At 60.6% G+C, this 57,671-nt stretch carries 39 protein-coding genes (2 of these 39 only partly in view); 20 read left to right on the top strand and 19 right to left on the bottom strand.

Going from position 1 to position 57,671, the window contains the following annotated elements; all coding sequences use genetic code 11:
- Together guaB and guaA are read left to right on the top strand one after the other, a co-directional pair.
- A protein-coding gene (gene guaB, locus JFU48_RS13060; RefSeq protein ID WP_003227866.1) for an IMP dehydrogenase crosses the window boundary here: on the top strand, window positions 1-1,381 show its 3' portion. Its footprint begins 89 nt before the window's first position; 1,381 of the gene's 1,470 nt are visible here — the last part of the coding sequence; its start codon lies beyond the left edge, outside the window; the stop codon is at window positions 1,379-1,381.
- 99 nt (window positions 1,382-1,480) lie between these two features.
- A complete protein-coding gene (gene guaA, locus JFU48_RS13065; protein WP_003227864.1) occupies window positions 1,481-3,058 on the top strand; it encodes a glutamine-hydrolyzing GMP synthase in 1,578 nt (525 codons plus the stop codon).
- A 188-nt stretch (window positions 3,059-3,246) separates the two neighbouring features.
- On the opposite strand, the gene JFU48_RS13070 is transcribed toward guaA, so the two are convergent.
- Window positions 3,247-5,319 (bottom strand): TerD family protein, encoded by a 2,073-nt coding sequence (locus JFU48_RS13070; protein WP_201136665.1) that lies wholly within the window; start codon window positions 5,317-5,319, stop codon window positions 3,247-3,249.
- A gap of 561 nt (window positions 5,320-5,880) precedes the next feature.
- On the opposite strand from JFU48_RS13070, the gene JFU48_RS13075 reads away from it, so the two are divergent.
- On the top strand, window positions 5,881-6,408 hold the full coding sequence (locus JFU48_RS13075; protein WP_242486637.1) for a hypothetical protein: 528 nt from the start codon (window positions 5,881-5,883) through the stop codon (window positions 6,406-6,408).
- Between the two features lie 140 nt (window positions 6,409-6,548).
- Here JFU48_RS13075 and JFU48_RS13080 read toward each other — a convergent pair whose 3' ends face one another.
- Complete coding sequence (locus tag JFU48_RS13080) at window positions 6,549-11,189, bottom strand: membrane-targeted effector domain-containing toxin (RefSeq protein WP_201136666.1); 4,641 nt, start codon at window positions 11,187-11,189, stop codon at window positions 6,549-6,551.
- Window positions 11,190-11,415: 226 nt separating this feature from the next.
- On the opposite strand from JFU48_RS13080, the gene JFU48_RS13085 reads away from it, so the two are divergent.
- A complete protein-coding gene (locus JFU48_RS13085) occupies window positions 11,416-12,792 on the top strand; it encodes a multicopper oxidase family protein (protein ID WP_201136667.1) in 1,377 nt (458 codons plus the stop codon).
- A complete protein-coding gene (tadA, locus tag JFU48_RS13090; RefSeq protein WP_201136668.1) occupies window positions 12,792-13,289 on the top strand; it encodes a tRNA adenosine(34) deaminase TadA in 498 nt (165 codons plus the stop codon). The genes JFU48_RS13085 and tadA overlap by 1 nt, the downstream gene beginning before the upstream one ends.
- Before the next feature lie 131 nt (window positions 13,290-13,420).
- Here the strand turns inward: tadA and cmoB are convergent, their stop codons facing one another.
- The 8 genes from cmoB to JFU48_RS13130 form a co-directional block, all read right to left on the bottom strand.
- A complete protein-coding gene (gene cmoB, locus JFU48_RS13095; protein WP_201136669.1) occupies window positions 13,421-14,377 on the bottom strand; it encodes a tRNA 5-methoxyuridine(34)/uridine 5-oxyacetic acid(34) synthase CmoB in 957 nt (318 codons plus the stop codon).
- The gene (gene cmoA / locus JFU48_RS13100) at window positions 14,374-15,153 is read right to left on the bottom strand and encodes a carboxy-S-adenosyl-L-methionine synthase CmoA (protein ID WP_003227846.1); all 780 of its coding nucleotides are present in this window, start codon (window positions 15,151-15,153) and stop codon (window positions 14,374-14,376) included. Before cmoA ends, cmoB begins: the two co-directional genes overlap by 4 nt.
- A 174-nt stretch (window positions 15,154-15,327) precedes the next feature.
- Window positions 15,328-15,963 carry a lysoplasmalogenase family protein gene (locus JFU48_RS13105; RefSeq protein WP_201136670.1) on the bottom strand — a complete coding sequence of 212 codons (636 nt, stop codon included), beginning with the start codon at window positions 15,961-15,963 and terminating at the stop codon, window positions 15,328-15,330.
- Between the two features lie 2 nt (window positions 15,964-15,965).
- Complete coding sequence (locus tag JFU48_RS13110; RefSeq protein ID WP_201136671.1) at window positions 15,966-16,358, bottom strand: protease inhibitor I42 family protein; 393 nt, start codon at window positions 16,356-16,358, stop codon at window positions 15,966-15,968.
- Between the two features lie 217 nt (window positions 16,359-16,575).
- Complete coding sequence (gene lon / locus JFU48_RS13115; RefSeq protein WP_207199005.1) at window positions 16,576-18,993, bottom strand: endopeptidase La; 2,418 nt, start codon at window positions 18,991-18,993, stop codon at window positions 16,576-16,578.
- Between the two features lie 901 nt (window positions 18,994-19,894).
- Window positions 19,895-20,260: a DUF6124 family protein gene (locus JFU48_RS13120; protein WP_201136672.1), complete on the bottom strand. Its 366-nt coding sequence runs from the start codon at window positions 20,258-20,260 to the stop codon at window positions 19,895-19,897.
- 510 nt (window positions 20,261-20,770) lie between these two features.
- Complete coding sequence (locus JFU48_RS13125) at window positions 20,771-23,182, bottom strand: glucose/quinate/shikimate family membrane-bound PQQ-dependent dehydrogenase (protein WP_003227834.1); 2,412 nt, start codon at window positions 23,180-23,182, stop codon at window positions 20,771-20,773.
- Between the two features lie 225 nt (window positions 23,183-23,407).
- Window positions 23,408-24,769 carry a carbohydrate porin gene (locus JFU48_RS13130; RefSeq protein WP_201136673.1) on the bottom strand — a complete coding sequence of 454 codons (1,362 nt, stop codon included), beginning with the start codon at window positions 24,767-24,769 and terminating at the stop codon, window positions 23,408-23,410.
- A gap of 300 nt (window positions 24,770-25,069) precedes the next feature.
- Here JFU48_RS13130 and JFU48_RS13135 point away from each other — a divergent pair, with 300 nt between their 5' ends.
- Both JFU48_RS13135 and JFU48_RS13140 read left to right on the top strand, forming a co-directional pair.
- Complete coding sequence (locus tag JFU48_RS13135) at window positions 25,070-25,300, top strand: VF530 family protein (RefSeq protein WP_003227831.1); 231 nt, start codon at window positions 25,070-25,072, stop codon at window positions 25,298-25,300.
- Between the two features lies 1 nt (window position 25,301).
- Window positions 25,302-25,940, top strand: a complete 639-nt coding sequence (locus tag JFU48_RS13140) for a Pr6Pr family membrane protein (RefSeq protein ID WP_201136674.1) — start codon at window positions 25,302-25,304, stop codon at window positions 25,938-25,940.
- Between the two features lie 106 nt (window positions 25,941-26,046).
- On the opposite strand, the gene JFU48_RS13145 is transcribed toward JFU48_RS13140, so the two are convergent.
- Both JFU48_RS13145 and JFU48_RS13150 read right to left on the bottom strand, forming a co-directional pair.
- Window positions 26,047-26,832: a siderophore-interacting protein gene (locus JFU48_RS13145; protein WP_201136675.1), complete on the bottom strand. Its 786-nt coding sequence runs from the start codon at window positions 26,830-26,832 to the stop codon at window positions 26,047-26,049.
- On the bottom strand, window positions 26,829-27,410 hold the full coding sequence (locus JFU48_RS13150) for a PadR family transcriptional regulator (protein WP_003227826.1): 582 nt from the start codon (window positions 27,408-27,410) through the stop codon (window positions 26,829-26,831). Before JFU48_RS13150 ends, JFU48_RS13145 begins: the two co-directional genes overlap by 4 nt.
- A 518-nt stretch (window positions 27,411-27,928) precedes the next feature.
- Here JFU48_RS13150 and JFU48_RS13155 point away from each other — a divergent pair.
- The 5 genes from JFU48_RS13155 (at window position 27,929) to JFU48_RS13175 (ending at window position 33,642) form a co-directional block, all read left to right on the top strand.
- Window positions 27,929-28,405, top strand: coding sequence for a CS1 type fimbrial major subunit (locus JFU48_RS13155; protein WP_177434765.1), 477 nt, complete (start codon window positions 27,929-27,931; stop codon window positions 28,403-28,405).
- A 114-nt stretch (window positions 28,406-28,519) separates the two neighbouring features.
- A complete protein-coding gene (locus JFU48_RS13160; RefSeq protein ID WP_201136676.1) occupies window positions 28,520-31,042 on the top strand; it encodes a CS1-pili formation C-terminal domain-containing protein in 2,523 nt (840 codons plus the stop codon).
- 31 nt (window positions 31,043-31,073) lie between these two features.
- Window positions 31,074-32,330, top strand: a complete 1,257-nt coding sequence (locus JFU48_RS13165) for a hypothetical protein (protein WP_201136677.1) — start codon at window positions 31,074-31,076, stop codon at window positions 32,328-32,330.
- 59 nt (window positions 32,331-32,389) lie between these two features.
- Entirely contained in the window at window positions 32,390-33,133 is a 744-nt protein-coding gene (locus tag JFU48_RS13170; RefSeq protein WP_201136678.1) for a molecular chaperone, read from the top strand.
- Between the two features lie 17 nt (window positions 33,134-33,150).
- On the top strand, window positions 33,151-33,642 hold the full coding sequence (locus JFU48_RS13175) for a CS1 type fimbrial major subunit (RefSeq protein WP_201136679.1): 492 nt from the start codon (window positions 33,151-33,153) through the stop codon (window positions 33,640-33,642).
- 54 nt (window positions 33,643-33,696) lie between these two features.
- Here JFU48_RS13175 and JFU48_RS13180 read toward each other — a convergent pair whose 3' ends face one another.
- From JFU48_RS13180 to JFU48_RS13190, 3 genes are all read right to left on the bottom strand, one after another.
- Entirely contained in the window at window positions 33,697-38,379 is a 4,683-nt protein-coding gene (locus JFU48_RS13180; RefSeq protein ID WP_201136680.1) for a dermonecrotic toxin domain-containing protein, read from the bottom strand.
- A 165-nt stretch (window positions 38,380-38,544) separates the two neighbouring features.
- Window positions 38,545-41,658, bottom strand: a complete 3,114-nt coding sequence (locus tag JFU48_RS13185) for a transglycosylase domain-containing protein (RefSeq protein WP_201136681.1) — start codon at window positions 41,656-41,658, stop codon at window positions 38,545-38,547.
- Window positions 41,659-41,999: 341 nt separating this feature from the next.
- A complete protein-coding gene (locus JFU48_RS13190) occupies window positions 42,000-42,458 on the bottom strand; it encodes an REP-associated tyrosine transposase (protein ID WP_201136682.1) in 459 nt (152 codons plus the stop codon).
- A 651-nt stretch (window positions 42,459-43,109) separates the two neighbouring features.
- Here JFU48_RS13190 and JFU48_RS13195 point away from each other — a divergent pair.
- The 4 genes from JFU48_RS13195 (at window position 43,110) to JFU48_RS13210 (ending at window position 48,334) form a co-directional block, all read left to right on the top strand.
- Window positions 43,110-44,528, top strand: coding sequence for an amino acid permease (locus JFU48_RS13195; RefSeq protein WP_003227810.1), 1,419 nt, complete (start codon window positions 43,110-43,112; stop codon window positions 44,526-44,528).
- Between the two features lie 199 nt (window positions 44,529-44,727).
- Complete coding sequence (locus JFU48_RS13200) at window positions 44,728-46,215, top strand: glucosyltransferase domain-containing protein (RefSeq protein WP_201136683.1); 1,488 nt, start codon at window positions 44,728-44,730, stop codon at window positions 46,213-46,215.
- A gap of 116 nt (window positions 46,216-46,331) precedes the next feature.
- On the top strand, window positions 46,332-46,694 hold the full coding sequence (locus JFU48_RS13205; protein WP_103484896.1) for a GtrA family protein: 363 nt from the start codon (window positions 46,332-46,334) through the stop codon (window positions 46,692-46,694).
- Entirely contained in the window at window positions 46,691-48,334 is a 1,644-nt protein-coding gene (locus tag JFU48_RS13210; RefSeq protein ID WP_201136684.1) for a glycosyltransferase family 39 protein, read from the top strand. Before JFU48_RS13205 ends, JFU48_RS13210 begins: the two co-directional genes overlap by 4 nt.
- Here the strand turns inward: JFU48_RS13210 and JFU48_RS13215 are convergent.
- Entirely contained in the window at window positions 48,268-49,887 is a 1,620-nt protein-coding gene (locus JFU48_RS13215; protein WP_201136685.1) for an FMN-binding glutamate synthase family protein, read from the bottom strand. The two genes, JFU48_RS13210 and JFU48_RS13215, sit on opposite strands and share 67 nt — an antisense overlap.
- Before the next feature lie 241 nt (window positions 49,888-50,128).
- Window positions 50,129-50,929: a helix-turn-helix transcriptional regulator gene (locus tag JFU48_RS13220; protein WP_003227802.1), complete on the bottom strand. Its 801-nt coding sequence runs from the start codon at window positions 50,927-50,929 to the stop codon at window positions 50,129-50,131.
- A gap of 124 nt (window positions 50,930-51,053) precedes the next feature.
- Between JFU48_RS13220 and JFU48_RS13225 the strand changes: the two genes are divergently transcribed.
- The 4 genes from JFU48_RS13225 to JFU48_RS13240 all read left to right on the top strand — a co-directional run bounded on the left by JFU48_RS13225 (window position 51,054) and on the right by JFU48_RS13240 (window position 53,728).
- A complete protein-coding gene (locus JFU48_RS13225) occupies window positions 51,054-51,875 on the top strand; it encodes a carbon-nitrogen hydrolase family protein (protein ID WP_103484893.1) in 822 nt (273 codons plus the stop codon).
- Between the two features lie 261 nt (window positions 51,876-52,136).
- Window positions 52,137-52,565 carry an NUDIX hydrolase gene (locus JFU48_RS13230; RefSeq protein WP_201136686.1) on the top strand — a complete coding sequence of 143 codons (429 nt, stop codon included), beginning with the start codon at window positions 52,137-52,139 and terminating at the stop codon, window positions 52,563-52,565.
- Window positions 52,566-52,589: 24 nt separating this feature from the next.
- Window positions 52,590-53,228 (top strand): LysE family translocator, encoded by a 639-nt coding sequence (locus JFU48_RS13235; RefSeq protein ID WP_201136687.1) that lies wholly within the window; start codon window positions 52,590-52,592, stop codon window positions 53,226-53,228.
- A gap of 2 nt (window positions 53,229-53,230) precedes the next feature.
- On the top strand, window positions 53,231-53,728 hold the full coding sequence (locus tag JFU48_RS13240; RefSeq protein WP_201136688.1) for a GNAT family N-acetyltransferase: 498 nt from the start codon (window positions 53,231-53,233) through the stop codon (window positions 53,726-53,728).
- A gap of 1,180 nt (window positions 53,729-54,908) precedes the next feature.
- Here JFU48_RS13240 and metR read toward each other — a convergent pair.
- Window positions 54,909-55,826: a transcriptional regulator MetR gene (metR, locus tag JFU48_RS13245; protein WP_045122615.1), complete on the bottom strand. Its 918-nt coding sequence runs from the start codon at window positions 55,824-55,826 to the stop codon at window positions 54,909-54,911.
- A gap of 120 nt (window positions 55,827-55,946) precedes the next feature.
- Window positions 55,947-57,671, bottom strand: the final stretch of a protein-coding gene (locus JFU48_RS13250; protein ID WP_201136689.1) for a dermonecrotic toxin domain-containing protein. 3,441 nt of this gene lie beyond the right edge of the window; only the last 1,725 of its 5,166 coding nucleotides appear in the window; its start codon lies off the right edge, out of view; it ends in the stop codon at window positions 55,947-55,949.

Consider the following 57,671-nt stretch of genomic DNA (forward strand, 5'->3'; position numbering starts at 1 on the left):
CAAGACCCGCCTTACCCGTGGCATCGAGCTGAATATTCCTCTGGTTTCTGCCGCCATGGACACCGTCACTGAAGCCCGTCTGGCAATCGCCATGGCTCAGGAAGGTGGTATCGGTATCATCCACAAGAACATGACCATCGAGCAGCAAGCTGCCGAAGTGCGTAAGGTCAAGAAGTTCGAAGCCGGCGTCGTCAAAGATCCGATCACCATCGAGGCTGATGCCACGGTACGTGACCTGTTCGAACTGACCCGCATGCACAACATCTCCGGCGTTCCGGTGCTGCACGATGGCGACCTGGTCGGCATCGTCACTTCCCGTGACGTACGCTTCGAAACTCGTCTGGAAGCCACCGTACGTGAAGTGATGACGCCTAAAGAGCGTCTGGTCACCGTCCGTGAAGGCGCCAACAAGAACGAAGTCCGCGAGCTGCTGCACAAGCACCGTCTGGAAAAAGTTCTGATCGTCGATGACAAGTTTGCCCTCAAAGGCATGATGACCGTCAAAGATATCGAAAAAGCCAAAGCCTACCCGCTGGCCAGCAAGGACGATCAAGGTCGTCTGCGCGTTGGCGCAGCTGTCGGCACCGGTAAAGACACCGGTGACCGCGTTGCCGCGCTGGTCAACGCCGGTGTGGACGTGGTGGTGGTCGACACCGCACACGGTCACTCCAAAGGCGTGATCGACCGCGTTCGCTGGGTCAAAGAGAATTTCCCTGAAGTACAGGTGATCGGCGGCAACATCGCCACCGGCGCTGCCGCCAAGGCTCTGGCCGAAGCTGGCGCCGACGCAGTCAAGGTCGGTATCGGCCCTGGCTCGATCTGCACCACCCGTATCGTCGCTGGTGTCGGCGTCCCGCAAATCAGTGCCATCGCCAACGTCGCCGCTGCCCTTGAAGGCACTGGCGTGCCGTTGATCGCCGACGGCGGCATCCGGTTCTCCGGTGACCTGTCCAAGGCCATCGTGGCCGGTGCGTCCTGCGTGATGATGGGCTCGATGTTCGCCGGTACTGAAGAAGCGCCGGGCGAGATCGAACTGTTCCAGGGTCGTTCGTACAAGGCGTATCGCGGCATGGGTTCGCTGGGCGCCATGTCCCAGGCTCAAGGTTCCTCCGACCGTTACTTCCAGGACTCCTCGGCAGGCGCCGAGAAACTGGTTCCGGAAGGGATCGAAGGCCGTGTGCCGTACAAAGGCACCCTGACCGCGATCATCCACCAGTTGATGGGCGGTCTGCGTTCTTCGATGGGTTACACCGGCAGCGCCGACATTGAAGAAATGCGTACCAAGCCTGAGTTCGTGCGGATCACCGGTGCCGGTATGGCCGAATCCCACGTTCACGACGTGCAGATCACCAAGGAAGCGCCAAACTACCGCGTAGGTTGATGCTTCAAGCAAATCGTTAAGCAACCGGGGCTGTTTTATTCAGCCCCGAGTTGTTTCTGAATCACGACTGTTTCTGAATTACTTAGACGAGACTGAATCATGGCCCTCGACATTCACGCTCACCGCATCCTGATCCTCGACTTCGGTTCGCAATACACCCAACTGATTGCCCGCCGCGTGCGCGAGATCGGTGTGTACTGCGAGCTGCACCCGTTCGACATGGACGAAGAGGCGATCCGCGAATTCGCGCCTAAAGGCGTCATTCTCGCCGGCGGCCCCGAGTCCGTACACGAAGCCAACAGCCCGCGCTGCCCGCAAGCGGTGTTTGACCTGGGCGTGCCGGTTTTCGGTATCTGCTACGGCATGCAGACCATGGCCGAGCAACTGGGCGGCAAGGTTGAAGGTTCCGAGCTGCGTGAGTTCGGTTATGCCCGCGTTGACGTGGTCGGCAAGAGCCGCCTGCTCGACGGCATCGAAGACCACATCGACGCCGACGGCCTGTTCGGTCTCGACGTGTGGATGAGCCACGGTGACAAGGTCACCAAGATGCCGGAAGACTTCCACATCCTCGCCAGCACCCCAAGCTGCCCGATCGCCGGCATGTTCAACGACGAACGCGCTTACTACGGCGTGCAGTTCCACCCGGAAGTGACCCACACCAAGCAGGGCGGTCGCATCCTGTCGCGCTTCGTGCTGGACATCTGCGGCTGTGAAGCCCTGTGGACCCCGTCGAAGATCGCTGAAGACGCCATCGCCAACATCCGCGCACAAGTCGGCACCGACAACGTGCTGCTGGGTCTGTCCGGCGGCGTTGACTCCTCGGTGGTTGCGGCGCTGCTGCACAAGGCCATCGGCGATCAGCTGACCTGCGTCTTCGTCGACAACGGTCTGCTGCGTCTGCACGAAGGCGAGCAAGTGATGGCCATGTTCGCCGAGAACATGGGCGTCAAGGTGATCCGCGCCAATGCTGAAGAGCAGTTCCTCAACAACCTGGCCGGCGAAGCCGACCCGGAGAAGAAGCGCAAGATCATCGGCCGTACCTTCATTGACGTGTTCGATGCCGAATCCTGCAAGCTGGACAACATCAAGTACCTGGCGCAGGGCACCATCTACCCGGACGTGATCGAGTCGGCTGGCGCGAAAAGCGGCAAGGCGCACGTGATCAAGTCGCACCACAACGTGGGTGGCCTGCCGGAAGAGATGAACCTGAAACTGGTCGAGCCACTGCGCGAACTGTTCAAGGACGAAGTCCGTCGTCTGGGTCTGGAACTGGGCCTGCCGTACGACATGGTCTACCGTCACCCGTTCCCGGGCCCGGGTCTGGGCGTACGCATCCTCGGCGAAGTGAAGAAGGAATACGCCGACCTGCTGCGTCGTGCCGACCACATCTTCATCGAAGAACTGCGCAAAGCCGACTGGTACCACAAGGTCAGCCAGGCCTTCGTGGTGTTCCAGCCAGTGAAATCGGTTGGCGTGGTCGGCGATGGCCGTCGTTACGCCTGGGTCGTGGCCCTGCGTGCGGTAGAAACCATCGACTTCATGACCGCACGTTGGGCTCACCTGCCTTACGAACTGCTGGAAACCGTTTCCGGCCGCATCATCAATGAAATCGAAGGCATCTCCCGTGTCACCTACGACGTGTCGAGCAAGCCGCCAGCGACGATTGAGTGGGAATAATGCCCTCGGCCTCAGGGCGGATCGGTTGAAACAAAAAACGCCTGGTGCTTATGCATCAGGCGTTTTTTTTGGGGTTCTATTAGTGCTTCGGAGCGAACGGCCACTCAGTGAGACTTGCTGGCATTTTTGGTGGGAGCACTGGAGCAAGGGGCGTAGTTCTCAATCGATCGCTAAGACTGGCGTACGTATTAGAGAAACTGTGATCGAATCAAATCTGTATCGAACGGTGTTATTCCTTGCTCAGGCGCAAACACTGCATTTGCTTGCTCCGGCGAAGCAACTCGTTCCCCGCGTGCTCGTACATGCAAGTCGAACAGCGTTGCCAAATCCGGCCGTGGCGTATGAACCAAGGCCCGCAGCATCAACGATACCCCACTGAGATTGTTCCCGACGTTGTTCCACCGCGGCGATGAAGTGAGTCCCAGATCGGCCCAAATCGTGCGTCGTTCCTGTAAATCCATCACGAAGGGCAGACAGATAATTGTGTCGGATGCGATATCGACACGGTCGAACACGGTTCGCGGCTCGAATACTTCACCCAATGCTGTATCGGTGCGGGCCATCCAGCCAGCGAAACATTCTGGAAGATCGCAGTACGGTTGTGTGGTGTATGAGTTGATGGACGTGACGACGTAGCGAATACCTCTGTCGACGAGGGCATCTACATCGAGGTCGATGAACTCCGAAGCGCCGTCGGGCGCGTCGGTGATGTCGCCGCTGTGGCAACCGCCGAAATCCTTCAGGTTGTAGTACGCGACCGTTTGCTTGAATACGAAGTCGGCGTCGAAAAAAGCGGCGGACAAGTCAATATCCGTGCGCCCGGTGCCATTCTTCCACCACAAGAACAGGCGAATGAAGCGTGCATCAGGCATAGGCAACCGACTGCCTCGCACCAGCGTACGTAGCGATTTCGACGATGCACGCTGCGCCAGCGGCACCTTGTATTCGCGTAATGCGGGATCGATGAAACAACGACCGAGTGGCGGCAGCGATGCAAAACGCGTTACAAGCGCGTTTTCGCAGATTCGGGCTGCGCGAGCCAACACTTCGGCGGTGAGAGGTTCGCGGTGATCCTTGATGCCATAGACCTTGGCGAATGCGCCTTTTGGGGTGAAGGCGCGCAGGGACAGGGGGCGTGGAGCGCGTACCTGGGCGAGCAATTGCAGCAGGACAGGTGAGGACACTTGTGTTGCAACAGCCTCGAATGCGTCGAGAACCGCCTCGGGGTTCGTCGCGCGCCGCAGGCTCACGTCCAGCCGTCGTGCGAATTCACCGGGACGGCTCTGTAGTAAGGGCGTGAGCGTGGCGATGTCGCGCTGGGCCAGCAGTGTTTCGACACGTGAACCAAAGGTGGCTGGCGCTTCGTCGCGGCGCGCTGCCGTGATCGCGTCGAGTGCTCGTGGGTACTTATCGGCGTAGTCGCCCGGATGCAGCACTTCAGCCAGACGCTTCCAGCGCTCGGCGTGGCGCATCACATCTTCTGTAGCATTGGGTATTGAGTCGAGCAGGCGTAATAACAGACGGCGCATCGAGCGCTTCATCGCTTTGAAACGTGTCGTAGCTGTCGCAAGTGACACGTCACCTCCACTCAGGGCGACCGCGAGTCGCAGCACATCCGTCGCCGTTTCGACGTTGCGCTCCAGGAATGCGTCCACCCGTGCGTCACCGGCTACATGCAGGATAAGTGCGCCGCCAACCTGTGCACGTATCTCCCGGAAAGGGATGGCCTCGGGCAGCAGACGGAAAACATCACTTTTGTACTCCCTGACGAACCAGACAACATCAGCCGTTTCCTCTTCGGAAAGTGAAGTGCGTGATGAAACCAGCGGCTCGAGCAGTGACTCGAACTCATGGACGCTTCCCGGTTCAATAACCCAGTGTATGAAGTTGCCTTCAAGCAGTGGAGGTCGAGATTCTTCAGTCGGTGGTAGGCGCCTAAGCGTGAGGTAATGTATGACCGCGTTAAGATACAACTCCGCCTCTGTGGCCCTCAGAACCTGTTCTGGAAAGTCAGGATAGAACGGCCGGTGATGCACATGCGCGCCACTCCTCCGCCGAAGGATTTCAACAATGCCATGCAACCAGTGCTTGAGCTCTGTCGGTGACAACATGCCGATCTGCTCTATCAGCGTTTCTGATAGTACACACCGGAACGCCGCGACCTCCCGGATAGCCGACGCGACCTGAGCGCGGGTTGCACCGCCAGTACCCATCGGTACGTGAACTTTGCTACGGCGACGCAGGAATAGCTCCTGATTCATGCTTGATTTTCTCCTTGGGTCGTCGTCGTGAGCGAGCCGCAGCATCATGCCTGCAACTGATATGAAAACGCCTGCTAGAAGCAGGCGCGGTGTGGAGAGCGGAACCCCTAGTTCATAGGGGGTTAGAAGGAAGGTGTTCCATAGCCACGGAGGCATTCTACGTAAGGTTTTCGCTTTTTGTCAGGTCGTTGCTTCTCTCAACGGTAACAAGCTGATTCACGATATGAACGGGGGATGAACGACAAGTCGCTTGTCTATCATCCAGGCGGATATTGGCGTTATTGGCCAACTGTGGCTTCAAGGGCGGTGACTTTCCAAGCCGGCATTGACCGGCACCCACTAGCAACAAACACCTTGAAGCCCGCGTAATTGCAGGCTTTCTGGTTTTTGGCTTTGGCGTTTTTGGCAATCATGGCCATCCGGCAATAGCACACTTGCCCTATAGCTAAGTCGATCTTCGCTCCCTAAGCTGGAAGCGTCTTCTATTGACGGAAGTACAGCCACTGTCTTGACGGATAACAAAGTCATGCGTGTTGATCAACAACATCGCGTCGAGCTCCGTTGCTCGTCATCTCCATAATTCCTGAAATACATGCAGGTAAGCGTATGTCGCCAACACATGGAAAAGCGTTTAGAAACGGAATTGCGCTGTGTCTGATGACGGGACTTTTAATCGGCTGCGCAAACTCAAACGATTTAATGGGATCGTTGAATCCCAATGGTGTAGGTGCAAAGAAATATGACGAAGCTTATCTAAAGACCACCATCATTCGTGGCAAGACCACCAAGAGCCAGATATCCCAGTTATTTGGCCCTCCCATGCAGGAGGCGGCAGACTCGGACACTATAACTAACTGGACTTATGTGAAGAGCGAGGAAGGGGTCGAGAAGTATATGAATCTCGCCCACAGATTCGTATCGCCCGAGACAAGCGGCCAAATTGCACAGGTTTCGTCCCATGTCTCCAATGCGCAGGGAACATTGAATGAGGTGGGCAGCGTGACCAGTGGCAAAACCACGCGCCAAGGCATTGTTTTGACCATCTATTTTGAAAACGATGTTGTCCAGAACTACAGCGTTGCACGTTGATTGATTCTGCACGGTTCAACGACTGGTAACTGCGACGAGTCGAGCCAACCGAATTGATCCAGTGCGAGCTGTAAAGGCTTGATCGCTGCAACCGAAAAGCCGTGTGAAATCCGTTTCACACGGCTTTTTGCGTTTTTGCGTTACAGCGGTTTTGACCAGCCGCCCAGTTGCATGCCCATGTCATCCAGTGCCTGCAGCAGCGCTTTCATGCTCGGGTAGCGTTTACCGCTCACCGAAGGCCAGCCGGGGCGTTCGATGTAGAAGCGCGTGCCGTCGGTCTCGATGCTGGTCCGTACCAGCTCTCGCGTGCGACTGCGATGCACGATGAAGGTCCGGTTGGGTTGCTGCTTCAGGGAGTACATGCCGTAGCGCGGCAACAGGGATTCGAATTCCGTCATGGTGTGCGCGGTCCAGGGCGTTTCCATCTGCAGGCGCAGGTCGCCCCTGACCAGTGCCGAGCGATCATGCTCGGTACCGCCCAACGGCAGGATTTTCCCCGGGTCGACTTCGATGCCCCGCGCAGCCCCTTCGGGGACATCCTCGACGCGAATGCCGACGGCCTCCTCCAGTTCGCTGACGCCGGCCACGCCTTCGAAACTGTTGGAGTGGGAATTGCCCATCAGCGCCACCCATTTGTGTGCGCCCCGTGCAGCCTGGTCGGCGCGGATCACCAGGCGGGCAAAGTAATTCATCATTTTCTGCCGCGCCGCCTCATCGCCGGACGGAATGTCCATGCCGTTGAGGCGATAACTTGCCATGCAGTCGATGGCTTGCACGTGGATCCCCTGTTTTCTGGCTTCCCTGACCAGTTCCAGAAACGTGTAGCGCTGCAGCGGATCGGTCATGTTGCCGACGTCGAGCGCCTTGAGATACGCCTCGAGTTTTTTCGGCAGGTTGCCGGTCTGGAAGAACTCGTCCAGTGCGGCTTGATGGAAGTCCGTCAGCAAATGCTCCATGTACAGGCTCTTCACCTGTTTGCTGGCCAGCAACGACATGTTCTCGATCAGCCATTGCTTGCTGCCAACGGCGGTGTGGCTTTCACCGATCACCAGGCCCCGGGCATGTTCGAGGATTTTCTCGATGATCTCCTCGGCGGTCGCGTCGGCTGCCAGGGTGGGGACGGGAGGGCGTTCGGGCAGGCGCAAGGTGCTGAAAAAATCCCGGGCGTCGCGGTACAGGCGTTTACGGATGCCCTTGAAGTCGCGGTAGGCATCGAACTCGTTCAGGCTGTCATAGAAATCACGCAATGCTTCGTCATTCAGGCCGTCCGCGCCTTCCTCCAACTCCGTTTTAAGCGGCGCCGGCATGTCGTATTGCGAGGCGGGCAGGGCGAGCACCGGTCTGCGGCTGCTCGGTCCGGCCGTCACCGCAGGCTTGCCACCGCCACTGAGGCCGGCGCGGGGTATGGTTTCCCATTCGCCCTGAGGGTTCAGGCGTACCGGGATCGAGCGAGTAAAGCCGTGGGGATGCTCGGGATCAATCACAGCCCAGTGTCCGCTGCCGTTGATGTCGGTTTCGTAGCGTACGTAATAGGCGGTGTCGTCGATCGAGATCGCGGTCGAAGGATTCGAATCGAGCAGATAAATACCCTGGAATTTTCCTGGCTCGTTCACTGGAGTAATCCCGTCCAGCAACTCATTGGCCTGCCAGTTCGGCGGGATGACTGGCCGCGGAGTGTCTTCAAGCAGCGTTGTGGCACTCGCCTGAGGCCAACCCATCGGCTTCAGGCCTTTTTCGATCAGCGCCTGTTTCAACTCGTCCAGTGTGTCCACGGTCAGCGATTCAGGGGGCGGGGCCAGCGGTGTATCGAGGTTGAGCCTGCCGGCGGGGGTGATTCTGATCGCGCTGTCAGCCATGTGGCGTTCGGCATTGCGGTAGACCACCAGCAGGCTGCTGCGGTAGCGCTGAAACGTGAACATTCCCGGCTCCGGCAACAGTGCGCGCAGATTTTGCGGCGTGCGGTATGCCCACGGCGTTTCCATTTGCACCCGCCAGTCGCCCTTGATCAGGTTTTGAATACTGTCGGGATCGCTCAGGCCTCCGGCAATTTCCTCGACCGGCGAGTCGGGGTAATCGGCATATTCCACCGCCAGACCAGGGTCGCTACCGATGGCTTCGGCTTGTCCCGGCGTTACATCGTCGATGCGTACACTCAAGGCCTCGGTCTGCTCGCTGATGCCTTGATAGCCGCGAAAGGCGCTCATGTTTTCCTGATTGACCAATGCCACCCATTTGCCCGGGCCATTGAGTTCCTGATGAAAGCGAATGACTTCGCCGGCAAAGAAGCTGCGCGCCATCTGGTTGTTGGGGAAGGGCTGCAGCGAATCTTTGTTGATGTTGTAAGTGGTCGACAGGTCGATCGCCTGAAGTCGGATGCGCTGGGCGTTGGCGGCCTTGACCAGCGCCATCAGGTTGAATTTGCCGTCCGGGTCGTTGCCGGCCCGGAAGTCGATTCTGTTCAGGTAGTCTCGCAGTTCCTCGGACATTTCCCCGGTGCGGGCGAACGCATCCAGATCCAGTTGATTGACGTTGGCCAGCAACTCTTGCAGGTACAGGGTCTTCACACCGCTGCGGGCGAGATGCGGCATGTGTTCGATCAGCAGTTTCTTGCTGCCGATGCTGCCGCGGCTTTCACCGATCACCAGCCCGGGTTTCTCCGCCAGCGCGACGTCGAACAATTCGCTCGGGGAGGCGACGGGCTCCGGCGGCAGTACATGCAGGCGTGGAGCCGGCGGGTGCAGTTCATACCAGGCGTTGGCATCGCTGATCAGCGTCGCACGTGCTTGTTCCTGCGCCAGGTCGAACTCGCTTAACGAGATCACCTCATGCGCATGCGGCATGAGTGCATTGCCTGCTTCGGTTTCGGGCCTGATCACGCTGTGCATGTCGATGCCGCCCAGGGTCCAGGCGCGGCGGAACTGGGCTTGCAGATCCGGACCGCCGAGCGCCCAGGCGCGCATGTCGGGATCATCGAGTCCGGGAACATGGATGCCCGGTGTTTGCGCCCATGGTTCGACGGCGGGACCGCTCGCTTCACTGCCACCGGCGATCATGGGGATATCGAGACCGCCGCGAAGCCCCAACCTCGGCGCCACCTCCCAGGCACCGTCAGCGTTCAGCCGGACGGGGATCGAGCCGGAAAAGGCGTCGGGCCGGGCGGGATCAATGATTGCCCAGTTGCCACGTCCATTCAGATTTTCTTCAAAACGCACGTAGTAGGCGCTGTCACCAAGGCTGATTGCGGATGAGGGATTGGATGCCAGTCGATGGATGCCACGAAATTTGCCCGGCTCGCTGATCAGCGTGTCCTCGCCCAAGACCCGGTTGATCTTGAACGATTGCGGGATGTCCGTGGCAGGTGTCTGCGCTACGGGAAGATCAGTCAGGATCGGGGGCGCCTGCACCGCCGATGGTGCAGGTTCAGGTTGATTGCTCTCGATCAGGTCGGCCATTTCCGCCGCTTCGGCGGCATCCACCTCGGGGCCGACTTCGACCAGCGATCCCGGGCCCTTGAGGACCAGCAGGTTGAACAGCATGTCGATGCCGCTGAGGACTGCACCGAGGATTCCGGCCTTGCGCTCGGTGGCGGTTTTGCCATTGACCGCCTGATCAATATTCAATCCCATGCTGGCAATGCTGGCGCCAATCACCGGCAATGCGATTGGCCAGCCGACCACGGCCATCGGCCCGAACACCTTGACCCCGGCGCTGAGGTAGCCGATCCACAGTTTCTTGCGCTGGTCGCCATTGGAGGTCAGGGACAGGCTGGCCTCGGCAAACATCGCCGCGCGGGTCGAGTCGCTCAGCCAGGTGAAGGCGTCGCCGCTGACCGCGAGGTTGTCCTGATTGATCAGCGAGTGGTCGTAGCGGCTCCACGTTGCTACCAGGCGATTCATCAGCTCGCCAAGGTTGGCGTTGATCTGCTGCCGGTCGGCCAGCGAGAAATGCGCAAGGAATGTTTCGCGGGCAGAGCGTTTGTTCATCCGCTGCAGGATCCAGAAGTGCAGGTCGGTGGCGGTTTCCAGTACCTGAAAGGCGTCGCTGTCACCGGGCAGATAGAGGATCTGCCGACCCTGGGGCGCGACGAAACGCAGAACGTTGATCGCGGCGTAACCGGCCAGATCCAGCCTGCGCACGCTGTTCGGACAACGCTGTTGTGCCTGCAGCATGGCCAGGTTCACCGGCCAGGTCAGCGGGCCGATCACCGCTCGCGTGACGAACAGAAAATCCGCGTCGCTCAGCTGACGTTGGTCCCGCGCCTGCAGCGCTTTGATCAGGAAATTGCACTTGGCCAGGGTACGAAAGTCGCTGCCGCTGGTGTTCCAGAAAGCGTTCAGTTGTTCGTCGTACAGCGCGCTGAAGTCGATGCTCCAGAAGTCCTTGAGCACGTCGTTGCCGTGCAGGCGCACTTCATTGCGCTCATCGAAGGTGCGGGTATCGGGGCCGGCAGTGTAGAAGCCGCCATAGACGTCGAGCAGGTCGGCGTTGTCCTGATCAGCGACGCGGAAGCGGTGAATCACCAATTGGGTCAGGGTCATGCTTGAAGTGGGCGTGGCGTGCACATGCTCCCAGCCGGTGAAGGCTTTCGAACTGCTTTGCGAGGCGTCGAAGCGGTGGAAATACACTTGATCCGGGTCGAGGCCGTGAACCTGGTATTTGCTCAGCAAGTCGTTGGCGACCTGTCGAGCGGCATCCTGCAGGCTCGGGCAGGTCTGGATGACGGTGGCGGCAATCGCCTTGAGCGCGGCCTTGTCGGCGGCGTTGGGCATCGGGCTTGGCATGTGGTTGAACTCTCTATCCATGAGAAACGGGTGGCACAGGATGGCCCGGCTGTTTGAGGCATGTGCACTACATAGTTATGTCACTTGAGCGCTCGAAATCGTGTACGCGCGAGGCGCAACTGCGTCCATCCGCCGCGCTGCCCTTACTGTTTCGCAATTGCAGGTGTATCGTATTTGCCTTTTGCGGGCCCGGCGCCCGAAGCAGATACGTGAGGTAGTTGAGTTCATGTCCTTTACCCGTCGCCAAATCCTCGGTGGCCTGGCCGGTCTTGTTGTCGTTGGTGTCGGAGCAGGAGGCGCGTCGCGCTACTGGCTGGGCAAGATGGCCGATGCTGATGCGGGCCACGACTACGAGCTGATCGCGGCGCCACTGGACGTTGAATTGGTGCCAGGGCACAAGACCGAGGCGTGGGCGTTCCGCCCGTCGGCGCCGGGCACTGAACTGCGCGTGCGTCAGGGCGAGTGGCTGCGGGTGCGTTTCATCAACCACCTGCCGGTGGCGACCACCATTCACTGGCACGGCATTCGTCTGCCGCTGGAGATGGACGGTGTGCCGTACGTCTCGCAACTGCCGGTGCTGCCCGGTGAATATTTCGATTACAAATTCCGCGTGCCGGACGCCGGCAGCTACTGGTATCACCCGCACGTCAGCAGCAGCGAAGAGCTGGGGCGCGGGCTGGTCGGGCCGTTGATTGTCGAAGAGCGCGAGCCGACCGGTTTCAAGTACGAAAAGACCCTGAGTCTGAAGAACTGGCACATCGACGATGAGGGGCATTTCGTCGAGTTCAGTGTTCCGCGCGAAGCGGCGCGTGGCGGTACGGCGGGGCGGCTGTCGACCATCAACGGCGTGCCCTCGCCGGTGATCGAATTGCCGGCCGGGCAGATCACCCGGGTGCGTTTGCTCAACCTCGATAACACGCTGACCTATCGCATCAACATCCCCGGCGTCGAAGCGCAGATTTATGCGCTGGACGGCAACCCGATCGAGCCGCGGCCGCTGGGCAAGGAATACTGGCTCGGCCCGGGCATGCGTATTTGCCTGGCGATCAAGGCGCCGCCGGCCGGTGAAGAGTTGTCGCTGCGCAATGGCCCGGTGCGTCTGGGGACTTTGCGCTCGGTGGCCAATAACGATGCGCCGACCGAGTGGCCGAAAGCCTTGCCCGCCAACCCGGTGGCCGAGCCGGATCTGGCGAATGCCGAGAAACTCAACTTCAATTTCGAATGGGTCGGTTCGGTGTCGGTGAATGTCGACAACGGCAAGCCGCCGAGCCTGTGGCAGATCAACGGCAAGGCCTGGGACATCACTGACAAGACCTGCGCTGATCGGCCGATTGCCAGCCTGAAACTGGGCCAGAGCTACATCTTCGAACTGAAGAACATGACCCAGTATCAGCACCCGATCCACTTGCACGGCATGAGCTTCAAGGTGATTGCGTCGAACCGGCACAAGATCACCCCGTACTTCACCGACACCTACCTGCTGGGCAAGAACGAGCGTGCGCAAGTGGCGCTGGTGGCGGATAACCCGGGGGTGTGGATGTTCCATTGCCATGTGATCGACCACATGGAAACCGGCCTGATGGCCGCCATCGAGGTGAAGTGATGCGCCAGATTCGCCCCGCCGCGATCATCGACCGCAGCCGTGACCGCGATTTCATGCGTGAAGCACTGGCCCTCGCCGAGCAAGGCGCAGCCCTGGGCGAAGTGCCGGTGGGCGCGGTGCTGGTGCAGGACGGCGAAATCATCGGGCGTGGCTACAACTGCCCGATCACCACCAGCGACCCGAGTGCCCATGCGGAAATGGTCGCGATCCGCGCCGCTGCGCAAGCCGTCAGCAACTATCGCCTGCCCGGCAGCACGCTGTACGTGACGCTGGAGCCTTGCAGCATGTGCGCCGGGCTGATCGTGCATTCGCGCATTGCGCGGGTGGTGTATGGCGCATTGGAGCCGAAGGCCGGGATTGTGCAGAGTCAGGGGCAGTTTTTTACCCAGGGATTTTTGAATCACCGGGTCTTGTATGAGGGTGGGGTACTGGCCGAAGAATGTGGAGCAGTGCTGACCGAATTCTTCCGCGCACGGCGCGCAAAGCCTGCTGAATAAACACAACACCGAATGTGGGAGCGGGCTTGCTCGCGAAAGCGGTGTGTCAGGCGATTAAATGTTGCCTGACACACCGCTTTCGCGAGCAAGCCCGCTCCCACAGGGGGATCTCCTGTGCAGGGGAGATTGGGTTATTTCTTCGCGACAATCACCGCCCGCATTGGCGCCGGCAGGCCTTCGATGGTCTTGCTGTGATCTTCCGGATCAAGGAAGTCACTCAGCGACTGATACTTCATCCATTCGGTGCCTCGTTGTTCATCGACCGTCGTCATGCTGACGTCGACACAACGAATATCGGTGAAGCCTGCTCGGCGCAGCCACAATTCCAGCGCCGGCACCGATGGCAGGAACCACACGTTGCGCATCTGCGCGTAACGATCTTCCGGCACCAGCACCTGATGCTTGTCGCCTTCGACCACCAGGGTTTCCAGCACCAGTTCGCCGCCCTTGACCAGGCAATCCTTGAGCGCCAGCAAATGCTCGATCGGCGAACGACGGTGGTAGAACACGCCCATCGAGAACACCGTGTCGAAGCCTTCCAGGTTCGGCGGCAGGTCTTCGAACGGGAACGGCAAGTGCCAGGCATTCGGCTCGGACAGATAACGCTGCACGGCCTGGAACTGGCAGAAGAACAGCCAGTTCGGATCGACGCCGATCACGCTGTCGGCACCGGCGCCGAGCATGCGCCACATGTAGTAACCGTTGCCGCAACCGACATCGAGGATGCGTTTGCCCTTCAGATCCAGATGCGGAGCGACCCGCGACCACTTCCAGTCCGAGCGCCACTCGGTGTCGACGTGTACGCCAAACAGGTCGAACGGCCCCTTGCGCCATGGCGACAGGCCCATCAGCGCGGTGCGCATTTGTGCACGGGTGTCGTCGTCGCAATCGGTGTCGAGTTTCAGGCCGTTGAGCAGATCGACTTCGCTCGGCTGGATCTTCGGCAACGCGTCCAGCGCACTCTGCCAGCGCTCCAGATCGCCGTGGCCTTTCTCCATTTTCTTGTCGAGTTGCCCTTGCAGGGTGTTGGCCCAGTCGGCCAGCGGCGTGCCGGCCAGACGGCGGGCGAGGGGGGACAGATCAATCATGGCAAGGCAATCAACGAGGCAAAGTTAAGACACTGGAACCACGGCACGACTTTCGAGAACCCGGCGGCCAGCAGGCGTTCGCGGTGTTCTTCGAGGCTGTCGGGCTTCATGACGTTTTCGATGGCGCTGCGCTTCTGGGCAATTTCCAGTTCGCTGTAGCCGTTGGCGCGTTTGAACGCGACGTGCAGATCGGTGAGCAGCGCGTGCTCTTGCGCATCGTTGAAGCGCAGCTTCTCCGACAGAATCAGCGCGCCGCCGGGCAGCAGCGATTGGCGGATACGCGAGAGCAACGCGGTACGCTGTTCCGGGGCGATGAATTGCAGGGTGAAGTTCAGCGCCACCACCGAGGCCGGTTTGAACTCAAGCGCGAGAATGTCGCCTTCGATCACTTCGACCGGCAGCAGCTCCTGGAACATCGAATCCTGACCGTTGAGGTATTCGCGGCAGCGTTCGACCATCGCCGCCGAGTTATCCACCGCGATCACCCGGCAACCGTCGGTGCGCACGTGACGGCGCAGGGCCTGAGTCACCGCGCCGAGTGAGGCGCCGAGGTCGTACAGCACGCTGTTCGGTTGAGCGAATTGCGCAGCCAGCACGCCGAGGTTTTCGACGATGGTCGGGTAACCCGGCACCGAGCGCTTGATCATGTCCGGGAACACCCGCACCACGTCCTCGTTGAAGGCGAAGTCAGGCACCTGGGCCATCGGCTGGGCGAAAATGCGATCGGGTTCTTTGCTCACGGCGGTTCCGGCGGTGTCGGTGGAAAAGGCCGGCATTTTAGCCAAAGTGGCGTCGGGATGCTTGGGTTGTCCGACGTGGCGAGGGGATTTATCCCCGATGGGCTGCGAAGCAGCCCCAAGATCTGTGCCTGCGGTCTGTCTGACATACCTGATTGACCGGTTTCAGGGCCGCTGCGCAGCCCATCGGGGATAAATCCCCTCACTACAAAATTAGCGGTGTTTCACGGAAAACGCCGAAGCGGCAATCCCCCACTGGCCCAGCCAGTAGCTGAGGATGATCACGTACGGCGCAGCATGAAACGGCGCCACAAAGCGATCAATGCCGATCACGCTGTCGGAGAACACGAACGCCACCGCACCCGCCGCCGCCAGCAGCGCCGAACGCTTGGGCACGTCGGTGCCGAGGCGGGCGAGGGCGCGCCAGAGCATGGCGCTGATCGCGGTGCCGTAGACGACCACCGGCACCAGCAATGGCCCAAGACCGCTGGAGATCAGCAGCCCCAGCAGCACCGCGCCCACGCCGAGCGCGAGCACCAGCGGCAAGAGCGCCAGACGCTTGCAATCGCTGAGGTAAGCCTTGAGATAGGCCAGGTGCGCGACCAGAAACGCACCCAGGCCAAACACGAACAAATCCCCCGGCCACGCCAGCAACACGTCACCGAGTAACGAGAAAATCAGCCCCAGACTGATCCAGCGCCGATAGTCGCTGGGTGGCGCATCGTGCAGCCAGCCGAGCAGCGCCAGCACCGGCAGCGGTTTGACCAACAGGCAGAGCAGCGCCGCATGGGTGCTTACGCCGTAGAGAAACGTCACCGCGCCCATCAGCGCCAGAATCAGCCAGCCCACGGTCAGTTCACCGAGATGGCGCAGTCGAAGGTTTCCACTGGTGTTACTTCGGGCTCCCAAGGTTGCTGCGAGGTCAGGCGCAGGCGGCCGGTGCCGGTGGCAAAGGCCTGGAAGCGCCAGGTGGAAAAGCCGCCCGCACCGACCATGCCGGAATCTTTCGGGCTGCTGTAAACCTCGGGGCTGAGGGCATGGAGCACACCGCCCGCCGAATCCTGAATCGCCCAGCGATAACCCGTGGTCGGATTGCTTGGCAGCATCACAATCAGGTTTTGTCCGTTGGTCAGCCGCACGGGGCATTCGCTCTGTTTTTCCACGGTCACGTTCTGTTTCGGTTGCGTGGCGCAGGCGGCCAGCAGAGAAAGGGCGAGGGGGACAAACAGGCGAGTGGGGGACATAGGCTCAGTGGCTCCGGTGTTGGCGACGAACGGCGAGCATAACTGAAGATGAGACAAAGTGTGACAGTCGGGCGGTCAGTGGTGTCGCTACAGACGCCTTCGCGAGCAAGCCCGCTCCCACAGGGTTTTGTGATGAACACAGGATTTGTGATCACCACACAACCAATGTGGGAGCGGGCTTGCTCGCGAAGGCGGTGTGTCAGGCTCTGGATAACTGTCAGAACAACACTTTCGCCACATCCGCAAAGCGCTTGGCAAAGTGCACGGTAATCCCCTCTTTCAGATAGTCCGGCAGTTCTTCGAAGTTACCGCGGTTCGGTTCGGGCAGGATCAGCTCGAAAATCTTCTGCCGCCGCGCCGCGATGACTTTCTCGCGCACCCCGCCAATCGGCAGCACATGCCCGGTCAGGGTCAGTTCGCCGGTCATCGCCACGCCTTTTTTCGGCGCCTGGTTGCGTGCGAGCGAAAGCAGGGCACTGGCCATGGTCACGCCGGCGCTTGGACCGTCCTTCGGTGTCGCGCCTTCCGGCACATGCAGGTGGACAAAGGCTTCATCGAAGAACTTCGGATCGCCGCCGAACGATTTCAGGTGCGAGCTGACGTAGCTGTAGGCGATCTCCGCCGACTCTTTCATCACATCACCCAGTTGCCCGGTGAGTTTGAAGCCACGATTGAGCGTGTGAATTCGCGTCGCTTCGATCGGCAGGGTCGCGCCGCCCATGCTGGTCCAGGCCAGACCAGTGATCACGCCGGTGCCGGACAGCACTTGTTCGTTGCGGAACACCGGATGGCCCAGCGAGGCTTCGAGGTCCTTCGGGCCGAGCTTGATCACCGCTTTCGGGTCGTCGATCAGCTTCATCACCGCTTTGCGCACCAGTTTGCCCATCTGTTTTTCCAGTTGGCGCACCCCGGCCTCACGGGCGTAACCGTCGATCAAGGCTTTGAGCGCGCTGTCGCTGATGCTCAGGCTGCCTTTGGACACGCCGGCCTTTTCCAGCAGCTTCGGCCACAGGTGGCGCTTGGCGATGGCGACTTTTTCTTCAGTGATGTAGCCCGACAGGCGAATCACTTCCATCCGGTCCAGCAACGGGCCGGGAATCGAATCCAGGGTGTTGGCGGTGCACACGAACAGCACTTTCGACAGGTCCATGCGCAAGTCGAGGTAGTGATCGAGGAATTCGACGTTCTGTTCCGGATCGAGAGTTTCCAGCAGCGCCGAGGCCGGGTCGCCCTGGTAGCTCTGGCCCATCTTGTCGATCTCGTCGAGCATGATCACCGGGTTCATCACTTCGACGTCTTTCAACGCCTGCACCAGTTTGCCCGGCTGCGCGCCGATGTAGGTGCGGCGGTGGCCCTTGATCTCGGCTTCGTCACGCATGCCGCCAAGGCTGAAGCGGTAGAACGGTCGGCCGAGGGATTCGGCGATGGATTTGCCGACGCTGGTTTTACCCACGCCCGGCGGGCCGACCAGCAGCACGATCGAGCCGCTGATCTCGCCTTTGTAGGCACCGACGGCGAGGAATTCGAGGATGCGATCCTTGATGTCGTCGAGGCCGGCGTGGTGTTTGTCGAGCACCTTGCGCGCGTGCTTGAGGTCGAGTTTGTCCTCGCCGTACACGCCCCACGGCACCGAGGTCGCCCAGTCGAGGTAGTTGCGGGTGACCGCGTACTCCGGCGATCCGGTTTCGAGGATCGACAGCTTGTTCATTTCCTCTTCGAGGCGTTTCTGTACCTGCGCCGGCAGGACTTTGCCTTCCAGGCGTTGCTCGAATTGTTCAAGGTCGGCGCTGCGGTCGTCCTTGGTCAGGCCGAGTTCCTGCTGGATGACCTTGAGTTGTTCCTTGAGGAAGAACTCGCGCTGATGCTCGCCAATCTTGCGATTGACCTCGGCGGAGATCTCTTTCTGCAGGCGCGCGACTTCAACTTCCTTGCGCAGCATCGGCAGGACTTTTTCCATGCGCTTGAGCATCGGCACGCAGTCGAGCACTTCTTGCAGCTCGGAACCGGTGGCGGAGGTCAGGGCGGCGGCGAAGTCGGTCAGCGGCGACGGATCGTTGGGGCTGAAGCGGTTGAGGTAGTTCTTCAGCTCTTCGCTGTACAACGGGTTCAGCGGCAGCAGTTCCTTGATCGCGTTGATCAGCGCCATGCCGTAGGCCTTGACCTCATCGGTCGGCTCGGTCGGCTGGTGCGGGTATTCGACTTCCACCAGGTACGGTGGACGATGGTGCTTGAGCCAGGTCTTGATGCGTACGCGGCTCAGGCCCTGGGCGACGAACTGCAGTTTGCCGTTTTCACGGCTGGCGTGGTGCACCTTCACCAACGTGCCGTATTGCGGCAGCGCTTTGGTGTTGAAGTGGCGCGGGTCTTCCTGGGGCGTGTCCATGAAGAACAGGGCCAGGGAGTGGTGTTCGGATTTGCTCACCAGATCGAGCGTTTCGGCCCAGGGTTCTTCGTTGACGATGACCGGCAGCACTTGGGCCGGGAAGAACGGGCGATTGTGGATCGGGATGACGTAGACCTTGTCCGGCAGGTTCTGGCCGGGCAGGGCGAGACCTTTGCCGGTGGAGTGGTGTTCGATGTGGTCAGCTTCGGTGTAATCGTCGGGGTTGTCCGGGAATTCTTGCTGGTCGCTCATTGGGGCACCTGCGCAATGGGGTATGGGTCTTAGATGGGGCAGGCTTTGGGTGGTTTCAATGGGTGGGGGTGTTTCTGCTTGTGTGTTCAGGGTTTTGACAGGGGGCTCGCTTTGGACTTGGCGGCCTTTGGGCCGACCAGGTTCTTGGTTTTTTGTGTACATATCCGTTTTTTTGGTAACGGCTACTTAGGGTTTCGCCCTTACGGCGACTCACTTTTTTACAAGCGCCTAAAAAAGTAAGCAAAAAACGCTTGCTCCTGCGTTCGGCCCGCTCGCTGGGGCTCGGGGTTCCTTCGCTGCGGGATTGATCCGGGGGCAGCGCCTCCGGTTTGCTTCGCTGCACCTCCTCTCGCTGTGTTTGGCTGCGCCAAACGGTCGCTGCGCTCCCACCCCCGGATCAATCCCTCCACTCAGCCTTCCGACGTCGCCCGTGGATCAAGATCAAAAGCGGTACTCGAGCTTGCGCTCATTGTGTTGAGTGGGGCGGCTGCGCCGCATGGGGCGTACACAAATCAAAACTGTGGGAGCTGGCTTGCCAGCGATGGCGGCCTGACAGCCGACCACTCTCCAACTGACCACACCGATTCCAACTGTAGGAGTGAGCCTGCTCGCGATGGCGGCCTACGAGCCGACCACTCTCCAACTGACCACACCCATTCCCACTGTAGGAGTGAGCCTGCTCGCGATGGCGGCCTGCGAGCCGACCGATCTCCAACTGACCACACCCATTCCAACTGTAGGAGTGAGCCTGCTCGCGATGGCGGCCTGCGAGCCGACCAGTCTCCACCTGACTCACCCAATTCCACTGTGGGAGCGGGCTTGCTCGCGAAAGCGGTGTGTCAGTCACCGCAAGTGTTGGATGTGCTGACGCTTTCGCGAGCAAGCCCGCTCCCGCTATGGCTCAGCTGTGCGCCGCAGATTGGGTGATTTCCACATTATCCAGCACCCGATTCACCGCCAGTTCAGCCAGCATGATGATCTGCTGGATCGCCAGAATCGTCTGCCGCTGCGGGCTGTCCACATAGGCTGCGATGTCGCTGGTCATGATGCTCGCCGAGGCCAGTGATTCGCAGGCGTGGGCCAGCAGGCTTTCGTTGTCCATGTCCGGGGCGACCTGGAACATGCTGCTGGGTTTGTGGAATCTCACAGCGGCGGCGGAGGGTTTCAGGTAGTGATCCAGCGCACGTTCGGCGGCGTCGTGGAGTTTTCTGGAATCGAGGGATTCGTAGGGGGAGGTTTCGGGGGGATTCGGTGTGGGTTTGATCATGATGAGTTCTCAGTTGGTGAAGTGGAGCTACCTGCGATTGCCGCGACGCAATCTGAGGTGGCAGCTGTACGCGGGTTCGCGGACCGATAACTGAGAAATCGGCATACCCCCCTAGAAAGGTATCCCGCGCACAGCCGCCATGAAACAACCAACAGGCACCGGCAGGTGCTGTCAGGTTGGCGATTATGCATCAGTTATCAGGCCGCGACGCCCGTTCGCTGAATTTCCAGCGATCTTCAAAGCCTATCCAGCCGACTTCCGAAGCACAACCGACGCGACTTGTCAGAAAACTCCCGCATGTAACGCGCTTCTGTAGGACGGACACCATCCATTGTGGGAGCGGGCTTGCTCGCGAAGGCGGTGTGTCAGCCGGCAAATTAATTGGCTGACACACCGCCTTCGCGAGCAAGCCCGCTCCCACAGGTTTTTCAGTGAGTTCAGAAAAGCTGTGTGCAACAAAAAGGCGATGTCCCTCACGGAACATCGCCTTTCTATTACCGCCGCTAAAACTTATTCCGGCAGTTTGTACGCAATCACGTAGTCACCCATCTTGGTGCCCAGCGAACCGTGACCACCCACCACCAGGAGGACGTATTGCTTGCCGTCCTTGCCGGTGTAGGTCATCGGGGTCGCTTGGCCGCCGGCAGGCAGACGCGATTTCCACAGCTCTTTACCAGTGTTCACGTCGTAGGCGCGCAGGTACTGGTCGAGGGTGCCGCTGAGGAAGCCGACGCCGCCCGCAGTCACCATCGAGCCGCCCATGCTTGGCACGCCAAGGGTGAAGCCGATCGGGATTGGCGAGCTGTCGCGGCTGGTGCCGTTCTTGCGTTTCCACACGACTTTGCCGGTGGTCAGGTCGATACCGGCGACGTAGCCCCAGGCCGGGGCCTGGCACGGTACGCCGAAGGGCGACATGAACGGGTGCATGGTCACCGCGTATGGCGCGCCAGTGTTTGGCTGGATACCGGCGGTTTCGCTTTCGCGTTTGCTGTCGGCGGCCACTTCGGCGCGCGGGATCATCTTCGAGACGAAGGCCATGTAGTTCGGGCTGGTGAACAGCATCTGGCGAACCGGGTCGACCGAGACGCCGCCCCAGTTGAACACGCCGACGTTACCCGGGTAGATCAGGCTGCCTTGCTCCGACGGAGGCGTGTATTGGCCTTCGTAACGCAGCTCCTTGAACTGGATGCGGCACAGCATCTGGTCGAACGGGCTCGCGCCCCACATGGCTTTTTCGGTCAGTTCCGGGGCCAGCAGGTTGAGGTCCGAACGGGCCTGGGTCGGTGCGGTGTGGTCGCCTTTCACGGCGCCCTGCGGAACCGGGATTTCGCGGATCGGGATGATTGGCGTGCCGTCACGACGGTCGAGGACGTACAGGCTGCCCTGTTTGGTCGGGGCGATCAGCGCCGGTTTCACGCCGTCGGCGGTTTTCATGTCGAGCAGGGTTGGCTGGCTGCCAACGTCCATGTCCCACAGGTCGTGGTGGGTGAACTGGTAGTTCCAGCGCACTTTACCGGTGGCCAGGTCCAGCGCGACGATGCCGGCGCTGAATTTCTCGGCGCCTGGGGTGCGGTCGGCGCCCCACTGGTCCGGAGTCTGGTTGCCCAGTGGCAGATAAACCATGCCGAGTTTTTCATCGACGCTGGCCAGCGACCACATGTTCGCCGAGTTACGGCTGTAGATTTCGCCCGGCGCCAAAGGCTCGGTGGCGTCTGGCTTGTCGCTGTCCCAGTTCCACACGAGGTGGCCGTCGTGCACGTCGAAGGCGCGGATCACGCCCGATGGCTCGTTGGTCGATTCGTTGTCGGTGACGTGACCGCCCATGATCACCAGATCACGGGTAATCGCCGCTGGCGAGGTGGAGTAGTAGCCACCGGCGGTGAACGGGCCGATGCCCTGGGTCAGGTCGACCACGCCGTTTTTGCCGAAGCCTTCGCAGATCTTGCCGGTGTCGGCGTTCAGTGCGATCAGGCGTGCATCGGCGGTTGGCAGGTAAAGACGACGCGGGCAGGCCTGGGCAACGGCTTTGCCGGCTTCGGAGATAACGGCCGAGGCGGCGTTATCAGCTTTCGCGTAAGCGGCTTCGTCGTAGTACGACACGCCACGGCAGGTCATGTGGGCGAAGCCCTTGAAGCCCACCGGGCTCTTGATCTGCGGGTCGAAGCGCCAGATTTCCTTGCCGGTGTCCGGGTCCAGTGCCAGCACTTTGCTGTGCGCGGTGCAGGCATAGATCATGCCGTTGACTTTGAGCGGAGTGTTTTCGTTGGTCAGCTCGACCGGGTCATCAGACGTCGGCAGGTCGCCGGTCTGGATGCGCCAGGCCTCTTTCAGCTTGCCGACGTTGGCCGGGGTGATCTGCTTCAGCGGCGAGTAGCGGTCACCGAACTCGGTGCGGCCATAAGCCTGCCATTCGCCATCCGGCATGGCTGGCGCGGTGCTGGTCATGTCTGCGGTGTCGCGGCCCAGTTCGCCAAAGGTTTCCCCGGGGTGGGTGAACAGGCTGGCCAGGGCAGTGACGCCGGCCAACACCACAGCCACGCTCAGACCACCCGTGCCCATCGGCGCCGGGCCGGCAAGCAGCAGCGGACGACGGAACCACGGCAGCAACATCACGATGCCGAGGACAAACCACAGTGCCAGACGCGGCACCAGTTGCCACCAGTCCAGACCGACTTCCCACAAGGCCCAGACCGTGCTGGCGAACAACACGATGGCGTACAGGCCCAGCGCTGCGCGACGACGCAGCAGCAACAGAATGCCGCTCAGCGCAATGCCGATACCGGCCAGCAGGTAGTACAGCGAGCCGCCGAGCATGCTCAGCTTGACTCCCCCGGCCAGCATGGCCAGGCCCATCAGTAGAAGCAGAATGCCGAGCAGGCTCGGTAACAGACGGCCCCGACTCGAAGCACTTTCAGTGCTCATAGTGTGATTCTCCGTGACGTTTATTTAGTCCCGCGCTTTAGTCACTCTAGATGACGATTGGGCGCAGGTATGGTTCAGATAAAACTTGTGTAGCTAACAAATTTCATAAATCCCCCTGTGGGAGCGGGCTTGCTCGCAAAAGCGGTATGTCAGAAGGCTGATGCATCGACTGACACGCCGCCTTCGCGAGCAAGCCCGCTCCCACCTTGGGATTTGCGTAAATCTTTAGAACGAAGACTGGATCTTGATCCCCGCGATCAGTGCGTCATCGACCTCGTTCACGCCGCCCGGATGGCGGATGTATTGCAGGTTCGGGCGCACGGTCAGCCAGTTGGCGACGTGTACGCCGTAATACAGTTCGGCGCTGTATTCGGTGTCCTGCGGCGGCAGGAAGGACGGGTCGTCATAGTCGTAGACGGCGTGCGCCTGATTGCTCGCTTCGGCGTTCTTGCGGAAGGCCGGGTTGACGTGGACGCGGGCCAGGGCGAAACCGATGTCGTCCTTGGCGCGGGCATCGAACGGGCCTTTGTAGACCACGCCGGCCTGCACGTAGTTGTCGATCGCGTTGGTTTTCTTGTCGTGCATCGTCGCGTTGGCGAACACGCTCAAGCCGCGTGAGTGATCGCTGGCGATGCTGGTGATTTGCTGCTGGGCGCCGAACCACACGCCGTGCTTGCTCGACGCGCTCCGATAGGCTTCGCCGCTCAGTGCGGCGGGCTGGCCGTTCTGGTCTTTATAGACGTCAGAGGCCTTGGCGCTGCTGTAGTAGTAACCGGCACGGTATTCGCCCGGCAGGTCGTTGAGCTTCGGCGTCCACACCAGTTCCACCGGCAGCACGGCGCCCTGGGTGCCGCTGCCGCTGAGCTTGAAGCCGTTGCCGCGATCGAGGTTCGACGGGTTCTGCTCGTAGGCGCCGACTTGCGCGTACAGCTCCGGGGTCAGGTGATATTTGACCCGCAGTGCCCACTGGCTGACCGGCCAGTTGTACCAGATGCCGCCGACCCAGTTGCCGACCTGCGAGCCGCAGAACGCCAGGTTCTGGAAGTCGCACGGGAAGCTGTTGAAATCCTCGCCTTCGCCGAAGCGGCCGACCTTGATGTCGAGCTTCTGGTCGAAGAATTTCTGCTGATACCACATCTGCGTCAGGCGTGTGGTCTGGCCACGGCCCCAGACTTCCTGGGCCGAGGTGAAGCCGCCAACGCGTGGATCATTGATCCGGTCATTACTGATGTTGTTGCCGCTGCGCTTGGTGATGGTCAGCTGAAATTCGGCATCGTCCCAGCCAAGGATTTTTTGCAGGTCCAGGTGCGTGCCCAGGCCGAACTGATCGCTGTAGCGCGCGGTGCGATCGTGGTCGTAGCCGCCGTGCAGGTTGCTGCCCATTTCGCCGGTGTAATCGAGTTTGAAGTCGTAGCCTTTTTCCGCCAGCTCGGTACGCGTGCCGTTCCAGTCACCGAGCATCCACGGTGAGTCGCTGTCGAAGGCGGGTGCCGCCTGGGCGTAGGTGGCGAAGCCGAGCGCGGTGCAGCCGCCGAGCAGGCGCAGGGTTGAGATAGCGCTGTCTCGGGAGAAGGAAAAATCAGGCATGGGTCAGTCTTTTTTTGGTGTTTTACGGGGGTAAACCGAGCGCTTCAATTTGACGCAGGCAGTGAAGCGATTCAGCTGAAGGGCGGCAGGATAATGATCTGTAACAAAAAGACAAAGGGCTTTTGCAGACATGCAGCGTTTCGGATTCGGTAACAGTGCGGCAAACGGGCGCATTGTGGCGATGGTCGCAGGCTGCGATCTTCTCGGGTTGGCCTACATTTGATGCAAGGCCTTCCACCTGACCGGCCCCTCGGCTAAGGTGCGCGGCTTGTGCATTTTCACTCCGTCCAAAGGCCTGGCATGAACGACCACACTCCCGATCCGCTGCATGGCGTAACCCTTGAACAGATCCTCAATGCGCTGGTGGCGCATTACGAGTGGTCGGGGTTGGCCGAGCGCATCGATATCCGCTGCTTCAAGAGCGACCCGAGCATCAAGTCGAGCCTGACGTTCCTGCGCAAAACCCCGTGGGCGCGGGAGAAGGTCGAGCGCTTGTACGTGAAACTGATGCGCACCAAGCGTCCGCTCTGAGATGGATGCCGTTTCGCGGCGACGCCTGATCACGCTCCTCGCCAGCCTCGGCTGGGCCGGGTTGAGCATTCAGCTGTACCTGATTTTCCTTGCGCGACTGAGTGTCGATGCCAGTCTGCTGGGCGGGCTGGTGAGTTTCTTCAGTTACTTCACGGTGTTGACCAACACGCTGGTGGCGACGGTGCTGACCTGCGCGATCACCCGGCGTGAATCCGCTGCGCAACGCTGGTTTCTGCAGCCATGGGTCAGCAGTGGGGTGGCGGTGAGCATTGCCGTGGTGGGGTTGGCCTACAGCATTTTGCTGCGGCATTTATGGCACCCTGAAGGCTGGCAGTTTATTGCCGATGAATTGTTGCACGACGTGATGCCGTTGCTGTTTCTTGGCTATTGGTGGTTTTGCGTACCGAAGGGCACGTTGCGCCTGAAGCACCTGGCGCTGTGGCTGATCTATCCGCTGCTGTACTTCGTTTACGCGCTGCTGCGCGGGCATCTGCTCGGCGCGTATGCGTATCCGTTCATCGATGTGGCGCTGCTCGGTTATGCACAGGTGTTCATCAATGCTGGAGGGATATTGGTGGGATTTGTGCTGATTGGCTTGCTGGTGATCGGGGTCGACCGCTGGCAGTCAGGACGAAGTTAAAAGGTCAAAGTGGGAGCGGGCTTGCTCGCGAAGGCGTCAGGTCAGTCAACATCATGGTTGAATGATCGACCGCATTCGCGAGCAAGCCCGCTCCCACAAGGGCAAATCACTCTTCTGCCGAACCCTCAGCCCGCCAGTAACCGACGGCTTTGACGAACTGTTCATTGAGCCCATGCTCATCCAGCAGCACCCGACGGATCTGCCGCGAGACCTTGGTCTCGGTCGCCACCCACGCATACAGATTGCCCTTGGGCACCTGCAGCTCTTTGACCGTGGTCAGCAGGTTGTCCTTGCCCCCGTCGCGCAGGACCCAGATCACATTGACCTGCGCCGCACTCTCCAGCACTTGTTGCTCGGCACCGTTCTCCACTTCGATCACCACCAGCGCCTTGCGATTCGCCGCCAGACCTTCGAGGCGGCGGGCGATGGCGGGCAGGGCGGTTTCGTCGCCGATCAGCAGGTAGCTGTCGAAGATGTCCGGCACGATCATCGAACCGCGTGGCCCGCCGATGTGCAGGAATTGCCCGGGTCTGGCCTGTTCAGCCCAGGTCGAGGCAGGGCCGTCGCCGTGCAGGACGAAGTCGATGTCCAGCTCGAGTTTTTCCAGGTCGTAGCGGCGCGGGGTGTAGTCGCGCATCTCGGGCAGCGGGCCGTTGTCCTTGCCGGCGCCGAGCACCATGGTTTCCAGCGCAGCGGTTTGTTCGGCGTTCTGCGGGAACAGCAGTTTGACGTGATCGTCGGTGCCCAGGCTGATGAACCCGGCCAGCTCCGGCCCGCCGAGGGTGATGCGGCGCATGCGCGGGGTCAGGTCGACCACGCGCAGCACTTCGAGTTTGCGGCGTTTGATTTCGTGCATCACGCGGTGAATGGTTTGCGTATCGACTGCAGTCATTCGGCTTTCTCCGGGGCAAATTGAACGGCAGGGCCGTCGACGATGGCTTTGGCGGTGTCGTTGAGCAGCGCGGCAACCCGTTGGATTTCTTCCGCGCTCCAGCGTCCGTGGTGCAGCTGCAAGGCGTGGCGCAGGTTGTGCACCGCCTCGTGGATTTCCGGCGGCCGGTCATGGCCGCGCAGTGAACGCTTGCTGACGTCGATGCGCATGCGCACGCCGTCCAGCGCTACCGCTTGCTCGCTTAAAGACAAACGACCGGCGTCGGTCACGCTGTAACGTTTTTTGCCGGCCTCGGCGTCGCCGCTGATCAGGTCGCTTTCTTCGAGGAACGTCAGGGTCGGGTAGATCACGCCGGGGCTGGGGCTGTAGGCGCCATCGAACATGCCTTCGATCTGGCGGATCAGGTCATAGCCGTGGCAGGGCTGCTCGGCGATCAGCGCCAGCAGCAGCAATTTCAGATCACCGGGGGCGAAGACCCGTGGGCCACGCCCGCCGCGTTCACGGCCGGGGCGCTTTTCGAAGCCGTCACGGCCGTCGCCGTGTTCGCGGTGATGGTGGGGGGAATGATGGTCTCTCATTTTTGCCTTCTCTCTCGTCGTGTTTAGATACAACTTAAGATATATCTTTACGCCGGCGCAAGAGGTCCTGACCAACGGTGCAGATCTGATTCATCGAATCCGCAGGCGCAAAAACCGGAAAACGATCAAAAAAAACCGGTATTAAATCCCGCGGCAAAGGCGCAGTTTAGTGCTAACTCTCTAATGTCCGGTTTCGCCCTTTAATCTCGGGAAAGTGTGGTATCGGTCTTACGGAAGTTGCCGCAAAGTTCTGGCGCGTAGAGTCACCCGGGTGGCGCGTTGTAGCCTGTCTCTTACAGTTGAACAGGAACTTTCCTGGTTTTCGCGGTTTTTTCTCTCTCATCTAATGGCGCTCAGGCTACAAGGTCGCAGGACATTGCCTGCTTACTTTAAATATAAATTGGTTGACCATGCCTCGGCGTTGAAAGTTAACGGTGAGTCACTAACTGCTCGTGACTGTTGTGCTCATCTTGATCTTTCGATGAATCAACTAATTTATATAAGACAGGTATTCAATGATGCTCAAGAAACTCGCCTTTGCCGCCCCTCTGACCGTATTGGCCATGAGCGCCTCGATGGCGTTTGCCGCCACCGAAGCCAAGCACTCGATCAGCATCGTGGCGCACGTGCCGCCTGATGACTTCTACGCGGTGCCGGTGGATGCCGACCTGGTCAACAAGGATCAGGACATGAGCTACAACCCGTCCACCGATTCGATGCGCGAGGTCAACGGCCACTTCGACGTGCTGCACACCGCCGGCAAGGTTCACGCCCGTCTGGAAGGCGTGCCGAAGCTGATTGCCGGCAACAAAACCGTCGATCTGAAGGTCGAACTCAACGGCAAGACGCTGACCACCCTCTCTCAGGAAGTGGTCGGTGACACCGAGTCCAATACGCGCTATCGCGCACCCTTCAAGATCAGCGCTACCGGTGCCAAACCCGCCCCTGGCGACTATACCGGCGTGGTCATGCTGGTCGTGGAACCTTCGGTCTGAGGCATAACGGCAATACCTGACGTTACTTGTTCAAGTGGCGTAACCGGTCGGCAACTTGCAACTTTAAAGTTGTCCGGCCGGACTTTTACTTTCCGGTAATCAGAGTATTCGTTCATGTTTCCGATGACGCCCATCGCGGCTGCGCTTGCGTTGCTGACTTGCAGCGGCGTACTCGCGGCGCCCGCATCCGTTGATAATACGCCGCGAAGTTTGTTGGCCCAGGCCAAAGGGTTGCCGGCAGACTTTGAAGAGCACTTCTTTGATGTTCCATTGGCTGTTCGCGTAGAACTTGATCAGCAACCTCTTGGCGAGGCAATGATCGTCTTGTCGCGTGACGACCGCATTACCCTGCTCGACTTCACCGACACCAGTGACAGTCGCATCAGCGCCGCCGAGCGTGAAACCTGGGCGAGCATCCTCAAACCCGGGATCGCCCTGGGAAGTTGCAGCGGCCAATGCCCGGAGCAATTGCTGGCGGTGCACTACAACCTCGAAAGTTCGCTGCTGTCGATCGTCACGGAAAACGCCGAGCGTGATTTGCAGGCGCAACGTTTCCATGAGCAGCCGGAGGGCGGCAGCAGCGGTCTGATGCTGCGCAATCAGCTCAACCTCAACGGTGGCCAGGATCAGGATCTGGGTGGCCGTTTCGGTCTGGAAGCCAGTGCCAGCCTCGGCAACTGGAGCCAGTCCTTCAATATGCAGCTGGCGCGCCTCGGCGGGCCGGACACCCAGACCTATCACGCGGTACACGAGCTCTACACCCAGCGTGAACTGCAGGGCAGTTTTTTCCGTCTGGGCTATTTCACCCCCAATTCCGAAGGCCTGACCCGCCAGCCACGGTCGTTCGGCACCAGCCCCGACACGGCGGTGGGCGTGATGTACGGCAGCTCCGACAGCCTCGCTGTCGACAGCCCGCGCCCCAGCGTGTACCCGATTTTCGTCACGGCCAATCGCCAGGCGTCGGTGGAGATCTATCGCGATGGCCTGCTGATCAACACCCAGTCAGTCACTGCCGGCCTGCAGACCCTCGACACCCGGCCATTGCCCGGCGGCATCTACGAGGTCGAAGTGCGTCTGATCGAAGACGGCCAGACCACCTCGACCACCCAGGAACTGGTGTACAAACCGGTGAACTGGCGCAACCTCGACGAGCGCTGGCGCTACAACCTGTTCGCCGGGCAGGAAAGCAAATTGCTCAGCAACTGGGACGAACAGGACAGCGGTGAATTCACCGCCGGCGCCGCGCTCAACTACCTGCTGCACCCGCGAGTGATCCTCGGGTTGTCGGCACGTCAGGTGCGCGACACCTTGCAGTACGGCACCTCGATCGACTGGAGCCTGGCCGACAGCGTCAGCTTTTTCGCCAACCTCTATCAGACCGAGGATCACGGCACCGGCGCCGATGTGCAGGGCCTGTACAACTACGGCGCCGGCAGCCTGGTGGTCAGCCACAACCGCAGCTGGCTCGACACCCGCAACAGTTACGACACGCTGCCCGACGGCACCCGCGTGCGCCAGCGCAATGTGTTCATCGGCGAAACCAGCAATTCGTCGCTGGCGATCAACCATCGCCTCAGCCGCAAGAATTCCTTGAGCGCACGGGTTTCGCACAGCGAAGGCAACGTCGAAGGCGTGGGCATGGACCTTGGCTGGAGCCAGCGCACCGAGCTGTTCGGCAGCGATGCCAACTGGCGGTTGTCGCTGTTCGATCGGCCGGGCAGCTACAGCAGCGGCGATGCACGCAATCGCGGGGTCGACCTGAGCATCAGCATGGCGCTGGGCGGCCCCGGCCAGCAGGTCTCGGGCAGTATCGGCAGCCGCACGGCACGCGATGGCGGGCGCGACAACAACGCCTCGCTCGGCTATCGCAAGGACTGGCAGGACCACGTGCTGCAAAGCGTTTCGCTCACGGCGCTGACCGATACCTACGGCGTTGGTCTGGCCAGCCTGGCCAACTTCCGAACCGACTGGATCAATGGCGACGGCTTCCTGCAGCGCTCGTCCTATAACGGCAACTTCACCGGTGGCGTGAACCTCGACAGCAGCGTGATCGTCGGCGCTCAGCGGCTGGTGCTGACCAGTCAGCATCAGGGCCGCGGCGCCGGGATGATCGTCGATGTCGAGTCGGATATCACCGACGTCGCCCTGCGCGCCGACGACCTCAGTGGCGGCAGCGCGGCGCTGCGCCCGGGGCGCAATTTCATCCCGCTCACGGCGTATCGCAACAGCTCGGTGAGCTTCGATTTCGAAGGCAATCACGTCCCGGCGGCCAGCATCGAGCCGGCCCGTACCCGCTATCACCTGAACAAGGGCGGCGTGGAGTACCGCAAGGTCCGCGTGATGCAAACCGTCACCGTGCTCGGGCGCCTGCTCGACCCGCAGGGCCGGCCGCTCAAGGGCCACCACGTGATCAATCACGCCAGCCGTGGGGTCAGCGAAGTCGACGGATTTTTCTCGATGGAAATGCACGCCGGCGCACCGACGCTCGAAGTGCGCTACGCCGATCAATTGCTTTGCCGGTTCCGGCTCGATATCGACAGCCACCGCCGTGAAAACAACGTGCTGATGATCGGTGATTTGCGCTGTTCGCCGGACACGTTGGCCGAGGCCACCCACAAGGCCGAGACCGCGGGTTGATTTCGGCCTGCCAGAGGAGATTTTTCCAGACATGAACGTCGCACGCTTGACCACACTCCGTCGTCGCTGGTTGCCAGCCCTTGCGCTGGCCGCGATCACGGCTTCTCCGAGTCACGCCGAACAGGTGTCCATCACGGCCGAATTCAGGCCGGACTCGTCTTATCCACATCGCAACAAGTTCGTTAACACCACGCCACCCAGCGGCTATTGCACCTACGATCCGGCGCAGTGCGAACAGAACGAAATATTCAGTTTGCAGGTGCCGATCCAGTTCGATTCGCGTGTGCCGATCATGGCCAATCACCCTTCGCCACGGCAGGGTGCGACATTTCAGGTGCCCACCCAATGGCGTGAGCTGACGGTCTATCACGAGAGCACCCGCGAGCCGGAAACCGTCAGGGTAAGGATTGTCGGGATCGGTTCGCGCTACGTGACCGAGGACGTGATGAAACTGGTGGGTGGCGCCGATGACTATCGCCTCGCGCATAACCTTTTATGGGGATCGAGTTGGGTCAACGCGCCGGCGCCCTGTCAGTACAGTGGTGTGGGCTGGTACACCGCCGAATCCTACGCATTTTTCTGGAAAACCCCGTCGGCCACTGCCTGTACCAAGCAGGCGAAGTTCGATGTGCCGTGGTTGCGCCTGGATTTCCTCGATTTTGCCTATGAGCTGGAAACGCCCAACCCGTTGGGCATGTCGTCGGGGCACTACACCGGCGATCTGACCTACAGCGTCGGCCCGAATTCCGACTTCGATTTCGGTGACGTGATGATGCCCAGCAGTTCATCGCTGACCCTGAATTTCAATCTGGATGTCCGGCACACCCTGAAGGTCGATATCCCGCCCGGCGGTGAAAAAGTCCGCATGGTGCCCGCCGGTGGCTGGCAGGGCTGGCTGCAGGCCGGGCGGCGGCCGGTGAGCCTGTTTCGTGACCAGACGTTCACTATCTCGGCCTCGTCGCGGTTCAAGATGCAAATGATGTGCGGGCCCGGATTGAATGGCGAGTGCGCCATCGAGGATGCCGAGACCAATCGCCGGGCCGAGATGTTCGTCAGTGTCAGTCTGCCCAATGGTCTCACCGACCTGTCCGGCCAACCGGTAAGACGCTTGCGCCTGAAATCGGGGGAGGATAACGCGCTGTATTTCAAACCCGGGTTCTATGTGGATCGGGCTCCCGGCGTCCTGCATTTCGAAGTGCCGCCCCATTCGATGGCCACCATGCTGCGCCCCGGCGAGAGCGGCAGCTACAGGGGCACGGTGATTGTGATCTGGGATTCGGATATCTGATGGGCCGCCTATCGAAGCGCCACGTCGGCAGTGTGTTCAATGACCAAGGAATCAAGGTGATGAAACGTTTGTTGTTATCAATCGGTTTGAGCGGGTTGTCCTTCGCCCTGCAGGCCGCTCCACAGATCAATGTCGGGACGGTGTACGACTATCTCGAGGGTGACAAAAGTACCTACCTCAAGCGCGTATTCAACAGCGGTGACAGCACCGCGTTCGTCAAGGTCAACATCCTCGAAATCATCTACGACGCCGACGGCAAATCGCGGGAGATCGAAGTCAGGAATCAGGCGGACATGAGCAGCCGTGACGGCCTGATGGCCAGCCCGGCGCGGCTGATCGTCCCGGCCAATGGCATGCAGGGCACGCGCCTGGTGTTGCTGGGCGAGCGCGACCGGGAGCGCTATTTCCGCGTGCGCTTCATCCCCGTGGTTCCGGAAAAAGAAGACGAGTTCGCAGTGTCCGCCGATGAGCGCGAACAGTACAAAAACACTTTGTCAGCCGGGGTCAACGTCATGACCGGTTTCGGTACGGTGTTCTTCGTACGCCCGAAAGACAGCCGTTTCGACAGCGTGATCGAAGACACCCCGACCCTGTACCGCGTGCGCAATAACGGCAACACCGTGGTCGTGGTCGACGAGTTTCGCAACTGCGCGCTGAAGGACGAAACCGCCTGCGAGCCGACCACCAAACATCACGTGCGCGCGGGCAACAGCTTCGAGTTCGAGAAAAAGCCCGGGCGCGAATACCGCTTCAATCTGGTGGAAGGCGCCAGCAAGAAAACCTTGCGCGTTGCCGGCCGCTAATCACGGGATGACCTGAGATGATCAAACAATCGTTCATGGCCGTGAGCGCGGGACTGCTGACGCTGTTCAGCAGCACGCTGTTCGCGGCGCGCGAAGAGCACCGCTTCGAGGTGTCGGTGGACATCCCGACGCTGGGTTTTTACGTCATACCGGCCGAGACGGACTGGATTCATCGGGCGCAGATTCTGCCGTGGAATGTCAGCAGCAAAAGCCTCGGTGGATTGCGCAAACACTTCGACGTGCGGCACGACACCAGTGCCATCGAGGCCCGACTGGACAGCCAGGCGTACCTGTCCAATGGCCGCGCCGAACAGAACATTTATCTGCGCGTCAGCTTCGCCGATATCGAACTCAGTCATGAGTCGCCGCGCCAGGTGGTCTCGGCGGAGCAGGCTCGGACCGGTGGGCGCTATGTGCTGGAGATCCAGCCGATCGTGCCCGCCGGTGGCTACAAACCGGGGAGTTATTACGGCAACGTACAGCTGATTTTCAATGCCGCGGCGCCCTGAATCCACGGGCCTGTCCGCTCTCCAGTGGACAGGCCGTGGAAGTTTACGCCGGCATCAAAGCCCGGCGCGTCGCAGTGCCTCACGGGTCAGACGGCGTGCCAGTTCTTTTTCGTCATCGGCCAGGTCAACCAGCAATCGATCGAACACCGCGTCGCTGATCGGCGCTTCGTCGAACACCACCGTCGGGGGGACGGGGAGGTCCTGCATCAGGTCCAGGAGCTGTTCGCGCAAGGCCTTACGTTGCTCGGTCTGGGTCGACTCGCTCCACTGCCGCTGCACTTCGCGCAGCGATTCGAGCTTGTCATAGTTGGCCTGGAAGCGACGCTTGTTGCTTTCCAGCCGTGTCGGATACTTTTCTTCCAGGTACTGCGTCCAGAAGTCGAGTTCGAGCATCGCGTTCACCAGACCGTCGCCTTCGCCCAGCGCCAGCACGGTGCCATAAGCCTGATCGATCATCGCGTCACTGACGCCGGACACCTGTCGATACAGCATGCCTTCGGACTGCCACGGCAAGCCGAGGCGTTTCGCCAGGCCGGTCTGATAGGCCAGGTAGATTTCCACATCGTCCGGGTTGCCGCCGCGGCTGGCGACGTCGGCCCGGGCGATCTCGTTGACATGCTCAAGACGTGCCGCGCCCTTGGCCAGCGTCACCAGTTTCAGCTCCAGCTCCTTCGGGTCGACCGAATAGGCATGGGCCTCGTAGGCGAGCACGTTGATGCCCATGTGATTGAACAACTGCGCACCGGCATCGGCGCAGTCCACCGGTGCGACCACCATGGTGAACAGTTTTTCCCGCAGGCGGCTGTCGACGTGCACGGCGTCGAGCATGCGCCAGACGCGCTGCATCAGTTGCGCGCGCGCGGCGCCATCGGCCCGGTAGTCGGCGAAGTCACGCACGCTGAGCAGCGTCGCCATGAATGGCTGTGCGGCGGGCTCCTCCACCAGTTCCGCCCACGGGGTTTCGCGGTCGACGCCCCAGCCGGGGACATCGCTCCAATAGTCGGCGCCATAGTTGGAAACGATCGCCGTGTTCTGCCCCGGGGCCGGGGACAGCAACGGCTCCTCAGGCAAGGCCATTGCCCGGCGATGGGCCTGGTAGCGCAGGCGGTTGATATCGGACAGGGCCACCACGTCCAGACGCGTGCGGGCCACCAGCCACTGCGCATCGGAGCCCGTCGGAGCTTCGGGGATCTGCGTCAGCGGGTTGCCGCGCAAATCGAGCAGCAACGCCCGGGGCCGCGGCCTGGCCAGAATGCCTTCGGGCCAGGTCGTCAGCCCGGTGTTTTTCAGCACGACCACCTTCAGACGCGGCATGCGTGAAAGATCGGGTGACAGGCCCAACGGGTTGTCGTCCATTTTCAGCACTTCGAGGTAGCTCAGGCTGCGCAGCCGTTCGACCGCGACCGGATCAAGCACGATGTGGTTGTTGCTCAGACGCAGCCGTTCGAGGCGCCGCAGTGTGGTGCCGATGCGCTCCGGCAAACGGGTCAGCTCACAGTATTTGGCGCTGAGTTCGACCAGGTTCGGAAAGTCCTTGAGCAAGCCGTCGGGGTTGGTGGAAAACCGCGTGTTGTCGAGTTTCAGCACCGTGACCTTATCGAGGAATTTTTTCAGCCCCGGACGCTTCGCCCACCAGACTTCAAGATCCACGGAGAGCAGTTCCCGGGACAGATCGAGGGCAAATGACGAGGGATCGGCACGATTGCCCATGTCCGGGTTCTTGCGTTCGAAGCAGTCCAGCAGACTGTCGTAGATATGCAGCCCGCCACCGTCGCGAAAGCCCTGGCTGCCCGGTCCCCAGCTGTCCGGTTGCTGATAGCGCCAGCGATGGACGATGGCCCGCAGCTCATCGAGATCGTTTTCATGGGTTGCGATGGCCTTGAGCGGCTCGCCCTGTGCGGTGAGCGCGTCGGCAAACGCATTGACCTCGCCCGGGCTGAAGTGCGGATGCAGGTCCTGAATGCGTTCCTGCAGAGTCGCCGCGTTCCTGCTCAGGGCCGGGCCGCGCAGCAGAAACAGCGTGGCGTGTTCAGCGACCGGGCGGATCGGCGGGGTGGCCAGCAGTGTGCGGCGTTCCTCGGGAGGCAGGGTCTTGTCGATGACCCATTGCCGGAACTGTTCGACATCGTGGGTGCGCATGCCCAGGGCATTGCCACCCTCATGGTCGATGGCCTGCGCCATCGCTTCATACAGACCGCTCGGGGCGTGGATCGGCTGGTCGGCGCCATCGCGCACCTGATAACGATCAGCCGCGATCCGCACCAGTACGCGCACCCGTTCGGCGGACGCGGCACCGGCCTCGCACCGCAACGGGCCATCGAAGCTGCCCTCGCGGATTTCCACGCGCAATGCGCCGAAGGTATCGCTGTAGTGCCGCAGCGCGCCGAGGATCAGCCGTTCGCTGTCGATGTTGCTCAGGGCTTCGCTCTGCAAGCCCTGAGCGGCACGGACCGATTGCACCTCGAATTGCACCTCGCGCGCCAGCGTGCGCAGACGCAATGGCAGGCGCCGCTGGGCCACGATCGCCTGCGACTCCATCGGCGTGGCCTGGGCCACCACGCGTTCGGCGAGGGTCGAGGTCAACTGCGGGCAGTCCACCAGCAATTGACGGGCTGCCGGCGAAAGCGCAGTGGCTGAAGCCTGCGGCGGTGTGGCAGCCAGGCGATCGAGGGTGTCGCTGAGCAGGGGCGGCGGCTCAGTGTTGTCCACGTGCATACGCCGCAGCAGATTATCGTCGGTGCCGGTGAGCAGGCGCATGTGCTCCAGTTGTGCGCTGCTGAAACCCTCGGTGCGATGGCCGATGCGGCGCATCAGCAGGGTTCCCTCCCACTGGCGCGGGTTCTCCGTTTCACAGACCCAGGCGCCGTCGCTGTTGTGCGTCAGGCTCGGTGCGTAAGCCTCGGGCCGTTGCGGATGACGGATGCGATGTTCACCGGTGACCGGGTCCTTCGCCACTTCGAACAGTTGCCCATCCAGCTTCAGTAACTGTTTGTCCCCCACTGCATGCAGGCCCTGCGCATCCGCTTGGCTGTGCGCGGGCAGCGTTTGCTCCGGCAAGTGATAGGGCGTCAGGTCGGGGCTCCACAGGCGCGTGCGGCCATCCGCCGATTGCACCGGTTTCATCTCCTGGACAAACGCCGACAACCTGACCCGGAAGGTCTGGCCAATGGCCGTGCCCGCGGCAAAGGCGCCGAACTGGACGATGTTTTCCAGCACGCCAATCGCCTGTTCACCGGCCTCGGCCTTACGTCCTTCGGCCAGATCCACCAGGCATTCGAATGTGCTGTCGAGCAGTTGGTACATCGTGTAGCCGAGCATCAACTGGCCGAGGAACGGCATAAACGGCGTCACCACCAGCAACGCGACGTTGAGGATGTTCGAGAGCATTTTTTCCAGGTTGTCCCACCAGGCCCAACGGGCCATGCGGTCGGCATACGCCGTGGAAATCGCGATCTCGGCGGCATCATTGAGGATCTTGTTGAGCTTCTGGCGATAGAGATACCCCCACAGATCACCGTTGAAGCGGGTCTCGCGGTCGTCGCGGATGTTGCTCAGGCGAAACCGCAGATTGGGGTTGTCCACCGGCGTTTCGCGCCAGGTTGGCATATTGGCTTCGGCCTGTACCGGCTGCCATCTGACCTGCGCCAGACGGTCATTGAGCTGCGCGAAAAAATGCCCGCGCTGCTGCTGACCGACAAACTGGCTGAAGAATTTCTGGTAGCTCTCAGAGGTTGTGCTGTCGCGCAATTGCCGGGTCAGTTCGGCCATCAGCGCGAGTGACGAGGGGTATTGCTTGAGCGGGTGTTCCGGGTCGTGGGGGACATAGGCGATGAGTGGCACCGGCGTGCGGGCGCCGAGTAGATCCGGGGCGATCAGGACGATGCCGGTCAGCGTGGTGTCCATCATCGTCAGGTTGTAGTAACTGACGGTCCGGCCTTTCCATCGCAGATTGCGGCGGTCGTCGAGCATGCCTTGCACGACGTCATAGGCGTCCGCGTCGATGTGTTTTTTCGCCAGAGCCATGCGTGCGGCGAGGTGCAGTGCGCTCTTCTGGCTGAGCCCGACCTTGTGCCGCAGAACCTGGCGTGCGACGCCATCGCCGGGCAACAGGAAAGCGTTCAGGTGTTGCTGGTAGCGCGCGCCCAGGTCGAGTTCACGGCACAGTGTTTTGAACTGTTCGATGCGCATTTTGTGCTTGAGCGGTTTGACCGTGAAGTGGCCATTGGCATCCGGGCGGCTGATGAATTCCGAGTCCTCGCTGAACACCTCGCCGCTGGAAAAGTTATGCAGCGCGGCATCCAGCAGCGAGACCGTGCGGCTGTTGGTGGCGCCGGCGAAATCATGCACCCACCAAGACGTGTTCACCGGGGCGTAGAGGCGCAGCCAGGTCTGTTCGACATCGTCCTCGACACCGAAGCGCGCCGTCAGTGCCTGTTGCAGCAGCGGTTTGGCAAAGGCGTAGACGTCTTGCAGATTGTTCAGGGCCTGGTCGACTTTGTTCTGAGCCTTCCAGGCCCTCTGCAGTGCCTGTTGCAAGTGCTGATGATCGGCGGGCGCGATGTCGCGATGCCAGGGCTCGATGCCCGGTTTGAGGGTTTTAAGCTGGTTGACGCGCGCGACACTGGTCTCGCGCAGCCACGCCGGCATGGCCTTGGCGATCACCTCATGGTGAACGCCGGGAGCGGCGGGCGTGCGGGGCAATTCGGACTGAGGTTCTTGCAGGGGCTGGATGGGCATGGCGCTGATCGTCCTTGATCGAAATGGAACGATCAGACTAGGCAACGACCGCTGTCGAAAAAAGCGCAAATACCCGCTCTGAATGGCGTAGGTCTGGCGCGGACACTTCGAAAAATGAACGCTGAAAAATACACAGTTACCGCACCGGCCCTGTGCCGATATGCCTTAGCGCGCCGCAGTGACCTGCGGTGCCTGGCACATCGTGTGCGTGCCCGGTTGCAGGTACGGCGAGAGGATCGGCGCCATGCCCTTGAGCACCTGTACCGGAAGCGCCGAGGTGAACTTGAAGTTCTCCGCCGAGCGCCCGGGGACGAACGCAGTCAGCGTGCCGAAATGGTTGTTGCCGATGTAGAACACGAAGGTCGCGGTGCGGTTGATCGACTTCGAACTGAGAATCCGCCCGCCAGAGCCGATGGCTTCGATGCGGTTGTCGCCGGTGCCGGTCTTGCCACCCATGACCAGTGGCGTGCCGTCGGCGGTTTTGAAACTGCCGGACACCCGTTTCGCCGTGCCCGAGTCCACCACTTGCGACAACGCCTCGCGCATCGCCGTGGCAACCTCCGATGGCATCACCCGTTTGCCCACGTGCGGGTCGTTGGTCAGGCGTGTTTCATAGGGGGTGCCGGCGGCGAAGTGCAGGCTGTCGATGCGCAGGCTCGGCATGCGTACGCCGTCGTTGAGGATGGTGCCGATCAGCTCGGCCAGCGCGGCAGGGCGGTCGCCAGAGCTGCCGATGGCGGTGGCCAGCGACGGCACCAGATGGTCGAACGGATAGCCGACTTTCTGCCAGCGCTGGTGAATCTCCAGGAACGCTTCGATCTCGAGCATGGTGCGAATACGACTGTCGCGGGCGCCCTTGTGCTTGCTCTTGAACAACCAGCTGTAGACTTCCTGACGCTCGAACTGACTGGCCTTGACGATCTCGCTGAAGGTGGCGTCCGGGTGGTTCAGCAGGTAGCCCATCAGCCACAGATCGAGCGGGTGAACCTTGGCGATGAAGCCCTGATCCGGCAGGTCATAGCTGCCCGGGCCGTAGGCGTCATACAGTCGGATGAGGCGGTCATCGGTGAGTTTTTCGGTGAGCTTGGCGCCCTTGAGGTGCGAACGCACGAAGCTGTTGAAATCTTCCTGACTGGCGTTGGGCAGCAGATAGCGGTGCACGGCGGCCATGCGGATCGGCGTCGGGCGCATACTGTCGAGGAAGGTATCGAGGCGCGCCGGGGTGTCCTTGTTCTTGTACTTCTTCCAGAACTTGAGCAGGAACGAAGTGCCTTCGCGGTCGGCGAAACTGGCCAGGTATTCCTGACGGCGCGGATCGCGGTCATCCTTGAGCAACTCCGCGCTGCTGTTGGGGCCGGAGTAGGTGACATAGCGCACCACGTCACGCATCAGGCGAATGAACGGCAGGTTGATCGACTCGCGCAGGGCATCGCGCAAGCTCGGCATACGGCCGTTGTCTTCGTTGCGGAAGTTGTGGAACACATGCAGGCCGCCACCGGTGAAAAACGCCTCGCCGGGGCTGGCCGAATATTTGCGGTCGAGCGCGGCGCCGAGCATTTTCGACAGGTCGTGGTCCTTGTTCTGGATCAGGTAGTCGATCACCCACTGGCTGAGGCGGTCCTGATCCGGCACCTCGACTTTCTTCAGCTCCGGCACCGTCATGGCGCCGTACTTGTCGTGCAGCTCGGAGATGATCTGCAGGTACGTGGTGAGCACGCGCATCTTCGCCGTCGAGCCGAGCTCCAGTTTGCTGCCTTCGTTGATGTCGAACGGCTGGTCGGTGCTGTCGGTCTGCACGCGCACTCGCGAGCCGTCCGGGGTCAGTTCGAACAGGGTGAAGCTGTAGCGCACCTGGGTGGTGCTGGTGGGGGTGAGCAGGCGTTCGCCGATCAAACCGATCTGCCCGGCAAACGCGGGGTCGGCGAGTTTTTTCAGGTACTCGGTGGCCTGGGTCTGCAGATCGCCCTGCAAAGTGCTGGTGGCCGACAGGTCGAGGCGATCGAGGTCGTACAGTGGGCGATTGAGCATCGTTGCCAGACGGCTGCGAGCGACGCTGATGCCCTTGTTGGTTTCGATCGGCTGAATGGTCGGCTGGGTCTGCCAGTCGCGGTAAGTGACCTTGCTCGCCAGCGCGGCATCGGCCAGCGCGCTGTCGATCACGCCGTTCTGTTTGAGCAGGCGCAAGTGGCTGTCGGTGAGGTCGGCGAGTTCTTCACGGCCCTTGGTCAGGTAATGCGAAGGGCGGCGCTGGGCGATCATCAGCGAGAGCATTTCGCGCAGGGCCAGACCTTTGTCGGCCATGGTTTTCGGATCGGTGGCCGGGCTGTTCAATTGTTCATTGGCCTTGTTGAAATCGCTGCCGTACCAGACCCGCAAACCTTCGGCCATGCCGTGTACCTCGCCATGCCCCGGCACGGCGGAGAGCGGCACGCTGTTGAGGTAGTCGCGGATGATGTTCTGCCGTGCGCCGAGGGTTTCGGGGCCGGGCTGATAGGCGCGCACGCTGGCAGAGATCATCTGGCGGATCTTCTCGGCGCCAGACACCGTCAGGCCATCGGGCGAATGCCGGTACTTTTCCAGCTGTGTCGCCAGGGTACTGCCACCCGCCGATTGCCCCGGCAGGTGCAGCAACTTCGCTACCTGAGACCACGCGGCCATGCCGAAACGCGGCCAGTCCACCGCCGGGTTGGCCAGCGGTTGTTTGGGGTCGAGCAGAAAGCGGTTTTCGATGAACAGCAAACTGCTGACCACCACCGGCGGAATCGCCGCGAAACTCGAATACAGCTGCTGCGGGTACTTGTACTGATACAACGGCGCGGCGCGGCAATCGGTGATCGACAGCCCGGCCTGGATCTTTTCCGAATAGGGCACGAACAGGCCCTTGTCGGTGTAGCTGAGCAGCGCCGGAGAAAACCGTGTCTGCTCGGTGATCACGTAATCGCGCTTGAGCAGGCGCGGCAGGAATTCATCGAGGGAGCTGTAGCCCAGACGCAGATCGAACGGCCCGTTGCCCGGATAGCGGATCGCTTCGCTGGGGCCGGGTTCCAGCTGATATTTGAGCGAGGCGGCGTATTGGCTCAGCTCCCTGGACTGAAAGCGCGAGGTGCGCATTTCCTTGTTCGCGGCCAGACCCACCACAACCGCGATAATCAGCAGCAATAACCAGAACGCCTTCCAGCCATGCCGGTTGCGGCGTTTTTTTGGGGGGATAGGCGCTTCATCCACACGTTCAGTCGGAACCACGGCTTTACTCGAATCGGTTTGCCACAAAGCGCCCATAGTCGATTGATCCATTCACGCAGATTGATCGGACTTGACTGAAGCTTAGACGGTGGTTGGTGATGGGGAAAAAAAAGTGCGGGGAAGCCATCTGAACAAAACTGAAGTCGGTGGCTGTTTTGAGTGGAGGTTATCTGTGCTGAGGGTATTTATCTGTGGTGATGGGATTTATCTGTGGCGAGGGGATTTATCCCCGATGGGGCGCGAAGCGGCCCCTGACCCAGGGGCACCGCATTTGAAGAGCTTGGGCCTGCTCCGCAGTCCATCGGGGATAAATCCCCTCACCACATTCAAATCCCCTTACCAGAGATAATCACCATGATCGGGCTTCGGTAACGAACTTAGAGCCAACAGGCGTCCCAAAGCGGGTAGTCGCCTATCCGCTCCACCAAACCTGCCCGTAGCGGATTGGCGATGATGTAACGGGCGAACGGTTTCAAGTCTTCGCCATCGCGAATTGCCCGGTCGTGGAAACCGGTTTGCCACAATCGGCCGCGACGACCGGTTTCCCTGTTAACAGCTTGGGTGCAACGTGCCTTAACTGCGCCAACAACAGCGCCAAGACTGCCGCTGTTCAACTGCATCAACCAGTGAAAGTGATCGGGCATGACCACCCAGGCAATGGATTCCGCCCGACCTTGCTCATGGGCGTGACGAAGTTCTGCGACCAATAAACGGCCTGTGCGCCAGTCGGAAAATACCGGCTGGCGGTCATACACAACTGAAGTGACGAAATAAGCTCGGCCTGTTTCGGAATTTCGGCCTAAACGAAAACGGTAGGTATTTGGTTTGACTGGCATGTTCGCTCCTTGCGTTCAGTGATCAAGGTCTGAAGGCTAGTGGCGGATTACTTGAGTGGGATCTGTAAATGCCGTAGGAATTTTCGGACGGGGCGAGTAGATGGGGTTGACTGTGGCGAGGGGATTCAGCGAAACGTCGCACAGCCCCCGATGGGGCGCGAAGCGGCCCTGACCAAGGGTGATCACATTTTAAGAGCTTGGGCCTGCTGCGCAGTCCATCGGGGATAAATCCCCTCGCCACAGATAAATCCCCTCACCACAAAAACCTTTCAGCTCACAGGGCCATATGAATTAAAGAGTGCCGGTCTAGAGCTGTTTAATCTTCAAGACCACCAAAGCAGGTACATGACGATGCACCAACGCTGTGCAATACTCGCCGGCCTTTTTGGTGGCGACTATTCCTACGTAAAGCAGTTAATGCCTCTCCGTAAACCGGCTTTGCGCCGAGAGTTCCCGCTGAATGTTGTTGCTTATAGAGTGAAAAGCCCTGTCACAAGCTTTTTATACTGCACGCCCCGCTGATCTTGCAGGTCGGGACCTGCGAGACGTGTCTGCCCACGAGGTGGATGCGGTTTCGGGAAGATGAGGCCTATCGGCCGACGCTTCGCCACTCGGTGGTCATATCCAATAACAAGACGAGGTTGTATCCCTATGCCAGTCGGCAATCACCTGCCCCATGGCGAGACCGCTCACGGCGGCCCGCTCAAACGCGAACTCGGTGAACGGCATATCCGCCTGATGGCGCTCGGCGCCTGTATCGGCGTCGGCCTGTTCCTGGGTTCGGCCAAGGCCATTGAAATGGCCGGTCCGGCGATCATGCTGTCGTACATTCTCGGCGGCCTGGCGATCCTGGTGATCATGCGCGCCCTCGGCGAAATGGCCGTGCACAACCCGGTGGCCGGTTCGTTCAGCCGCTACGCCCAGGACTACCTCGGCCCGCTGGCGGGCTTTCTCACCGGCTGGAACTACTGGTTCCTGTGGCTGGTGACCTGCGTCGCGGAAATCACCGCCGTCGCCGTGTACATGGGCATCTGGTTCCCCGATGTGCCGCGCTGGATCTGGGCCCTCGCGGCGCTGGTCAGCATGGGCTCGATCAACCTGATCGCGGTAAAAGCCTTCGGTGAATTCGAGTTCTGGTTCGCCCTGATCAAGATCGTCACCATCATCGCCATGGTGATTGGCGGCATCGGCGTCATCGCCTTCGGTTTCGGCAACGACGGCGTGGCACTGGGGATCTCCAACCTGTGGGCCCACGGTGGCTTCATGCCCAACGGCGTGACCGGTGTGTTGATGTCCCTGCAAATGGTCATGTTCGCCTACCTCGGTGTCGAGATGATCGGCCTCACGGCCGGTGAAGCGAAGAACCCGCAGAAAACCATTCCCGATGCGATCGGCTCGGTGTTCTGGCGCATTCTGCTGTTCTACGTCGGCGCGCTGTTCGTGATCCTGTCGATCTACCCGTGGAACGAAATCGGCACCCAGGGCAGCCCGTTCGTGATGACCTTCGAACGTCTGGGGATCAAGACCGCCGCCGGCATCATCAACTTCGTGGTGATCACCGCGGCGTTGTCGTCGTGCAACGGCGGCATCTTCAGCACCGGGCGCATGCTTTATAGTCTGGCGCAGAACGGCCAGGCTCCGGCCGGTTTCGCCAAGACCTCCAACGGCGTGCCGCGTCGGGCGCTGCTGCTATCGATTTTCGCCTTGCTGATCGGCGTGCTGCTCAACTATCTGGTGCCGGAGAAAGTCTTCGTCTGGGTGACCTCGATTGCGACCTTCGGCGCGATCTGGACCTGGGTGATGATCCTGCTGGCGCAACTGAAATTCCGCAAAGGCCTGAGTGCCAGCGAACGTGCCGGCCTGAAATACAAGATGTGGCTGTACCCGGTCAGCTCGTACTTTGCGCTGGCGTTCCTGGTGCTGGTGGTCGGCCTGATGGCGTACTTCCCCGACACTCGCGTGGCGCTGTATGTGGGGCCGGCGTTCCTGGTGCTGCTGACGGTGTTGTTCTACGTGTTCAAGTTGCAGCCGACCGGTGAAGCGCAAGGCGCGGTGCGTTCGGCCAGTTGATGTAGCGCGATAGCAAAAGCAAAAGATCGCAGCCTGCGGCAGCTCCTACACGGGATATGTATTCACCCTGTAGGAGCTGCCGCAGGCTGCGATCTTTTGCCGTTTTACCGCCGGTCTGAAAGAGCGATACAAACCCGCATCCAAGGCTCAAACCTGTATCACTTTGCAATTCCGCGCGGCAGTGAACCGAGGCGCAGACATGAGGGCGAGCGCATTTCTCGAACGAGAGCTCAGTCACCGGCAAGCCCTGCTGTTCTTCCTGCTCGCCACCGCGTTGTACGTCCTGCCACTGATCCTCGCCGACTTCCCCTACATCGACGACAACTGGCGCACGCTGGCCGCCGGCAATGCCTGGGCCGGGCAGGGACGATTGTTTGCCGACTGGTTTTATCAGGCGCTGACGTTCACGGGGGCCGCGCCGAACATCTATCCGTTACCCCTGTTGCTCGCCACCCTTGCCATGTCGCTGGCACTGACCCGCCTGACCTTTCACTACTTCGCCGAACCGACGCTGGCCTGTTGTCTGGTGCCGTTACCGCTCTGGTACAACCCGTTCCTGTTGCAGAACCTGTCTTATCAATACGACGGCCCGATCATGGCCCTGAGCATGGTCGCGGTGATCTACGCCATCACGTTCGAAGGTTCATCGCGGGTGCAGCGCTGGCTGGTGCCGGCGGCGTTGCTGGCGCTGGCGATCGGTCTTTATCAGATCAGCTTCAATGTGTTTCTCGGCCTGTGTTGCGTGGAACTGCTCAGGGCCGTCCACCAGCAGACCCGCTGGCCGGACACCTTGCGCATGCTGGGCTGGAAACTCGCACAAGCGGTTTTGGGCATCCTGATCTACAGCGTCACCGCTTACCCGTTCATGGATACATTACGAAAAACGGATCTGCTGAACGGAGACGCCCAGCCGCTGCTGCAGATTGGCGTCAACTTCGCGCGGGTTCTGGAGAAAGTCGCGCTGTTGTTTCACGGCGGCTACCTGTGGTTTTTCGCTGTGCTGGTGTTGTGTGCGCTCGCCGGCTGCGTGCGGCTGGTTCAGTGTCGCCAGCCTCGTTGGCAAAGCTTGCTGCCGGGCTTGCTGACGCTGCCCGTTCTGGCCTTGCTGGTGCCGGGGATCACCCTGCTGTTCCGGGATTTCAATGAAGGTGCGCGGACCCTGATGGGGTTCGGCGTGTTGCTGTCGGGATTGTTCTATCTGGCGCACGTTGCGCTGGCATCCGGGCACCGCCGCTTGCCGTTGCTGCTGATCATCCCGCTGCTGGCGACACTCTCGCTGTCCTTCGCGTATGGCCGGGTGCTGAGCCTGCAGAAAACCTTCTCCACCAGTGCGCTGTACAGCCTGAGCCACGACATCGCCGAACATCGCGAACTGCGTGAAGCCAAGCGGATTTATCTGTCGGTGAGCTACTCCGACCGCTGGCTGGCCAGTGCGGCCGGTTCATTCAAACGGCTACCGGTGCTGCCCTATCTGCTCAACGTCGATTACTTCGTGCTTGCGGAAAATCTGCCGGCAGCGGGCATCACCAACGTGGTCGCCGAACGCGAACGGCGCAACGCCACCCGCGTCGGCTACCAGGGATTTCCAGCGCTGGTGGACAGCCTGTATTACCGGATTTACCTGATCGGTGATTACGGCTTCATCGTCATGAAGGAACCGCCCCACGGCAGATTGTTGCAGTGGTGAATGAGCGACCGTTCATCTGATTATGGCCACCACCTGTAATTTCTGACAGTAGACCGTTCAAGCGCCTTGCCCTAGCTTCGAAAGTCCCCCGGACGAAGCCATGGCAAGGAACCGTAATGAAAGGATTTCCTGCGCTGACAGTGATTGGAATTGCCGATGCCCTGATCCACTGGCAGATTTTTTTCGTCCTGTGCAGCGCCGCGGGACTGACCCAGGCAGCCAGCAACTTCGCTGCGTTCTGCGTGGCGGCGGCGTTCTCGTTTTACGTGAACATGCTCTACACCTTCGACAGCAAAACCCCGGTATTCGGCTATTTGCTGTTTATGGGGCTGATGGGGGGCGCGAGCTTTGGTATCGGCAGGATTGCCGATACGCGTGACTGGAGTGGGCTGCTGACGGTCACGGTGTTTACCGCGTTGAACCTGATGTTGGGTTACGGCTTTTTCCGGTTTGTGCTGTTTCGTGGACAACGGACATGAAATCCTTGGTGGCCGTACCTTTTTTAAAAGATGCGAATGTTTCAGTACGGGCCGATCTGCTGGCTCTGGCGGCAGTTCTGATTATTGCGCTGTGCGTGCGGTTCTACTCCATTACAGTCCCCGTGATCTGGTATGACGAGGCTTACAGTTTGCTGTTGGCGCGAGAAACACCGGCGCGCATTTGGGCGTTGACCGCTCTGGATGTGCATCCTCCGCTCTATTATGTGCTGCTGCATTATTGGGTGGCGGTGTGGGGAGAATCTCCTTTGGCGGCTCGTGCATTCAGTGTGCTGGCCGATGTCGGCACGTTGTTGCTTTGCATCAAGCTGATGAGCCTGATCTCGACACGCAGGGCCACCTGGATTGCTGCGGTACTGCTGGCGCTACTACCGATATCAGTGCATTACAGTCAAGAAGTGCGGATGTACACATTGCTTGGGTTCTGGCTGATGGCCGCATCCGTGGCATTGCTATGTTGGGTAAGACATCCTGAGCAAAAACGCTTTGCGTTGATCTACGTTTTGCTGATGACTGCCGCGTTTTATACCCACTACTTCGCAGGATTGTGTGTGCTGGTGCATTGGCTGTTCTGGTGGCAGAGCCGGGCCACTCGCGACGGCGCGGCGATTTCAGCGCATTCATGGTTAGTTGCCAATATTGCGATCGTGTTTCTGTATTTGCCCTGGATTCCTCATCTCCTTTACCAATTAGCTGATACGGAAGTCTTGAATTGGATAGAGCCCGTGACTTTGCAGAAAGCTTTGGCGCTTGTTTGGCAGTTCACAGTGATGGGCGATGACACCCTCCAGTCGCCGGAGTGGAAGTTGGTTCCACTGGTGTTAATGCTGCTGTTCGCGGTAACAATCACTTCAAGCAAGACCAGTGAGCGGCCTATTGGCTGGCTTCTGGTCAATTATTTTTTTGTGCCATTAACAGCCCTTTATCTGATTGCCTTGATTCATGCACTATTTGTAACTCGATACCTGCAGTTTTCGGCGCCGGCCTTGGCAATGATTACAGCGGTCGCGCTGGATAGATGGGGTTCGCGTCGCGCTTTGTTGTCCAAAACAGTGTTATTAATTTGTGTTGTTGCGCAATTACATGGGCTGACTATGGTTTACCGACAAACCGATGGCCTTGAGGGGACTAGTGCTCGAAGAGAGAGTGAGTTCAGCACCTTGATGAATCAATTGAATCATAATGCCCGTCCGGGGGACGAAATTATTGTCAGCACGGAGTTCTGGGTCATATCGGTCGATTACTACAACACGACAGGCATTAAGCCCAAAATTGCTACCAAGTTATCGATCGACAGCTTTCTAAAACTTACGAGTCGTGGCGCATTGAGTCTGATAGACGATCCGGCTGCGCGAGTCTTTATCGATGGCGTAACGAACGCCGATTTTCATAGCCGAAGAGTTTGGTGGATTACCTATTCAAGCCTGCCCGATGGCTGGTCTCTTTTTAAGCAGAGGCGAACACCCTCACTCGTGTTTGATGGTGTAAGTTTTTCCCTCTACTTGTTCACTCCAGACGCGCCAGCCATCGTGCAGGCCAGCACGTCTGCAACAAGTTATGCCGCCGCTATCTCCTGCGGCTCAAAACTGTCCGCCCGCGCCATCTGCCACATCCGCGAATAGAACTCGCCATTCACCTCGCCGGTGAGCAATTCCCCCGGTTTGAGAAACACATGCAACTGCGAAAACAGTTTGATCTCGGTTGCCGACATGCGTCGCACCAGGTGTTTGGCCGACAGTTGCGACGGATGCTCGAGGCCGGCGGCAGCGAGCATTTCTGCCAGCGCCTTGAGCGTGTTGCGGTGGAAGTTGTAGACGCGCTGGGCCTTGTCCGGGACGACCAGGGCGCGTTGGCGCAGGGCGTCTTGCGTGGCGACGCCGGTCGGACATTTGTTGGTGTGGCAGCTTTGCGACTGGATGCAGCCGATGGCGAACATGAAACCGCGCGCCGAGTTGGCCCAGTCGGCGCCGATGGCCAGGACGCTGGCGATGTCGAAGGCGCTGACGATCTTGCCGCTGGCGCCGAGTTTGATCTTGTCGCGCAGGTTCAGGCCGACCAGGGTGTTGTGCACGAACAGCAGGCCTTCGCGCATCGGCACGCCGATGTGGTCGGTGAATTCGACCGGTGCGGCACCGGTCCCGCCTTCCTTGCCGTCGACCACGATGAAGTCCGGAAGAATGCCGGTTTCCAGCATGGCCTTGGCGATGCCCATGAACTCCCACGGATGGCCGAGACAGAACTTGAAGCCCACCGGTTTGCCGCCGGACAGTTCACGCAGTTGCTGGATGAAATGCATCATTTCGATCGGCGTGGAAAACGCGCTGTGGCGTGACGGCGAGATGCAGTCTTCGCCCATCTGGATACCACGGGTGTCGGCGATTTCCTGGGTGACCTTGTGTTTGGGCAGAATCCCGCCGTGGCCGGGTTTGGCGCCTTGGCTCATTTTGATTTCGATCATCCGCACCTGCGGATTCTGCGCCTGGGTGGCAAAGCGCTCCGGGTCGAATCGGCCATCGCTGGTGCGGCAGCCGAAGTAGCCGCTGCCCAGTTCCCAAGTCAGGTCGCCGCCGTGTTCGCGGTGATACGGGCTGATGCTGCCTTCGCCGGTGTCGTGGGCGAAGTTGCCGAGTTTGGCGCCCTGGTTCAACGCGCGGATCGCGTTGGCGCTGAGCGAGCCGAAGCTCATCGCCGAGATGTTGAACACCGACGCCGAGTAGCTCTGGGTGCACTGCGGGCCGCCGACGGTGACGCGGAAACTGTTGGGGTCGCTCAACGGTGCCGGGCGCATCGAGTGGCCAATGAATTCGAAGCCTGATTGATAGACGTCGATCAGCGTGCCGAAGGGTTTGTCGGCGCTTTCATTTTTCGCCCGCGAATACACCAGCGAGCGCTGGGCGCGGGAGAAGGGCAGGGCGTCGCTGTCGGATTCCAGCAGGTACTGACGAATTTCCGGGCGGATGCCTTCGACCAGATAGCGGATGTTGCCCAGGATCGGGTAGTTGCGGCGCACCGCGTGCGGCGCCTGCATCAAATCGAACACACCGAGCAGGCTCAGCACACCGGTGACGGCGGTGATCGGCCACAGCCAGTCGTGTTCGAGAAAGGGCAGGCTGGCGAGGGTGAAAATCACGCAGACGGCAAAGAAGGCGTAGCGGCTCAGGAGTGACAGGCTCATACGGTTTCCTTGGTTCGGACTCAATGGTTTGCAAACCTGTGGCAGCAGGCGGGCCTGTTGAAGAGATTTATTGTGGTGAGGGGATTTATCCCCGATGGGTGGCGAAGCCGCCCCAAAACCATTCACTGCGGTTTAACTGAAAGACCGCATGCATAGACTTGGGGCTGCTGCGCAGCCCATCGGGGATGAATCCCCTCACCACAGAGAATCTATCGACACAGGAAAGCATTTCCACGCGTTATCAGGCGTTCTGCGCCTGGAGAAAAATCGAAAACAGCTCCGACTGGGATTTGATCCCCAGCTTGCTGTACATGTGTTTCTTATGGACTTTCACGGTTTCTACGGAGATTTCCAGCTTACGGGCGATTTCTTTACTGGAGCAACCGCTGAGCATCAAACGCCCGACATCCAGTTCCCGGGCGGTCAGTTGCGTGCCCTTGAGTCGTTGCACCGATGCTTCCAGTTGCACCCGCCAGTCGACCTGCGCCGGCGCGGCAGCGAGGGCCACGGTTTCATTGATTTCGTACGGCAGGCGCTGGCGCAAAAGGCCCAGTACCCAAGGCTGGATCAAAGACAGCAAAGCAATCTGTTCGCCAGTGAAACGTTTTTCACTGCCCAGCGACAGGCACAGCGTGCGCTCGCCTTCGAGCTGGCAATTGAACTGGATTTCGTCGGCGACCACATTCAGACGAAAGTATCGCTGGTAATACTCGGTCAGCTCGAAATGCTCCGGCGCCACCTCCGACAAGCGGTACATGCCAGTGCGCGACTGCTCGCGGCAGGCGATGTAGAACGGGTCGAGCCGGTACAACCCGCGCAGATAGTCCTGAAACAACGGGTCGGGACTGCCGTCCTCGCCGGGGCATTCGGCGAAGACCTGTGGGTGCTGATCGGCGCTGAACAGCAGCACCACCCAGCTATCGAACGCCACGTACTGGTCGAGCAGACGCACCAGTTGCGCCCAGAAATTCGGCTTGTCCAGCGCCTCGATCAGTTGCCCGACGGCGCGGTGCCAGGTGATGTCATCAAGTGAAACGGTCATGGATCTACCCCTGTCGGGTTACCCCGGCCGCGTGATTCCCCGGCCGGTCGCAGCTGCGCATACTGGCCCACAGACAGCCACCGGGCAATCTTTCGGCGCCCGCTGCCCACAACAAGGAATCTTCATGAAAGTCGAACTCGCCCAACTGGCGGGCCGTGACACTGGCACCGCGTACAACCTCGAACGCGCCCTCGCGGCGATTGCGGCGTGCGCGGCCGATACGCAATTGATCGTGTTCCCGGAAACCCACCTGATGGGCTTCCCGACGGCCGAAACCGTAGCGCAAATCGCCGAGCCGGTGGACGGCCCGACCGTCAGCGCCGTGCTGGCCGCCGCCCGTGAGCGCAGCATCGCCGTGGTGATCGGCCTGGCCGAGAATGACAACGGGCGCTTCTACAACACCACGCTGCTGATCACCCCGGAAGGCATTGCCCTGAAATACCGCAAGACCCATTTGTGGGCCTCGGATCGCGGCGTGTTCGAGGCGGGCGACCGCTATTCCACCTGCGAGTGGAACGGCGTGCGCGTCGGACTGCTGATCTGCTACGACATCGAATTCCCCGAATCCGCCCGTGCACTGGCACAGCTGGGCGCCGATTTGCTGATCGTGACCAACGGCAACATGGACCCGTACGGCCCGACCCACCGCACCGCAATCACCGCCCGCGCTCAGGAAAATCAGGCGTTTGCGCTGATGGTCAACCGCGTCGAGGCCGGGGACGACGGCTTGATGTTTGCCGGTGGTAGTGCGCTGGTCGATCCGCTGGGGACGCTGCTGTTCGAGGCCGGTCGTGAAGAAGGGCAGTTCAGCGTCGAGCTGGATTTCAGTCAACTGGAGGTTGCGCGCAAGGATTATCGCTATCTGCAGGATCAGCGCCTGAAGCTGCCGGGGGAGGTGCTGGAGCACGCTTCGGGACTGCGCGAGTTGCTGATTCCTTTGCGCTGATCCGGACTCCGTGTCGAGCGAGCTGACGCCTTCGCGAGCAAGCCCGCTCCCACAGTGACCGCGTTCCCCTGTGGAAATACGCTCTCACAATGATCGCGTACGTCCTGTGGGAGCGGGCTTGCTCGCGAAGGCGGCCTCATGGACAACCCACCTGCCTGATCCCCCAAAAAATCAGTGCAACCGCGCCCGCTACCACAGAGACTTTGCGTCCGGCGCCGGGCATGTGATGCTTGCGGCTTTTGCGCCAGGGGCCTGCTCTTCATGTCGACGTTTCCCAACGAAAAAATCATTCGCATCGCTGCCGCCCTGTTGCTCAATCCCGACGGTCAGACCCTGCTGGTGCGCAAGCGCGGCACCACGGCGTTCATGCAGCCGGGCGGGAAGATCGAAGCCCATGAGTTGCCGGTACACGCGCTGGCCCGCGAGCTGGAAGAAGAGCTGGGGCTGGCGATTGATCCGGCGCAGGCGACATTTCTCGGGCAGTTCTCGGCGCCTGCTGCCAACGAGCCGGGGTTTGTTGTTCACGCGGAGATTTTTCAGCTGACGATCGATGCAGACGTGACGCCCGCTGCCGAAATCGAGGAAATGATCTGGGTCGATCCGGCCACTGATCCTGCTGTCGTCCTGGCGCCATTGACACGGGATCTGATCCTGCCGTTTTATCGCCACTCGTTCACCGCGATTGCCTGATCATTCACGCACAGGACGCCCACCATGATCCCGCTTCCAGACCTGCTGATCTTCGCTGCCGCCGCGCTGTTGATGGTACTGACGCCGGGGCCGAACATGATTTACCTGATCTCGCGTTCGATCTGTCAGGGGCGCAAGGCCGGGGTCACTTCGTTGCTTGGCGTGGTGGCGGGGTTTTTCGTGCACCTGTTCGCGGCTGCCGCCGGTTTGACGGCGGTGTTTCTCGCGGTGCCGATGGCCTATGAAGTGCTGAAATGGGCCGGCGCGTTGTACCTGTTGTGGCTGGCCTGGCAAGCGGTGAAACCCGGTGCACGCTCGCCGTTCGAAGCGCAGCCATTGCCGCCGGACTCGTCGCGCAAACTGATCACCATGGGCTTTCTCACTAGCGCACTGAACCCGAAAATCGCGGTGTTCTATCTTTCAGTGTTTCCGCAATTCATCACCCCGGAACACGGTTCGGTGTTCACCCAGAGCATCATCCTTGGCCTGACCCAGATCAGCGTCAGTTTCTGCGTCAATTTGCTGATCGCGCTGTTCGCGGCGGGTATCGCCTCGTGGTTTGTGCGCAACCCGACATGGCTGGCGCTGCAGCGTTATTTCATGGGTTTTGTACTCGCCGGTCTGGCGGTGCGCCTGATGCTTGAACAACGCAGGACGGCGTGAGCATGTGGATCGAACGGCTGGACGCCAGTCATGCCCTGGCTTACCGCGAGCTGATGCTTGAGGCCTACGACCGCCACCCGCAGGCGTTCACCTCCAGCGTGCGCGAGCGTGCGGTGATGCCGTTGAGCTGGTGGGAAGCGCGGCTGACCAGCAAGCTCGATGTGGTGTTCGGCGCGTTCGAAGCGGGCACATTGGCCGGCATCGTCGGCCTGGCTTTCGAGCCGCGAGAAAAGGCCCGCCATAAGTCGACCTTGTTCGGCATGTACGTCTCAGCTGACTTTCGCCAGCACGGTCTGGGGCAAAAACTGGTCGAGGCCGCCATCGCCGAAGCACACACCCATCCGGCACTGAAACTGATTCAGCTGACCGTCACCGCCGGCAACGACGCCGCGTTCAAGCTGTACCAGCGCTGCGGCTTCATCCAGTTCGGACTGGAGCCGCTGGCGGTGCGCGTGGGTGAAGACTACTTCGACAAGATCCACATGTGGCGCCAGCTCTGACACCACACTGTCCCCCTGTGGGAGCGGGCTTGCTCGCGAATGCGGTGGGTCAGTGCAGCACACGTCAACTGACAGATTGCCTTCGCGAGCAAGCCCGCTCCCACAGTGGGATGCGTGTTTCAGGCAAGGGGATCAATGTTGTCGAGCATGCGCTTCACCGCCCATCACCACCTCTTGAAATCACACAGTTCCCCTGTGGGAGCGGGCTTGCTCGCGAATGCGGTGGGTCAGTGCAGCACCCGTCAACTGACAGATTGCCTTCGCGAGCAAGCCCGCTCCCACAAGGGGATGTGTGTTTCAGGTAAGGGGATCAATGTTGTCGAGCCTGTGCTTCACCGACCGTCACTACCTCTTGAAATCACGCGATTCCCTGTGGGAGCGGGCTTGCTCGCGAATGCGGTGGGTCAGTACAGCACCCGTCAACTGACAGATCGCCTTCGCGAGCAAGCCCGCTCCCACAGGGGGATGCGTGTTTCAGGCAGGGGGATCAATGTTTTCGAGCATGTGCTTCACCGCCCATCACCACCTCTTGAAATCACGTGATTCCCTGTGGGAGCGGGCTTGCTCGCGAATGCGGTGGGTCAGTGCAGCACACGTCAACTGACAGATTGCCTTCGCGAGCAAGCCCGCTCCCACAAGGGGATGTGTGTTTCAGGTAAGGGGATCAATGTTGTCGAGCATGCGCTTCACCGCCCATCACCACCTCTTGAATTCACACGATTCCCTGTGGGAGCGGGCTTGCTCGCGAATGCGGTGGGTCAGTGCAGCACCCGTCAACTGACAGATTGCCTTCGCGAGCAAGCCCGCTCCCACAGTGGGATGCGTGTTTCAGGTAAGGGGATCAATGTTGTCGAGCATGCGCTTCACCGACCGTCACCATCTCTTGAAATCACACGATTCCCTGTGGGAGCGGGCTTGCTCGCGAATGCGGTGGGTCAGTACAGCACCCGTCAACTGACAGATCGCCTTCGCGAGCAAGCCCGCTCCCACAGTGGGATGCGTGTTTCAGGCAGGGGGATCAATGTTGTCGAGTATGTGCTTCACCGACCGTCACCACCTCTTGAAATCACGCGATTCCCTGTGGGAGCGGGCTTGCTCGCGAATGCGGTGGGTCAGTACAGCACCCGTCAACTGACAGATCGCCTTCGCGAGCAAGCCCGCTCCCATAGGGGGATGTGTGTCAGCGCACCGCGCTGACGCCATCCAGTGTGGAGAACGAAGTGTCCTTGGCGGTCAGCAGGAAATCGCGCATGTACGGTGCATCGAGCATGTCCGCACGAATCGCCGCGTACAGCGTGGCAAACAGGCCTTTTTCGCCCAGGCGCTTGGCCTTCACGTAGCCGCGTGAGCTGTATTCGTGCAACGCCCAGTGCGGCATGCCGCAGACGCCACGGCCGCTGGCGACCAGTTGCATCATCATCACCGACAGTTCCGAGGTGCGCACTTGCGCTGGTTCGATGTCGGCCGGTTCGAGGAAGCGGGTGAAGATGTCCAGCCGATCGCGTTCCACCGGGTAGGTGATCAGGGTTTCGCTCAGCAGGTCTTCGGGAACGATGTACGGTTTGCTTGCCAGTGGATGCTGGTTGGCGACCGCGAGCATCGCTTCGTAGGTGAACAACGGCACGTAGGTGATGCCGATGATGTCCAGCGGATCGGAGGTCACCACCAGGTCCAGATCACCGCGGGCCAGCGCCGGCAGCGGGGCGAAGGCGAAGCCCGAGGCGAGGTCGAGTTCGACTTCCGGCCAGGCGTCGCGGAACTGGTCGATGGTCGGCATCAGCCACTGAAAACAGCTGTGGCATTCGATCGCCATGTGCAGGCGCCCGGCGGTGCCACCGGCCAGTCGGCTGATGTCGCGTTCGGCGGCACGCAGCAGCGGCAGGGTCGCGTCAGCCAGTTGCAGCAGACGCAGGCCGGCGCTGGTGAAGCGCACCGGTTTGGTCTTGCGTACGAACAGCGGCATGCCCATGCGCTCCTCCAGCTCCTTGAACTGGTGCGAAAGCGCCGACTGCGTCAGGTGCAGGCGGTCGGCGGCATCCACCAGACTGTCGGCCTCGCGCAGGGCATGCAGGGTTTTCAGATGACGGATTTCAAGCACCGCAGGCTCCATGAACAAAATTTGTGATTGAGGCGAATGCGGTGAGTTTGTCTCATGTTGGCGGGGCTGTCGACTGCTTGAAGTACAGCGGAGCACACCCGTGCCCCGCTGTTTTTTGCTTTAGAGGTGAGCGAAGTGCTGGTTGCCCAGCGGTTTACCGATATCCCCACGCCAGATCGCCTCGACCTGTGCGCCGCCAGCACCCTGGGCCTGTTGCCATTGCAGGCCGAGATTGCGTTGTTCAGGCAATTTCAGATGAGCTTTGGCGAAATCCCCGAACGGCGCCCTGTCCGAGGTGTAGTGAAAGTGCGCATACCATAGCGTGCGCGGCGGATGGCTGGTCAGGTCGCGGACTTCGTACTCCTGGAGGAAATCCTTGCTCCTGTCGGCGCGTCTGCCCAGGGCCCGCAGTTCACCTTCCTTGCGGATATCCACCACTTGCTGTTGCAGCAGATAGTCCAGATAGCCTTCAGTGGGGGTCTTGCTGCGCAGTGACTGGTCGATGCGCAACGTGCGCCCGGCCCGTTGCAACGCCTGCGCGGTGGCGTGCAATTGCGCGACCAGTGAGTCGGTCGGCGCCAGCCGCTCGATCGCCTGCGCCCGAGAGCTCAGTTCCGTCGCTTCGCTGACGAGCATGTGTTCCAGGTCCACCGGCAACATGTCCTGACGGGCGTAGCCATTCACCTTGTCCTGGTAGGCGGTGACAGCGGCGAGCCGCTTCCGGGCTTCGGCCAGCAAGGGTCTGACATCGCTAGGCAGGGACGGCGTGGTCGCGGTGTGGCGCGTCTGCAAGTGATACTTGCCGCTCGGGCGCCGCAGCCAGGTTTCATGGAAGCCGTCGCCGGCCACGATGAAGCGTACCTGGCGGGTACTTTCATCAAGGGTCTCGGTGCCGATCAGCAACTGGTTGTCCTCGGTTTCGAACAGTTGCCTGGCCCCAGGCTCTCGGCGTCTGATCGGCGGCGGCTGTTTGAGCGCATGCCGCGCGTGCTCTTCGACCTTGCTCAGGCTGTCGAGAAACGGTGCGATCTGCTCCAGCTCCAGATGCTGCGGATAGCCCAGTGTCCAGGCCTTCAACTGACGGCGGAAACCGGCATAAATTTCCAGGGAATCCTCGATGATCCGGTTGCGCTGGGCCACGCTGGCATTGGTCTCGGGCAGATGATGCTGGGTCAGCAGTGCGCGTCCGACTTTTATCCGGGCGTCCTTCATCTGTGTGTGAAAGTACATCCAGTACAGATCGTCGACCGCTTCGTAGCGGGTGATGATCTCCAGCAGGTGGGCGGTTCTGAGGTAGTGGTGATTGCGATCGCCGAAATTGCGGTTGAGGGCCGTGATGTCGGCGGCCATCTTCGCCCTCTGGGTATTGTTGGTGATGCGCCTGTTCCACAGGTTGGCCTGTTCGATGATCGCGTGCAGTTGATCGAACTCCTCGAGAAAAGCCTTGCGCACCCATTTGCGTCGGGCCAGCAGCTGCACGTGCGCTGCCGTCTGGTTGTAAGGCGTGGCGTCGGATTCGGCGACCAGCGCATCGACCCGGTTCAGGAATTCGAGCAAGCGATCGCGGGCCACGGTCGCGCGTTGTACTGCGCGGTCCACCACCACCAGGGCACTGCGGCTCTTCAATTCCTTGAGCTGTTGGACTTTGTTGCCGCGGCTCAGGTGCAGCAGTTCGTCCGAGCTCTGGAACAACTCGATGGCTTTGTCGATGTCATTGACGCAGGCCGTGTCGACCTCTGCCAGCAGCGGCTTGCGCTGGGCAAAGTCGAGTCTCTGGTAGTTTTCCAGCAACTGATTGGTGGTGCGTGTCTGGTTCTGCAGGCGGCGGGCGTAGGCGTCGATGGT

The sequence above is a fragment of the Pseudomonas sp. TH49 genome, assembly GCF_016650625.1.
Classification (GTDB): Bacteria; Pseudomonadota; Gammaproteobacteria; order Pseudomonadales; family Pseudomonadaceae; genus Aquipseudomonas; species Aquipseudomonas fluorescens_H.

What these genes read in the sequence shown, in the direction of transcription:
- guaA (WP_003227864.1), top strand. Translation starts at nt 1,481, where the DNA reads ATGGCCCTCGACATTCACGCTCACCGCATCCTGATCCTCGACTTCGGT.
- JFU48_RS13070 (WP_201136665.1), bottom strand. Translation starts at nt 5,319, where the DNA reads ATGAATCAGGAGCTATTCCTGCGTCGCCGTAGCAAAGTTCACGTACCG.
- JFU48_RS13080 (WP_201136666.1), bottom strand. Translation starts at nt 11,189, where the DNA reads ATGCCAAGCCCGATGCCCAACGCCGCCGACAAGGCCGCGCTCAAGGCG.
- JFU48_RS13085 (WP_201136667.1), top strand. Translation starts at nt 11,416, where the DNA reads ATGTCCTTTACCCGTCGCCAAATCCTCGGTGGCCTGGCCGGTCTTGTT.
- tadA (WP_201136668.1), top strand. Translation starts at nt 12,792, where the DNA reads ATGCGCCAGATTCGCCCCGCCGCGATCATCGACCGCAGCCGTGACCGC.
- cmoB (WP_201136669.1), bottom strand. Translation starts at nt 14,377, where the DNA reads ATGATTGATCTGTCCCCCCTCGCCCGCCGTCTGGCCGGCACGCCGCTG.
- cmoA (WP_003227846.1), bottom strand. Translation starts at nt 15,153, where the DNA reads ATGCCGGCCTTTTCCACCGACACCGCCGGAACCGCCGTGAGCAAAGAA.
- JFU48_RS13110 (WP_201136671.1), bottom strand. Translation starts at nt 16,358, where the DNA reads ATGTCCCCCACTCGCCTGTTTGTCCCCCTCGCCCTTTCTCTGCTGGCC.
- lon (WP_207199005.1), bottom strand. Translation starts at nt 18,993, where the DNA reads ATGAGCGACCAGCAAGAATTCCCGGACAACCCCGACGATTACACCGAA.
- JFU48_RS13120 (WP_201136672.1), bottom strand. Translation starts at nt 20,260, where the DNA reads ATGATCAAACCCACACCGAATCCCCCCGAAACCTCCCCCTACGAATCC.
- JFU48_RS13125 (WP_003227834.1), bottom strand. Translation starts at nt 23,182, where the DNA reads ATGAGCACTGAAAGTGCTTCGAGTCGGGGCCGTCTGTTACCGAGCCTG.
- JFU48_RS13130 (WP_201136673.1), bottom strand. Translation starts at nt 24,769, where the DNA reads ATGCCTGATTTTTCCTTCTCCCGAGACAGCGCTATCTCAACCCTGCGC.
- JFU48_RS13135 (WP_003227831.1), top strand. Translation starts at nt 25,070, where the DNA reads ATGAACGACCACACTCCCGATCCGCTGCATGGCGTAACCCTTGAACAG.
- JFU48_RS13140 (WP_201136674.1), top strand. Translation starts at nt 25,302, where the DNA reads ATGGATGCCGTTTCGCGGCGACGCCTGATCACGCTCCTCGCCAGCCTC.
- JFU48_RS13145 (WP_201136675.1), bottom strand. Translation starts at nt 26,832, where the DNA reads ATGACTGCAGTCGATACGCAAACCATTCACCGCGTGATGCACGAAATC.
- JFU48_RS13150 (WP_003227826.1), bottom strand. Translation starts at nt 27,410, where the DNA reads ATGAGAGACCATCATTCCCCCCACCATCACCGCGAACACGGCGACGGC.
- JFU48_RS13155 (WP_177434765.1), top strand. Translation starts at nt 27,929, where the DNA reads ATGCTCAAGAAACTCGCCTTTGCCGCCCCTCTGACCGTATTGGCCATG.
- JFU48_RS13160 (WP_201136676.1), top strand. Translation starts at nt 28,520, where the DNA reads ATGTTTCCGATGACGCCCATCGCGGCTGCGCTTGCGTTGCTGACTTGC.
- JFU48_RS13165 (WP_201136677.1), top strand. Translation starts at nt 31,074, where the DNA reads ATGAACGTCGCACGCTTGACCACACTCCGTCGTCGCTGGTTGCCAGCC.
- JFU48_RS13170 (WP_201136678.1), top strand. Translation starts at nt 32,390, where the DNA reads ATGAAACGTTTGTTGTTATCAATCGGTTTGAGCGGGTTGTCCTTCGCC.
- JFU48_RS13175 (WP_201136679.1), top strand. Translation starts at nt 33,151, where the DNA reads ATGATCAAACAATCGTTCATGGCCGTGAGCGCGGGACTGCTGACGCTG.
- JFU48_RS13180 (WP_201136680.1), bottom strand. Translation starts at nt 38,379, where the DNA reads ATGCCCATCCAGCCCCTGCAAGAACCTCAGTCCGAATTGCCCCGCACG.
- JFU48_RS13185 (WP_201136681.1), bottom strand. Translation starts at nt 41,658, where the DNA reads ATGGGCGCTTTGTGGCAAACCGATTCGAGTAAAGCCGTGGTTCCGACT.
- JFU48_RS13190 (WP_201136682.1), bottom strand. Translation starts at nt 42,458, where the DNA reads ATGCCAGTCAAACCAAATACCTACCGTTTTCGTTTAGGCCGAAATTCC.
- JFU48_RS13195 (WP_003227810.1), top strand. Translation starts at nt 43,110, where the DNA reads ATGCCAGTCGGCAATCACCTGCCCCATGGCGAGACCGCTCACGGCGGC.
- JFU48_RS13200 (WP_201136683.1), top strand. Translation starts at nt 44,728, where the DNA reads ATGAGGGCGAGCGCATTTCTCGAACGAGAGCTCAGTCACCGGCAAGCC.
- JFU48_RS13205 (WP_103484896.1), top strand. Translation starts at nt 46,332, where the DNA reads ATGAAAGGATTTCCTGCGCTGACAGTGATTGGAATTGCCGATGCCCTG.
- JFU48_RS13210 (WP_201136684.1), top strand. Translation starts at nt 46,691, where the DNA reads ATGAAATCCTTGGTGGCCGTACCTTTTTTAAAAGATGCGAATGTTTCA.
- JFU48_RS13215 (WP_201136685.1), bottom strand. Translation starts at nt 49,887, where the DNA reads ATGAGCCTGTCACTCCTGAGCCGCTACGCCTTCTTTGCCGTCTGCGTG.
- JFU48_RS13220 (WP_003227802.1), bottom strand. Translation starts at nt 50,929, where the DNA reads ATGACCGTTTCACTTGATGACATCACCTGGCACCGCGCCGTCGGGCAA.
- JFU48_RS13225 (WP_103484893.1), top strand. Translation starts at nt 51,054, where the DNA reads ATGAAAGTCGAACTCGCCCAACTGGCGGGCCGTGACACTGGCACCGCG.
- JFU48_RS13230 (WP_201136686.1), top strand. Translation starts at nt 52,137, where the DNA reads ATGTCGACGTTTCCCAACGAAAAAATCATTCGCATCGCTGCCGCCCTG.
- JFU48_RS13235 (WP_201136687.1), top strand. Translation starts at nt 52,590, where the DNA reads ATGATCCCGCTTCCAGACCTGCTGATCTTCGCTGCCGCCGCGCTGTTG.
- JFU48_RS13240 (WP_201136688.1), top strand. Translation starts at nt 53,231, where the DNA reads ATGTGGATCGAACGGCTGGACGCCAGTCATGCCCTGGCTTACCGCGAG.